Here is a 57,671-nt window from a genome sequence, read left to right as displayed (position 1 = left end):
CTTGATGAGATGCTGGATGCCATCAAAACGATACGCCCTAAAGCACACTTAAACCGACGCCAGCGCCGCGCTTTAGTGCGTTTCCAGCAAAGCGGTGCGTTGAGGTTGGCGCGTCCCATTGCCTGGATCATTGCTAATCCTGCCGCAGGGGGAAAGAAATGGCGTAAGCATCGAGACTATATTCAGTCCTATTTAGGTGATGGGTATCGGTTAGTGGTCTATCAGACACGCCATAATCGCCGCAGTTATCAACTCGCTTGCCGCGCGGTTTCACAACAGGCTGATGTGGTGATCGCCGCCGGTGGAGATGGCACAGTGAACGCCGTTGCGCGAGCACTGATCAACACCTCAACCCCTTTAGGCGTATTGCCGCTTGGTACCGCAAACGCCTTGTGCCATGCTCTTTGGGGAATAAAAACCAAGTTTTTAAATATTGATGCCGCTTGCGATGTGATTTTGGATGGCACGCCCAAAATCATCGATACTGCACGCTGTAACGGCAAAGTGGCGTTGTTAGTCGTGGGCGTTGGCTTTGAACAACAAATGATTCGCCACGCCGCTCGAGAGCAAAAAAATCAACTAGGCCAGTGGGCGTATTTGCAGGGTTTATTGGGGGCCGCCAGTCAAAATCAAGCCATCGATCTCACCGTTCAATTCGACCAGCACGCGCCTCAGCTGATCCGCACCACCAGTATGGTGGTCGCCAATGCCGCGCCAATGACAACCTTATTAGCCCAAGGGCAAGGCCAACCCAATTATGCCGACGGCAAACTCGACGTCACATGGCTCACTGCGAGTTCCACCAAAACAGATACCGCACTGTCCCTGATAGAACTAGCACTGGCAAGCCTGTTTGAAACACGGCTAGGGCGCTTTACACACCATCAACAGGTCACGCGCGTCTCGATAAGGGCCGCATCAGGCATTGACTATGTCATTGACGGCGAGCTGTATCGCGACCGAAAGTTGACGATTGACGCGCAGCCTCAATCACTGGCGATTCTCTCGCCTTCTCTCCCCGACGCTCATCAGACCGACTAACCGGCACTCACATCCCTCAAAGACGCCTACGATTCAGCTAAACAAAAATTCTAGCGAATACGATAGGATTGAGACAATTCGCTCCAAAATCTTCGCCGCTCTCTCATCGGAGCGGCTTTTTTTTGTCTCTATGTTAAGGTAATAACCCTATTTGACTAAAAGGAGGGATTATGCAGGCTCGTGCGCTTTTGGTGGCGATATTGAGTGTTTTTGGTGCCATGTGCGCCATTCAATTTGGCGCCTCCTTTGCCAAACAGCTTTTCCCTCTGGTGGGACCTATTGGGACCACTGCCCTACGTGTCGGTTTTTCCGCCCTCATTTTGTGGCTGGTCTTTCGCCCTTGGCGTCAGTGGCCACGCGCGCGACATTGGCGAGCGATTACGGTATATGGTGGGTGCCTGGGTGGCATGATGATGCTGCTTTATTTGTCTATCGAGACCATTCCGTTGGGGATTGCCGTCGCACTTGAGTTTACCGGCCCTTTACTGGTGGCCTTAATCTCGATTCGTCGCGCCAGAGACAGTCTTTGGGTCGTGCTCGCCGTTGGCGGTGTTATTACCCTTCTCCCCGATTTGTCGGGTGTGGATGCGCTCGACCCGCGAGGAGTGGCTTACGCGCTAGCAGCGGGCGGCTGTTGGGCTGGCTATATTCTATTTGGACAAAAAGCAGGGAATTTAGCGCCAGGCGGCGGGACGGTTGCTCTGGGAATGAGCGTTGCTGCCCTCTATCTCGTACCCGCGGGCTATATTGCGACTGACGGTGCGATTTTTCAATGGCAGTTGATACCCTTGGGCGTTGCCGTCGCACTCATCTCAAGTGCGATTCCCTATTCTCTGGAAATGATAGCGTTACGCAACATGCCCAAACAAACCTTCAGTGTGATGATGAGTTTAGAGCCTGCTGTTGCCGCCATGGCTGGGTTGCTCGTGCTCGATGAACAACTGGCACTGCGTCAATGGCTCGCCATTGGCATGGTGATCAGCGCATCACTAGGCAGCACGTTATCGGCCAAAAGGCGTTAAAAGACAGTCGATCGAAAAGAGCGCCGACCATCGACGCTCTTTTCTGTCATCCCATTGTGTTAGCGACACGGGCTCACTTTACCGAGTGTTAGCTCGCTTCACTCAATGGTAGTGCATGTACCTTGACGCGCTGTTGCTCGATGTACTGGCTAATCGCATCAGCCTGCTCTTCAGTCAAATAGAGACCAAGCTTAGTACGTCGCCATAACGCATCTTCCGCATGTTGAACAAACTCATGCTGTACCAAATAGTTGATTTCTACTTGATAGACACCCTCGGCAAATGGGTGGCCCATATCCGCCTCGCTCTGGCAACCTTTCAACAGCAGATGCGTGCGTGTGCCGTAAGTATCGACAAATCGCTGCGCCGTCTCGGCACTCAACCATGGATAGCGCTGCTTAATCGACAGGGCTAATTCTTCACGTGTACAGCTAAAGTCTCCGCCGGGCAGTGTGCCGTCAGCTGTCCAAGGCTGACCCATTTTGTCAAAGAATGGCTCGAGTTTACGCATCGCGGACTCCGCCAGCTTACGATAAGTCGTGAGCTTACCGCCAAAGATGGAAACCAACGGCGCTTGATTGCCTTGTTGTTCCAACTCTATGGTGTAGTCGCGTGTCATCGCCTGTGGCGAGTCCGATTCATCATCACACAATGGTCGCACGCCACTGTAACTCCAAACCACATCCTGCGGCTGAATTTGGTGAGTAAAGTGCTGATTGACGACATCAACTAAGTAATCAATCTCAGCTTCATCAATTTTTGCTTCGCGGGGATCGGCTTTATGCTCCACATCCGTGGTACCAATCAATGAAAACTTGTCGAGATACGGGATCACGAAGACGATACGGCCATCGTTATTCTGCAAAATATACGCTTGTGGATCTTGATGAATGCGTGGCACAACAATGTGAGAGCCTTTGATCATTTTGATCCCGCGCGGCGATTTTTCGTGGAGGCTGTCATCGTAGAATTGCTTCACCCAAGGGCCGGTCGCATTCACCAACGCCTTGGCCTTGCGCTCAAAACGCTCGCCTGTCTGCGCATCCTCTAGTGTCACCCGCCATATGGTGTTTTCACGCTCTGCCGCCACCACTTGACAGTAATTACGGACTTCCCCGCCTTTCTCGCGCGTGTACTGGGCGTTTAACAGGGTTAAACGCGCATCATCAACCCATGCATCCGAGTACTCAAACCCAATTTTCATGTCTTTGTTCATGTAGCCAGTTTTGCGTAAATCAACCTTGTGGCTGCTCGGTAACGTTGAGCGCTTGCCTAGGTGATCATATAAAAAGAGCCCACAACGGATCATCCAGGCTGGGCGCAGATACGAGCGATGAGGTAAGCGGAAACGCATCGGAAAGGCAATATGGGGGGCCTTGTTGATCAATACCTCGCGTTCGGCCAGTGCTTCCGAGACCAAACGAAACTCATAATGCTCGAGATAGCGCAACCCACCATGAATAAGCTTCGAGCTCGCGGATGACGTTGCTGATGCGAAATCTTTGGCATCGTACAGACCCACATTGAGTCCACGACCCGCCGCATCGGCAGCGATACCGGCACCGTTAATCCCGCCCCCAACCACGAGGATGTCGAGAAGTACGTCTTGATGAGAATTATGCGTAGTCATTTTTAGCCGACCTTTTCCAAATATGAGCGAACGAACATTTACTGATGAGTATAACTGTATATCAACTTTCGTTTTCGGTCACTATCTATGTTCGAAAAATTATTATTGAGTGTGACAAGTGTAGAATAAGTGTTAATAAAAAAGCCTTCATGTGAACTAAAAAGCCGTCTAGCGAGTAGCGTGACACGGTGATAGGCAGAGAAAAGGCGCAGTAAGAGAGAGGGATACGATCCATAGACCGGTGAAAGAGCAATATGAAAAAAGGCGCGAAAACGCGCCTTTCATTAAGAAAGAGTGATACCAGGCTTACACATCCTCTTCTTCATTATGCAGCTCGGCCCACGCTTGTGCACATTTTACGGCACGCTTCCAACCACGATAGCGACGATTACGTTTTTCTTCGTCTCGATGTGGTTCAAAGCTTCGGTTCAGTTTGGCTTTATCTTTTAGCTCATCTAGGCCATCCCAGAAACCGACAGCCATACCCGCAAGGTATGCCGCGCCTAACGCGGTGACTTCTGTCACTTCCGGACGATGAACGTCGGTGTCGAGCACATCGGCTTGGAACTGCATCAAGAAGTTATTGGCAACCGCGCCGCCATCAACACGCAAGGCTTCAAGTTTGATACCTGAATCCGCCTGCATCGCATCCAATACATCACGTGTTTGATAGGCAATGCCTTCTAGGGTTGCGCGAATGATATGGTTAGAGTTCACACCACGGGTCAGCCCTACAATGGTACCGCGAGCGTAGGCATCCCAATAGGGTGCCCCCAAACCGGTGAACGCTGGGACCACATAAACACCATTCGATGTATCAACTTTGGTAGCAAAGTATTCGGAGTCATGCGCGTCTTCGAGTACCTTAAGCTCGTCACGTAACCATTGAATCGAGGCCCCACCCATAAAGACCGCGCCCTCGAGCGCATAGGATGGTTCACCCTGCGGGCCACAACCAATGGTAGTCAACAAGCCATGGCTCGATGTGACCTTTTCTTGCCCCGTGTTCATTAGCAAAAAGCAGCCGGTTCCATAGGTGTTTTTCGCTTGGCCTGCTTCCACACACATTTGTCCGAATAGAGCGGCCTGTTGGTCACCCGCGATCCCCGCGATAGGAATACGCGTACCGCCTTTACCACCGATGTTCGTTTGTCCATAGACTTCGGAAGAGCGACGCACTTCAGGGAGCATTGAAGCCGGGATCCCAAGCTCATCGAGCATTTTTTGATCCCAACACATATCATTGATATTGAATAGCATGGTGCGCGAGGCGTTAGTACAATCGGTCACATGCACACGCCCTTGGGTCATCTTCCATACCAGCCAGGTATCAACGGTACCGAATAGCAGCTTGCCCGCTTCTGCGTCTTCGCGCGCCCCTTCTACGTTGTCCAAAATCCATTTGACCTTGGTACCAGAGAAGTAAGGGTCAAGGACTAACCCAGTATTATCACGCACGTAAGATGCTAACCCGCGCTCACGCAAGTCATGACAAATGTCGGCAGTACGGCGACATTGCCACACAATGGCATTGTAAACCGGCTTACCGGTTTCTTTGTTCCACACAATCGTGGTTTCACGTTGGTTGGTAATCCCGAGCCCAGCAATCTCATCGCTACGAATGCCGGTTTTGCCCAGCACTTCCACCAGCGTTGAGCTTTGGGTGGCATAAATTTCCATGGGATCGTGCTCAACCCAACCCGCTTGCGGATAAATTTGCGTAAACTCGCGCTGAGACACACCGACGATATTAGCATCGTGATCCATCACTACTGCACGGGAGCTGGTGGTGCCTTGGTCGAGAGCAACAATATACTTGTTCGCTGACATAATAGGGTTTCCTTCTATCTCTCTTATTTTAGTCTGTATCGCGACATTTCTCGTCATGTGTCATTTTGGACGTGGCTCAATGTCGCGCATTGCTTTATTTCATGTTGCGTACAGTGCTGGGTTATGCGTTGACTTCTCGCGTTTCCGTCTCAACCAGCTCATCATCGTCACACTGGTTGGGAATCGTACAACCATGGCCTGCCTGTGGCAGATACGGGGCAATCGCTTTCGGATACAACCAACCGCCAAAGCAGGCACCCAAAATAGGGGCGACGATAGGGACAATGAAGTATGGAATGTCACGCGCACCCGTCAGGGCATAGTCCCATCCAGCGAAGTAGGCGAACAGTTTCGGACCAAAGTCACGCGCTGGGTTCATCGCAAACCCAGTCAATGGACCCAAAGAGCCACCAATAACGGCAATAAGGATACCAATTAGCAGTGGATTCATTGGGCCACGAGCCGCACCATTGTTTTCATCACCCAGTGCGAGAATCCCAAACATCAATACTGCCGTGATCACAAACTCAACCGCCATAGCCCCCATGAAAGACAAGGCTTGATGCGGATAGGTTGAGAAGATACCTGCGGTTGCTAAGGCTTCAGGACTGCTCCGCACAACATTATTGGCCATTTCCCACTCGACAAAAAGGTTACTATAAAGGCTATACACGAGTGCAGCCGAGGCAAACGCGCCGAGCATTTGCGAGATGATATAAGGAACAACTTTACTTTTCTCAAAGCCATGGAAAGCCGCAAGCGCAATGGTAACAGCTGGATTAATATGCGCGCCGGACACCCCTGCGGTGCAGTAAATGGCGATGGCGACACCAAAGCCCCATACAATGCTGATTTCCCACTGACCAAAGTCAGCACCGGTGAGCACTAAGGCGGCCACGCAGCCCACACCAAAGAAAATGAGTAAGCCCGTGCCGATAAACTCGGACACGCACTCTCCTAATAGAGTCGACGATGCGTTTTTCATATGATTATCCTTGTCACTGTTAGTAGGGTTACACGTTCAAAACCACACTGTCATTTTGCATAATCACAGCATCTCGAAAACAAACTCACAACAAAAATGAGCGTTCGAGCATAATTTTGTGTCGCAATACTGACATTTTTGTTAACCACATCATCATTTGAGCAAGTTCGCGCACAAAGTGAGCAAGGAGAGTTTAAGGAGCTTGGAAAGCAGGCAGCGCGTCGTTCGCCCCGCCTGTTGTGGTATGAGTCGACTTGAGAGGGTGTTTCTTATTTGTTAACTCATGGTTATTTAGAGATACCGATTGCATCTAGGTCAATTCCCTGCTCTTTCGCAAGCGATTCAAGGACAGGAAGTAAGGGGCCCAGTCGCTCATTGAGCGTTTCGCGCACCGTATCTACCATGACTTGCGTCTGGCGTTCGATTTCGATATTGACTTGATCCCCTTCCGACTTTCGCTCGAACGTTGTCATGCGACGCGTTTCAGGAATAAGCCAAACATCAAACCAGCCTTGGTCTTTGTTCACCTCGGCGATGGTCAAACTCGCACCATTGATGGCAATATAGCCTTTGGAAAAGACATAGCGCATCCATTCAGGCTGTACCGAAAAGCGCAAACGATAATTTTCTTCTTGTACCAGCACATCCGATAAGGTCGCACGGCAATCGACATGCCCCGATAACGGATGCCCGCCAATTTCAGCGCCATCTTTCGCGGCACGTTCAGCATTCACCGTATCCCCAGCTTTGATGCTGTTTAGCGTCGTAATCGCGAGGCTTTGTACCATCACATCGAAGCGAACCAGCGTCTGTTCAAGCTGCTCAGTCACTGTCAAGCACACACCATCAATAGCAACGCTGGCTCCTACCGCCAACCCCTCACAAAAGCCATCAGGGAAACGAATATCGAATGTTCGAATACCTTGATGATCGCGACAAACTTCAATATTTGCCACCGCTTGAATAATTCCGGTAAACATGGGCATATCCTCTATTATTGGCTTGGGTATCATAATGCCACACGTTACACCGCGCAACGCGCCGCGTCTCCCTGCAAAGGGGTCGACTTTGGTCACGGCGCACATAAGTCCTGTAGCCTTATCACCACTCAAAATGAAGGGTTTATTTTTGATGGAAATCACGTTATTGATACACATCACATTTCCTCCTCGACAGCTTCGGAGGCCAGTTAATGACGACCATAGCCGTATTTAGTGCCAAATCGTATGATAAATCCGCCTTCTCCCATGTGAATGCGGCGTTTGATTATACGTTTGAGTTCCATGATTTCTTACTCACTGAAAAAACCGCCAAGATGGCGCAAGGTGCACAAGCCATTTGTGCTTTCGTGAACGACGATCTTTCTCGGCCCGTTTTAGAAATTCTTGCCGATTTAGGGGTTTATTTAGTTGCATTGCGCTGCGCGGGATACGATCGCGTCGATTTAGATGCCGCCAAATCGCTGGGCATCACCGTGGTACGAGTCCCCGCTTACTCGCCTGAATCGGTCGCCGAACACACGGTTGGCATGATGATGTGCCTCAACCGCCGCTTCCATAAAGCCTACCAGCGCACCCGAGACGCTAACTTTGAGCTGGAGGGTTTAGTTGGGTTTAATTTCCATGGTAAGACAGCTGGTATCATCGGCACGGGCAAAATCGGTATTGCTACCATGCGCATTCTTAATGGGCTAGGCATGCGTATTCTCTGCCACGACCCCTATGAAAACCCCGAAGCAATGGCGCTTGGTGCTGAATATGTCTCGAAAGAAACACTGTATGCCCAAAGCGACATTATTTCCCTGCACTGCCCGATGTCTCAGGATAACTACCACTTGCTTAGCGCCGACGCCTTTGCGCAAATGAAAGATGGCGTGATGGTGATTAATACCAGTCGGGGCGAGCTACTCGACTCGGTTGCCGCAATTGAGTCGCTCAAACAAGGACGGATCGGGTCATTGGGACTCGATGTTTACGATAATGAGCGTGAATTGTTTTTCCAAGATAAGTCGAATGATGTGATTGTCGATGATGTGTTCCGTCGCCTTTCAGCGTGCCATAATGTCCTGATAACTGGCCACCAAGCATTCTTGACCAAAGAAGCACTGCACAATATCGCCGAGACGACGTTAACCAATATTCAAACCGTTCTGAACGGGCAAACCTGCCAAAACCAGATTGCCGAAGTGGAAGATCGCAGCGATTAATCGAGACTGGACCATTGATTAATCTTGACCTCTAACTAAGAAAGCAGGCCTGAATCATCAGGCCTGTTTTATAATAGGGCGATACGCTTTGATACGTTACATGGCTTCCATGAAAATCTTGGCGATTTCGTCGTGTGTTGCTTGTTTCGGGTTAGTGAAACCACACGCATCTTTCAACGCATTTTCAGTCAGCACATCAATATCTTCTTGCTTGGCACCTAATTCGTTCAAGCCCGCAGGAATGCCTACGTCCGTTGAAAGCGACTGAATCGCTTGGATGGCGGCTTTCGCGCCCTCATCAGCCGTCATATTCTCCGTATCCACGCCCATTGCAGTGGCGACATCACGCAAACGCTCAGCACAAACCTGCGCGTTATAGCGCTGAACATGAGGCAACAATACGGCATTGCACACGCCGTGCGGCAAGTCATAAAAGCCACCAAGCTGGTGCGCCATGGCGTGGACATAGCCCAAAGACGCATTATTAAATGCCATGCCCGCCATGAACTGGGCATACGCCATTTGCTCGCGCGCTTCGATGTTTTGTCCATCAGCGACAGCAGTACGCAGATGCTGTTGAATTAACGTCATCGCCTTTAACGCCACTGCATCAGTAATCGGCGTCGCCGCGGTGGATACATAGGCTTCAATCGCATGAGTGAGCGCATCCATTCCGGTCGCCGCGGTCAGTGAAGCTGGCTTCGCGAGCATAAGCTCAGGATCATTCACCGAGATAATTGGCGTGGTATGCTTATCCACAATCGCCATCTTAATATGACGTTCTTCTTCAGTAATAATACAAAAACGTGTCATCTCAGATGCCGTGCCAGCCGTTGTATTGATCGCTATCAGTGGCAGTTGAGGTTTTGCCGATTGATCGACACCTTCATAATCACTGATATGGCCACCGTTCGTGGCAACCAAAGCGATGCCCTTGGCACAATCATGCGGCGATCCGCCACCCAAAGAAATCACGCAATCACACTGGTTCTCTTGTAACAGTGCCAGCCCTTGCGCCACGTTTTCGGTGGTCGGGTTTGGCTGCGTGCCATCATAGACCACACTGTCGACCTGTCGGCTATCAAGCAGGCCTGCAATTTGTTTTACCACGCCAATTTCGTTCAGCACCTTATCTGTCACGATCAGCGCTTTTTTGAATCCATGTGATTGAATCGCGTCTGCCGCTTCTGCAAGGCAACCGGCTCCCATCAGGTTAACGGCTGGGATAAAGAAAGTGCTCGACATAATCGTTGGCTCCTTTTGTAGGGATAATCGGGTTAGCACGAAAACAGTGCTCCCCTTTTGCTTTGATGCCTTTTTGTAACACGTGGTTTGTTCGTCACATTTTGATCCAGCGCAATTCGCTTGGCAGGATGCAGAGATAAAAAGGCAAAATTGAGAGTTATGTCATCGGCGCGCACCATATCGTTTAAAACGGCAGCAACCATTCATTTTTTTGACACTTTCTTGAAGAACACTGTCTAACGTGCGATAGGTTATGGAAGCTAACGCGTAAACAGAGAGAAAACCATGGGAAAAAAATACACACTAACCGCTGTGGCAATATTGACGGCATCTTTGGCGCTCACCGGGTGTGAATCAATGTCCAACGCCCAAAAAGGCGCAGCCATTGGTGCCATTACTGGGGCTATCGCGGGTAAGTCAACATCCAACCACAAAGACAAGCGCGCATTTATTGGCGCCGCGATTGGTGCCATTGGGGGCGCAGCGGTCGGCAACTACATGGATAAACAAGAGCAAGCTTTTCGTGAGGAATTGGCTGGCTCTGGCATCCAGGTCGTCCGAGAAGGGGATAATATTCGCCTGATTATGCCGTCAAACATCACCTTTGGGCTTGACCAAGACACTATTGCCGCTGACTTTTATCCGACCCTGAACGCCGTTGCTAACGTCATGCGTAAATACGATAAAACCTTTTTAAGCATTGAGGGACATACGGATAACACTGGCGCGGCGTCGTATAACCAAGGCTTGTCTGAGCGACGTGCGATGAGCGTTAAACGCTATCTTGCTAGCCAGTCTATCGACAATGCGCGCCTTTATACCTCTGGTTTTGGTGAAACGCGTCCTCTCGTCGCCAACAACAGCGCCTCTAACCGCGCCTTGAATCGCCGTGTGGAAATTCAAGTCGTGCCTAATACGCAATAAGCGTGCGCGTGGCGCGTTCATAGGATGTGCACGCGCCATTTCCCAGCACTAGAGCGCATCGAGGTTGTCGAGTAAGTCATCTGCATGACTAATGATCTTGTCTCGCTGCCCCTCATCCATTTTGTCCCAATTTCTATAAGGCATTGCTGTGCGTGGATTATGCGCAAATCGCTCGCGATGGCGATGCATAAAGTGCCAATACAAGGCGTTGAGCGGGCACGCCTTCTCACCAGTTTTTTCCTTCACAGAATAGTGACAGTCACTGCAATAGTCACTCATGCGATTAATATAGGCGCCACTGGCCGCATACGGCTTGGTCGCCACGAGTCCATTATCGGCAAATTGTGTCATCCCACGGGTGTTTGGCATCTCCACCCACTCAATCGCATCGATGTAAATCGACAAATACCAGTCATCGACCTCATCCGGCGCGATACCCGCCAAGAGGCAAAAGTTGCCCGTCACCATTAAGCGTTGGATATGATGCGCGTACGCGGTCTGCAAAGACTGAGTGACAGCTTTGGAAACACAACGCATCTTGGTATCGCCAGTCCAAAAAAAACGAGGAAGCGCCCGCTGCGCGGATAACGCGTTTTTGTTGGCGTAGGCAGGCATATTTGCCCAATACACCCCGCGTACATACTCCCGCCAGCCTAGAATTTGTCGCACAAACCCTTCAATCTGCGCAAGGTTGACGTCGTCGGTTGCGCGAAAGTGAGCGATGGCGGTTTCAATCACCTGCATCGGGTGCAATAGCTTGGCGTTTAAAGCAAAAGATAGACGGCTGTGATAGAGGCTCCATTGGTGTTCGCTTCGCCCCGTCATGGCGTCTTGAAATTGACCGAACATAGGCAGGCAGTGACGACAAAAATGGTCTAACAGCGATTTTGCCTGTATACGAGTCACCGGCCAGAGCAAGTCTCGCGCTGGCTCGCCGATCGTCGCCACGTGATGCCGTTCGATACGCGCCAAAATATCGCGTACATCATTGCTAAATACTAAGGGGGTTGGAATGGCCGCTAAATCGCTTTTCTTGAGTTTATTACGATTGTCTTGATCGAAGTTCCACCGTCCTCCCTCTGGTGACTCTCCCTCCATCAAAATGCCAAACTGGCGTCGCATATCGCGGTAGAAATACTCCATTTTGCGATGTTTATCGGCAGTGAACTGCTTGGGTATTTGGTCGTACGGCAGTAGAAAGTGCTCGGTGTCCACACATGTCATTGTGACAGCCTGAGGTAAAGCCATCTCTTTTAATTGCTCGTCTAGCCGGTATTCGTCCGGGCGTTGATATTCAAACGTTTTGATCTGATAGCGCTCGCACAGATCAGCCACTAACGCCGGTAAGTTGCCGTAATGTTGCGTGTCATCCAAGGTTAGGTAGCAAACGTGATGGCCTGCTTGGCTCAGGGCATGGGAAAACGCTTCCATGGCAGCAAAGAAAGCGCTCACCTTTTGGATATGATGTTTGACATAAGTTGCTTCTTGCTTGATTTCGGCAACAAGATATAGCACCTCTTCATCCGTCTTTTTATACCATGAGTGGCTGGCGTTGAGCTGATCCCCTAACACAAGACGCAATGTTGAATACTGGCGGTTAGTCACTGGTACCTCGATATTTGTTAAATCAACCTTAAGCGATACGCAGCAAACCACACTTTCGATGATTAACCCTGGCGAGTGCTTGAATCTTAGGGAAAACCCTCTACATTAGAGCCAGTATTGATCACCCATGTGGCGGCGAGGCGATGAGAGCATTCTTTGTCGGGCTGTTTTTACTCCCAATTGCAATGATAGTGGCTGAGCCAGCACGTGCCATGAATGAACCGGCCAGCCAGTTTGTTCAAGATCTTCGCTTTCATGGCTATATCGACAATTATGGCAATGTGAAACTTCGCTTTGCCCCGATCACCGCTCTACCGGCAGGATTCAAGACCAAAGGTTACTTGGATATTGAAGCCAGTGATATCGTTCGTCTCCCGCGTGGGCTTGATGTTGGCGGTTACTTTAATGCCGCCAATACAGCGATTCGGCAACTGCCAAGAATGAAAGTGGGTGGGTATATTAACCTTACCAATACCGCGATTACCCGTCTCCCCCCAAACTTAGTCGTGCGAGGAGATTTAAGCCTCGTCAACACGCCGCTCACCCAATTACCGCGCCGTTTATTCGTCGAGGGAAACTTGTACCTGACAAATTCGCCCATCGAGAAGATTCCTGACGACATCTATGTAGGCGGCAACCTCTACATCCGCGGTACCGAGATCCAGTCAGTCAGCCCCGATCTTCGTATTGAAGGCCAGGTACTTCCTTCGGTAAGTCAATGATATCACGCTAGGCGTTGATCGAATTGGGTGCCAAGCCGTACCTTAGTTCCGAGCCTAGTTTTTAAATTACAGTCAAAAAAACGGTCCATTATGATTATCTTACATCATCTAGAACAATCGCGGTCGCAGCGGATTGTGTGGTTATTAGAGTCGCTTGCGATTCCGTATCAGCTGGTACGGCATCAACGGGATCCGAAAACCAAGCTCGCGCCCCGCGAGCTAAAAGAAATACACAGTTTGGGGAAAGCGCCTGTTATTGAAGACGGCGATGTGGTGATTGCCGAGTCAGGGGCGATCATCGAATATCTTATCGACAAGTACGGCGATGACACGCTCACCCCTACCACAGATAATGAAAAAGGCCTGTATCGTTATTGGATGCATTATGCGGAAGGCTCACTGATGCCGCCGCTGGTAATGTCTTTGATCTTTAGCAAGATCCCAGAATCACCGATGCCATTCTTTATTCGCCCCGTGGCAAAAAAGCTGATGAAGGGCGTGACTGAACAGTTTCTCGCCCCACAGCTTCGCGATCATTTCTCAATGATTGATAAGCATTTAGCCAAACATACCTGGCTGTGCGGCGATACGCTGACAGCAGCCGACATTCAAATGAGCTTCCCATTGTTGGCAGCACGCAAACAACTCGACGCTCAGCAGCACGCCAATATTCTTCGCTACCTTGAACGCGTTGAACAACAACCCGGCTATCAAAACGCCTTGTGTGTTGTCGGCCCACTCAAAGCGATGTAGTTTGCCAAAGCGAGATAATTTGCCAGAACGCTTGCCCAGATCAATGGCTGAATCATGTGGGCAGCGTTGACGCTGCCTGCATCACCCAGCGCTGGTAACCGGGGCGCTCAACCAGTTGCTGATACCAACGTTCAACATTAGGCGGTAATGCCCAATCACTTTGCTGACTCAGGCGATGAATTAAGCTGCCTACAGCGATGTCTGCCAGGGTCATCCGATCGGAGGTAAGGTAACGCTGATCGTCCAACGCATCATTGATTCTATCAAGCTCATAGCGGCATTGTTCCCACGCTCGCTGCTGTGTTTGACGCTCCTCGGCGCCATCCGCTGAAGGCATAAATAACGCAGCCTTAATCACGGGCTGGAACGAAGACAAGCACCAGTCCATCCAGCGCTCATAACAGGAACGTTGAAAGGCACAATCGGGATACCACATTTTATTGCCATAACACGCGACCAGATAGCGCAATATGGTATGCGACTCCCAAACACTATTAGGGCCATCTTCAAGTACGGGCACCTGGCGCATCGGACACCGCTGTGCGAGCGCTTGTGCGTCATGTCGATTATGATGAATATCGACTTCTTCTAGCGCGATACTTAAATCTAACTCATCGATTAGCCACATCACTTTCTGAACGTTAATCGATAGCGGATGCCCATAAATTTTCATTTTGCTCTCCTTGTCACGCTACAACGCTTTTCCTTGCTCGTCTGCGTCTTCGAGGCTCGCATAATCCTCTATCCATAGCAAGTCATCGGGAATACCTGCCAAAAACCTTAAGACTTAACCCATGATGTCCGGCAAACGCCATACGTTACACCTCGCTATACGCTTTTTGTGATGTTTCCTTCTGAAACGGATATGCCGAATGACGGAGGGCTTATCCCGCTATGTCACATTTCTTTCATTATGTATTGGCCTGCCAGGAAATCAGCGTTAATCTATTGATTGTTAAGGCTTATTAACAAAACACTCAACCAAGGAAGGATTATGAAAAAAACAGTATTAGCCAGTGCGCTAGCACTCGCATTAAGCGGATCGGCGTTTGCTGCACAAGTCCCTGATGACGTCACCCTTGCCGAAAACCAAACGCTGATCTGGGGCGTTTCGGGGGAAGTACCCACGTTAGACCCCACCAAGTCTAGTGATAGCGCCAGCAATAAAATCATCTCCGATTTGTTTGAAGGATTGATGGTACGCAACCCAAATGGCGACGTCGTCCCGGGGCTGGCGAAGGATTGGGAGGTCAGCGAAGACGGGCTAACCTATACGTTCCACCTTCGCAAAGCCAAATGGTCTGACGGTGAGCCCATCACCGCCGCCGATGTGGTGTATACACTACAGCGTGTGGTTGACCCGGTCACTGGCGCACCTTATGCCTGGTACCTAGGGACAGCCAATATCCAAAATGCCAAGGCGATCACCGACGGCGAAAAACCCGCGGAGCAGCTTGGCGTCAAAGCCATCGACGATCACACGGTGGAATTTACCCTTGAGCGCCGCACGCCCTATTTCCCGAATATGCTCACCCACTCGTCTACTTATCCGGTGCCACAGCATGCGTTGGAAGCCTTTGGTGATAGCTGGACGCGTCCAGATAATATGGTCAACTCTGGCGCTTATAACCTCACCAACTGGGTGATTAACGAACGAATTGATTTAGCCCGTAACCCGCTTTATTGGAATGACGACGAAACGGTGATTGATAAAACCTCTTATGTCGCCTCCAGTGATGTCAACGCTGAATACAACCGCTACCGTACCGGTGAAATTGATATCACCTCGAGCTTTCCACTTGAGGCCTTTGATCAGATTAAAAAGGAACGCCCTAATGAACTGATCACCATGCCTTCTCTGGCGACTTACTATTATTTGTTTAATACAGAGAAAGCGCCGTTTGACGATGTGCGAGTCCGTAAGGCTTTGTCGTATGCGATTGATAGAAACATCATTACCGACATTATTCTCGGTCAAGGCCAGCTTCCGGCATATAGCGCCACACCGCCAGCTATCAACCATTTTGAGCCACCTAAGCTCGAATGGGCGGAAATGAGCCAAGATGAGCGCTATCAAAAAGCCAAAGCCTTGTTGGCAGAAGCCGGCTTTACCCAAGATAACCCTCTGGAGTTTGAGCTGGTCTATAACACCATGGAGTCACACAAAAAACTGGCGTTAGCCGTGACGTCTATGTGGAAGCGTCACCTTCCTGTCAATGTCAACTTGGCCAACCAAGAATGGAAAACCTTCTTGCAAAAAGTCTTGCAAAAAGACTTTGATGTCGCCCGTGACGGTTGGATAGGTGATTATAACGAAGCGTCCACTTTCCTGAGCTACTTCAGCAGTGATGGCATGAATAAAACTAGTTGGGGCAACAAAGACTATGACAAGGCACTTGATCAGGCATTAACGGTCGCGGAGCCCGAGAAACGCAAAGCTTACTACCAAGAAGCAGAGCGGATTTTCGCCCGCGATATGCCGGCGATCCCACTGTATTTCTATACCCGCAGCGTGATTAAAAGCCCGAAAGTCGGTGGGTATAACATCGATAACCCTAACAAGCTTCGGTATACACGTAACCTATATATCACCAAAAATTGATCGCCACTGAATGAGCCGTGATCGATCACTAAGACCCACGCCACGCTTTGACGCGTGGCGTTTTTATTGATAAGCACAAACAAAGAAGCGCCAGCCTTTCGGCTAGCGCTTCTTATCAATTTGGCTCCCCCAACTGGACTCGAACCAGTGACATACGGATTAACAGTCCGGCGTTCTACCAACTGAACTATGGGGGAATCGTCTTTGCGACAACGAGCGAGATGATAGGCAATCCATTATCTCGGTGCAACCCTTTTTTCAATAAATCCCCACACACTCGGCTCGAATGGCTAAAAAGGCAACAAATCAGACGATTAAACGATCACCTTTGCACTGACGTAGGTAAAAGTGCAAATATACGACACTGCAGCTGACTTCGAGGACCCAGAGACATTGGACAAAGACACATCGCTCCCACTGTTTATTGCCGGCCCCATGCTACGGCGTACGACACAGCATGAAGTGACGTTATGGTCAGTGCTGACACAAAAGCCCGACGATGGCATCGTCTCCGTTTATCAGCACAACCAGATATTAGCATCCATGCCGTTGTCAGCTGGGCATTGGTTTCGTATTGGCGCGCATGCGTGGGTCGTACTTCATCATCTCCGTTCAGCGCATGGGTTTCCCGTCGATCGACCATTGTCATACGACATACAGATCAACGGCAGTGGAATAGCGGACATCCAACCAGATGTTTTATATGACAACGAGCAAGCGCCCTCTTTTTGTATTCCCTCAAAAGCCACCCATATCGCGCATGGCTCGTGCCGACATCCGCACCATCGCTGCGATGATGCCCTCGTGACTCTCGACCAACATTTGGCCACGACCCCGATGACACAATGGCCCAATATGTTGATTATGAGTGGCGATCAAATCTATGCCGATGATGTCGCCACGCCGATGCTGCAGCGTATTCGCCGGTTAATTGCAGTATTAGATCTCAAAAATGAGTCTTTTGAAGACGCGCCCATTGTCGACTGCCGGGCGTTGGATACACACCCGGACAGCTATGCTCAACGTGGCAAACTCCTCCCTAACCAGCGTGCAGAGAGGGGCAACCGCTTAGAAAAACTGTTTGGGCAACCTCTGCCTATTTTTACCTCCAAAACCGTCTCTAATCACTTGATAAGCTTTGCAGAGCATGTCGCCATGTATTTGTTGGTATGGTCGCCGGTTCCTTGGAAACTAACAGACAGCGCTGACCATCAGCCCCCCAGTGGACTCACCGACGACCAACGCGCGCGCTATCAACAAGAAAAAGTCACCTTGGATGTGTTTCGCGCCGGCTTGCCTCAGGTACAGCGACTATTCGCACACCTATCAACCTATATGATCTTTGACGATCATGACATCACAGATGACTGGAATATCACCGTCGGATGGGAGCAAGCCGCGTATTTTAATCCCTTTTCTCGCCGCATTATCGGCAATGGCCTCATGGCGTATTGGTTGTGCCAAGGTTGGGGCAATGCTCCCGACAACTTTAGTCAAGACTTTCTCAGTACGGCCCGCCAAAGCGCCTATCAGCCCATTGATATTCGCGACTCGGACACACAAACAGAGGCTCATCAGGCCATGGTGGAACAATGTCTGCGTTTTGAACACTGGCATTACACGGTGCCAACAACGCCACATCTTGTTGTGTTAGATACACGCACACGTCGCTGGCGCTCTGAGTCACGCATGAATAAACCGTCGGGCCTGATGGACTGGGAAGCACTGATGGATTTTCAACATGATCTGTTAAGGCATGATAGCGCGGTGATCGTCTCTGCCGCTCCCATGTTTGGCGTTAAATTTATCGAGGTATTGCAACGAGTCGCGACCTGGCTGGGCGTCCCCACTGTCGTCGACGCCGAGAACTGGATGGCCCACCCAGGGAGTGCCAACACCCTGCTGAGTATTTTTCGCCATCAACGTACACCCACCAATTATGTGATTTTATCTGGGGATGTGCATTACTCGTTTGCTTATGATATCCGAATCCGATTTCGCACCCATAGTCCGCGCTTGTGGCAAATAACCGCTAGTGGATTCAAAAATCGCTTCCCCGAGCCACTCCTCACCGTTTGCGAGTGGTGCGATCGCGTTTTATTCAGCCCACTGTCTCCACTGAATTGGCTCACTAAACGTAAGCGTATGCGCATTGATCGGCGCGATCCTGATACGCCAGGCCCTAAGCGGCTGGTCAATGCCAGTGCCGTGGGGTTAGTCACCCTCAATGAAGATGGCTCCCCACACACCATTGGCCTTCTGAAGACTGATGGCCAACGCGTCGCTTTCCCGGAAAAGACAAACACCGAGTCAACTCGCCAGCTAGGTTACCGTAATTCTCATCGATGAAATTTGGATAATGGCGTAAGCAGGCCTAACCTTAGAAGGAGTTGGCCGATAAAAGGAGGCTTTATGCAAGGAGAAAACCACGCACTCGTTTTTGATTTCCCGGAGCATCGCGATCGTATCCATTATCTTAAGCAACATGACCCCGCGTTTCATCTCGATGCACACCGCTATCATCAACTCGATCACCATATTCGTGGTCTAGAGATGAACCAAATTCCCACCAGCGACGATGTCTTTACCGCGATGAAACGACAGCGCGCGCACCTCAAAGACCGCTTGTACGAAAAGCTACGCACACATTAATGGGAGGTGAGTAATGCGTCTGTCGCATTCATTGTGCTTGGTGGTTCTGTTTCTAGGAACAATAGGGGCTGCAGTGGCGAAAACCATCAACACGGAGGCGGTGAGCCTTCGTGTTGAAACACTAAAATCCGGCTTTTCCCACCCATGGGGGATCACTGAGCTTCCGGATGGCGATCTACTGATTACCGAGCGTGACGGCAAGCTTAAACGGCTGACACCCAATGGGCTGGTCGTCTCCATTTTAGGCACCCCAAAAAACGTGTTTCAAGAGGGGCAAGGGGGCCTATTAGATATTGCCTTGGCACCTGATTTTGCGACCAACCAGCGTTTATATCTTTCCTACGCCGCCGTCGACGAGCGAGGACAAGCCGGGACAGAGGTAATAATGGCCACACTGTCTAAAGATGTACTTATTGACAGTCGTGTTATTTTTAAAGCCTTTCCCAAGCGCAGTGGCGGGCGCCATTTTGGCAGTCGTTTATTGGCCACCTCTGAGCACCTATATATCACGCTCGGCGATCGTGGCCACCGCGATCGCGCGCAGTTTGCCGACGATCATCTGGGCACGCTCGTGCGTCTTAATCTTGATGGCACAGTGCCAGAAAGTAACCCATTCACACAGGTGAATGACAAACGTGCGGAGGTGTTTAGCTTCGGGCACCGAAATATCCAAGGCATCGCCCTCGATAACACAGACACACGTATTTGGGCACATGAGCACGGTCCCCAAGGTGGCGATGAACTCAACGTTATTCTCGCCGGTGAAAACTATGGCTGGCCGACTATAACCTATGGCGTTAACTATGGACTGGGCACACAAATCGGAGAAGGCACATCCAAACCTGGCATGCGCCAACCTGTGTATTACTGGGATCCCTCTATAGCACCATCAGGCATGATGATGGTGAACAGCCAGCAGTTTCCCATGTGGAAGGGGGATTTACTGCTCGGGTCGTTAAAGTTTGGCTTACTCGTCAGGTTAGAGCTGGAAAACGGCCAAGTCACACATGAAGAACGAATGTTCGACGGTCAGTTTGGCCGCATTCGCGATGTGATCCAAGCACGTGACGGCAGTTTACTCATCCTCACTGATAGAAGAAATGGCAGTGTATTACGGGTCACACCATTGTCTCAGTCATAGACCATTATCTCAGTCGAAGATAGGCGCTACAGTGATCCCTCGGCAGAAACACCATGAAGACGTAAACTATAACCGACCCCAAAATACTGCTTTTTCTGTTGAGCCGACAATTTAGGCAGTTGCAGATAACAAAAACGTTGTCCATCACTGCCAATCAACAAGCCGTTAAATCGGAATAAAGCTTTAGTCGGTGTCTGAATATGAACACGCACCAAGGTTGCCACCCCCAACTTCAGTATCGCTTGCGTGACAGCTAAAGCGATGACTTCTTGGTTTTTTCTATCGCATTGAGTTGCTCTTTTCTAGACATAATGACGTTCGTTATATTCCGTTAATATGAATTTCAGTATTTTCATCAAGATCGGTTGCCCTGAGTATAGATCGCACTATTCACCCATGTTACTTTTCGATTCATAACGCACGCATCTATCAAGGACACATCATGAAAGGGACGCTAAAACGGCTACTGTTCAGCACAATGCTGGTCTGCTCCCCCCTCGCCCAAGCCAGCGACCAAGCGGCATGTGGCAAGGTTTCTATCGCGGATATGAATTGGAACTCAGCCACATTAATAGCACATGTTGATCAATTTATCTTAGCGTATGGATATAGCTGTGATGTCTCTCTTGTCCCAGGCGATACCATGCCTACCGGCGTCTCAATGACGGAAAAAGGCGAGCCAGATATAGCGCCAGAGTTTTGGACAAACTCGCACAAAGCGATGTTGGACAAAGGCGTGCAAGCAGGACGATTACGGTACGCAGGCGATGTATTCTCACAAGGTGGCAACGAGGGCTTTTGGGTCCCCAAATACATGGTCGATCAACACCCCGAGTTAGCGACGATTGAAGGCATCAAAGCGCATCCAGAGCTGTTCCCTCATCCAGAAGATCCTGATAAAGCCGCATTCATGGGCTGCCCGGCGGGGTGGACATGTCAAATCTCAGCCCAACACATTTTTAACGCCCTTGAGTTGGACAAAGCCGGCTTTGAAATTGTCGACCCTGGCTCTGCAGCAGGCTTAGCCGGCACCATCGCTCGTGCCAATGAGCGAAAAAATCCTTGGTTTGGTTATTATTGGGCGCCGACGCCTGTGATGGGAAAATATGAAATGGTTGAAGTCGATTTGGGTGCCGATGTCAATTTAGCGCACTACAAACAATGTATCACCCAAGCGGACTGTCAATCGCCCCAGGTCACCGCCTTTCCCACCTCTCCCGTGCACTCGCTAACCACAGCATCTTTTGCTGAGCAAGCACCAGCAGCATTCGAGTATATCAACCGCCGCGAATATGATAATCAAGTAATGAGTGACATGCTGGCTTGGATGGATACCTATCAAGCGGACGGTGAAATAGCCGCAGACGAGTTTCTTCGGCGCTACCCTGCCGTTTGGCATCAGTGGGTCGATGCACAAACCGCGCAACGTGTCGAAGACGCACTACGATAACGGTAGAATATACACTGAGAGGACTATAAGTAGACATGACTTGCCGAGGATCCAATTGGCCTCGGCAAGCCTAACAAGCGTGTTACTCGATCACGCCAAGCTCACGGAGGCGTTCCATCAAGTAACTGTTGGCAGTATGGCGATCAGACAGCACCACATCTGGCTTAGGGTGCAAAAATAGCGGCAACGAAATACGCGCTTTGGTTTTATCCGCGCCTTCCGGGTTCACGACACGGTGGGTGGTAGAAGGGAAGTATCCGCCGGATGCTTCTTGAAGCATATCACCGATATTGACAATCAAGTTACCAAAATCACAAGGCACATCTAACCAGCTCCCGTCTTTTGCTTTCACTTGCAAGCCAGGCTCATTGGCAGCCGGTAATATTGTCAGCAAATTAATGTCTTCATGAGCAGCCGCTCGAATCGCCCCAAGCTCTTCATCACCCTTTAACGGTGGGTAATGTAAAACACGCAATAAGGTCTGTTGGCTGCCATTAATCATACTGGACAATGGCTGTGAGTAGTGCTGACTCACTTCAGACGGTGACTGACGTTCAACCCATGACAGCAAGGTTTCAGCTAAATGCGTAGCATGCTCGTAATAAGACTGTAGATGACTTCTCAGTGCGTCAGGACACTGCCCCCAAGGATAGTAGTGAAAGAATTCTTTTAAATCGCGCTTAGTATGACCTTTCGCGGTTTCTGCGACTTTGGCGGGAAAAAAGCCGTCTTGCGTATCGGGTTTATAGGTGAACAGATGCTTGTCTTCGGTATTAAAGAAACCTTCCCATTGCTGATAGATATCAGCGACCCATTGTTGCTGTAACGGGTGATTTTTTAATACACCAAACCCTGTTTCACGTAGGGATTTAACAAAGGCCTGCTCGGCATCAGGCGCATTAAAGTCAATGGCTTGCAGTGTCATAATGCTCTCGTAATCGTTTGCTTTTTATCATGAGGTAAGTGAAACAATAGTTTAACAGGCCGATCAGCGCACACAACGCAAAACTGTTCTCATAGAGAAACGCTTTGTTTTTCTACAAGCACGGTTGAGGTTAAATCATGCAGCCTCGAGATAGGCAAACAGATATCACGTGTTACACTCTATGCCGTTGTAAACGCATGGAGGTTATATGGGCGTTATTCGTTGGATCCTAGGCAAGATTATTCTGGTGATTGAGTCGTTGACTCAACCCAAGGCACCTCAGCTGAGCGCGACACAAAAACAGGCTATCGACACCTTGGCGCAGCAAGTTACCTTGTATCAATTTGCGGCCTGTCCGTTTTGTGTAAAAGTGCGCCAGGCCAGCCGCAAACTCGGCTTACCGCTGAACACCAAAGATGCGAAGCGTGATATAGACGCGCGGCAAGAGCTTGAACAAGGGGGTGGACGAGTCAAAGTCCCCTGTTTGCGAATTCAAAAGGCAAGCGGTGAGGTGCACTGGATGTACGAGTCAGACGATATTATTGCCTATTTAGACAAGCAGGTCGCGCCGATAATTGAAAAATAATTAGACACGTGTTGAGTCGGGGTCTATGGTTTTAGTGACAAGACTCCTTCGCTTGCCCCTTGTTGCCCGACTGGCTGATGCCTTTTATCGGGCTTTGCTAAACTGCCCTAGCACTGCGCCTGGGCAGTTTTCTTTTTAAACCTAACGGTTATCCATGTGACTATTGTCCACTCCCATCGATTCCATAAAGCACATTCATTTAAAAGCCATTAACATCACGTAAACCAAGAAAAGCGACATGCTTTCCCATTTTCCCTCGGAGCGTATATCATTGCGGTCGTCGCTCTGACTTGAGTTAGGTTTAATCACAAACTAGCTTTAAAAAGATAGAGAAATAAGGAGTGTGACATGACAACGTACGATCCTAGGCAAACGATCAGCAAAAGCCGTTTTCCCAACCTGCTCATCTTTTTCGCGCTGTTGTGCCTGATGTTGGTCAGTCATGGTGCGGAAGCGAGAGCTATTTTGACCCTTTATGGCGATGTCGCCAAGCACTCGTTTACCCGTGAAGAGCTGATGCAGCTGGCTGATCGTACGATTGAAACGAAAACCCCTTGGACGGAAGGTAAACAGGTTTTTCTCGGCTTGTCAGCACAAAAATTGTTGAAGAATCTCGACAAGCAAGGCCATGCATTGAAAGTTCACGCCCTCAATGATTATTGGTCTAAGATACCGACTGACGAGATCAATAAGTACAACCCGGTCTTCGCCATAAAGAAAAACGGCGAATGGATGCCTATTCGTGACAAAGGGCCGATTTGGGTTGTCTACCCATTATCCGAGTTTAATCAATACGACAATGAGATTTTACATAGCCGCATGGTTTGGCAAGTGAACCGTATCGAAGTATTAGGAAAAGAATAACAACGGACTGATGGGCTCAATCCCGGTTTTTGCCTGCACCACGAGCCTCTAGACCAAACCACAAATTTGCTAGGCAACACACAGTAGTAAAGGATTGTAACGGCATGGTCAAGCGCCCTCTTATTGGTTTCATCATTTTTGTATTTACCACTTTAGCCTTCGCGGCCGGGGCGCTTTACCAGTTTCACAATGCCTACGCAAGGCAAGCCCTTCATACCCAATTGTCCGCATGGGCACTCGCACAAATGGAGCTCGAAACCTTAGAATTCCGTAATGAGCTTGCCTTGTACCTCGCCACCGCATCAGATAAACAGTCTCTTATCCTCTCTTATGACATCTTGTGGAGTCGCTATGATACGTTTTTAAGTAGCCAAGAAGCCGCGCCCATGCGCCGGGCCTTTGATGCTGAGCCTGTGGTGCAGCGCGCGTTTCGTTTAATTCAGCAATATGAGCAAGCGGTATTGAATGGTAACAGTCAGCGGCTAGAAGCCCTTCTGCATGAGATGGATATTGTTCTACCGCAAGTGCGTAACCTGATGGTGAATAACTTCACCGGCCCTGCCGCTATCGAGCAGCGCGCGTTTTTACAGCACCAGTTACAAACCATGTATGCGGCCATTTTTATACTGATGGTGTTGTTGATACTGTTTGCCTATCGCCTCTACCGTAACAGCAGCAAGCAACAGAAAATGGCATGGCACGACAGTCTTACCGGTCTACCCAATCGTAACTATCTGCTGGAATACCTCTACAAAGCCGCTGATAAAAAACAAATACATACCTTGTTATTGATCGATGTTCGCCGTTTTAAAGACATAAACGATCTGATGGGCTATGAGCAAGGCGATCTCGCGCTGACGCAGTTAGCCAATGAGCTGAAAAGCATGTGCTTGCCCTACGGCTATCCTTGCGCACGGATCAGCAGCAACGAATTTGCGGTTCTCGCATACACCGATAATCGCCAACTGAGCTTTTTTACTCAACCTTTGTGCAACGCGCTGCGAAGCACGATCGACAGTGTCTATCCCGGCCATCGATTAGCGGTAGCCATTGGTGTCGCCAAGAGCCTCGATTTGGATGATAATGTCATCAGGAATCACCGCCAGTTTGCCAACCAGCTACTTAACAACGCCGATCTCGCCCTGATGAAGGCCAAGAAAGCGCCTGTGACACAAGATAGTGTTGATATCTTCAAAGCGGAATATGAGCAAGAAGCCAAGCAACGTCGTCAATTACGCGATGAACTCAAGGCGCACCTCGACGATCCCTATCAAGATGCACTCTATGTATTGTTCCAGCCCATAGTGGCGGCGACGTCAACACGCCTTGGCTGTGAGTGTTTGATTCGTTGGGACCATGCTGAATTTGGCCCCATAAACCCAGCCCTCATCATCAATATCGCCGAAGAATCAGGCCTGGGTCGGGCACTAGGCGCTTGGCTTTTGCGCCAAGTCTATTTGGCATTAAACACCGAATGGCAGACCATCAATGAACGTATTGATATCGCCATCAATCTCTCCGATTCATTTTTCAACGAGTCCTTAATTGCCGATGTCATCACTGTCTTTTCTGACCACCCCGAGCAACGTAAACAACTGATTTTTGAGGTGACAGAGACGATGACCATTGAAGATATGGGCCGCTTCAATCTGTTGATGAATCAACTGCGCGATGTAGGTATTCGGATCGCACTGGATGATTTCGGCACCGGTTGGTCATCCATGTCCGTACTCAGCCATCTGAATTTTGATAAAGTCAAAATTGATCGCTCGTTTGTCACCGGCATGGCCCATACATCGCGCCAGCATGTGCTGGTAGATACCATTTGTTATATGGCACACCAACTCGGTATTCGCGTGGTCGCCGAAGGCGTCGAAACACAAGAGCAACTCACCAGTCTAAAACAGATGGGCGTCGATGAATTTCAAGGCTACTTCTTCGCCAAACCGCTATCGGCGCTAGACTTTTATGCGTTCTGCATCGATCACTTAAATCATCAAGACAGGGAGTTGATTAATGATTAATCAAACACTTCTTCAATGTCGACCACTTTTGAACGGTTAACCGTAATTTTCCAACGCTGATATACCGTCGGCTGCCCTTTTATCCGCTGACAACTAACCAGGTTAAATTGATGCCGCTTCTCTACCGAGTCTTTGAGTACCTGACCTTCATTGAGCCGGTATAAGCGCTGACTACCGCGATCCATAAGGCGAGAAAAAGAGCGGAAGTCAAACTTCCACACGTCACGGGTGGTGTCATAGCCCGACAAAAAACGGGTCGTCTCGAGCTGTGTCTTCACTTTCAGCCTCACCACCGCTTCTTCTCGTTGACGAAGTTTACCACGCCGCAGTTTTTTCACTTCATCTGGCAGAGCAGCATAATCAATATAATCTAGCCACTCTAACTGCCGACCTATTTGTCGATTGGATGTAGGATCAATAAAGCGCTTTCGCCACTTGGGACGTCCTTTACGAATCCAGCGCCACAACGCATCACGTAGGTCATCTTTAAAGATCTCCCGCAACGCATACACACCCGCCATCGCCAACACGAACGATAACGTAATCTCGCCTAAGTATTGGCGTGCACGCACAATAACGGTAGTGACAAATAGCATCACAAACGCCGTCGCAGTGGCTTTAGCCAGTTTGTTTAGGTTTTTGCCCAGCGCCTGCGGCACTTGGCGAATCGTCACGGGAAACTCAATCAAACGGCGCGCAAGGCGCATCTTATTAACCATACGAGTGGGATCGCGGCGCGCTTTATCCGAGTTATAACGGTTGACGAGACGGTGCGCCTCTTCGGCTTGGCACAATTCAATCAATTGCTGGCGTACATCCTTGTAGACGTTTCCACGCGGCATATGGGCCAATAACGACAGAAAACGTTGTTCCGTTAACCAAGATAAATAATTATCTATATTATGGTAATACTTGAGTAGCTTGGTGTTTTGCGGTTTGTAGCGCCGGAGTCGTCGCAAAATCTCCACCGCCATCTCTATCGTGTCTTCTAATTGCTCTAGCGCCTGTTCATCCTCGAGCCCAGAAACGGATTCAAAAAAATCATGCGTCGCTTTTTCGAGCGATAGCGCATACTGATACGCATAGAGACTCAAACTAACTCGATATTGTTCGGTTGGCAGTTTGTCACGACTGGCCAGGCGAGCATGTACCAAGGGCAGATGATAACGAGACGTAAAATACGTCCGACTATTGGTGAGAACACGGTAATAGAATTCATCTTCAGACAGCACATGCTTACCAAACTTAAGCTCACCAGGGACAAAGAGATAAAACTCAACCTCTTGGGCACTGACTTCCTCGTTGAGTACAGCCACCCTAACTGATAAGCCCTCATGTTTGTCTACCGTGATCACGACTGCTCTCCTGTGAACGCCAATAAAGTTGCTACCAAGCGGATCCCCCATCATACCCATGCGGTCAAGGTGTTACGAGTATCGCACATTTATCGCAACACGAGTGAAAAACCGCCATATAGACAGCATTAAACTGTTCGTTTTTTAGTCAATCGATCGTGTTGGGGTTGCTTTCCACGACTCACGTGCATTGCCGCGATTGCTTACAAAGAAATTAACGGGGTTATCCACAGATACAGTAGATAACTTTACCCTCACAGCGCTAAATATAGTTTAGGTCGCACAATATCTAGTATGCATATGACGTCATCCTCTCCCAGCTCCTAAACTAACCGCGAAGTCGCTTGGGCCAGTCGAGAAAGCAAAGCTGTGCATGCGTATTCGCGACCTCTGTCCAATGTTCGACCGGATACTGCACCACAGCCACCCCTGACGTCGGTAAGTTATCCTTAGTCATCCCCACGCCATATAGGTAATCGTTTAGTGCGGGGTTATGGCCAATAATCATCGCCACATCGTGCTCTAACTCAAGTGCTTGGATGGTATGAATGATTGCCGATGCATGCTCACTGTATAGCTTTTCCTCTAAAACAATGGGCGGCTTGTCGGCAAGCGTTTGTGCCACCAGCACGGCAGTATCTTTTGCCCGTTGCGCGGTGCTGGTCACAATCGTTTGCGGCTGATGCAGCCACGCGTTCAAGCGCTCCGCCATTTGTGGCGCTTGCCGAAATCCTCTCGGGTTGAGCGGACGCGCGTGATCATCAAGGCTAGGATCATCCCAACTGGATTTTGCATGGCGCATGAGAAATACCGTTTTCATCGTCTCCCTCCTTGTTCAATAAAAAAAGCGAGCCACGGCTCGCTTTTTGTTCACACGGGTGCCTAGGCGGTTTAACTCGCCACAACTTGGCGTAAACGCTCCTGCACCACATTAACCAACAGGTCGGGCTGGAATTTAGAGATAAACTGATTACAGCCCACTTTCTCAACCATTGCCTCATTGAAGCTCCCGCTTAATGAGGTGTTCAATGCAATGTATAAATCACTCATCCGGCTATCAGAGCGCACTTCGTGCGTCAGTTTATAACCGTCCATTTCCGGCATTTCCGCGTCAGTGATCATCAGCAAAATTTCGTCACTCACGTTTTTACCTTCATCGCACCAACTCTTCAGCAAATGCAGTGCTTCCGCACCATTTTTTTTAATGATGCACTCGACACCAAACTGCGACAAGGTTTCACTAACCTGCGCCCGCGCCGTCGATGAGTCATCAACAACCAGGACTCGCTGTCCCGCCATATAAGGGGTCAAGTGGGGGTCGAGGACATCTTCAGAAACGCCAACTTCATACGCAACGATCTCAGCCAGTACTTTTTCCACATCGACAATTTCCACTAAACGCGTTTGCCCGTCAAAGTCTTGGCGAGTAATAGCCGTTAAGTAATTATTGCGCCCTGAACTGGAAGGCGGCTCCATGATCTCATCCCAGCCCATGTTTTTGATATTGATCACCTGCCCAACGAGGAATGCTTGGATAGTGCGGTTATATTCAGTCACGATAACGTTACATTCATCCGACATGCCTATCGATCCCATGCCGATGGACTGTCGTAGGTCAATCACCGGAATAGATTTGCCACGAATCATGGCAACGCCACGAATATTAGGATGCGATCCAGGCATTTGGTTGAGCTTTGGCACTTTAATGACTTCACGTACTTTAAACACGTTGATGGCAAAAGGTTGGGTAGAGCCAAGGTAAAACATTAAAAGCTCGAGGCGGTTTTCACCCACCAATCGTGTCCGCGAATCTACCGAATCTAAAATATTGGTCATAGTCTACTCAACCGTCGTGTTACTGCTCATTCGCATTTATCCGGACACGTAAACCCTTGCTAACGTGCCTCAATGTTGGGGGCTTTTGTGTCGCGTTGCACTGTGACTTCACGTCCCGTGACAAAAAGCGTGTGTCTTTCTTATTTTAGGTAAGATACAGCCACAGGCAACCTCTTTGCGTAAGGTGACGCCTAAATGACTGGCTCACCGAGTCTATATCTTTCACTATCTTAGCAAAAGGCATGGCTAAAAAGCGTGGTATACACCACGTTTAAATGAGACTATCAATAAGTGTCAAATATGAGACAATAGCAGGCAAAAGTTTTATCTTTTCGCCCGTTAGCCCTATCCTTGGGGGTAAGAATAGGTGATCAAAGACAACACTGTTACCATACTCAAAAGAATGACGATAACACGCAGAGTGATGCTATGAAGAGCAAAGCGAATCAAGCACAAGGCATGTTGATGTTCCGCCTTACCGCCACCCAATCTTTCGCGATTGGGACGCTAAAGGTACGAGAAATCATCCCCTTTCAGCCGCTCACGGATTTGCCGGGATCTCACCCAACGGTGATCGGAACCACTAGCTTCCGTGGCATCGCCACCCCTGTCATTGATATGGCAAAAGCGATTGGCTACAAACCCGTTGCTAAGTCAGAATGGGAGTCTTGCTACATTATCGTGACCGACTGTCAGCGTCGGGTGATGGGCTTTTTGGTACGTGGTATCGATAAAATCAGCGAGTGCGACTGGCGCTCTATTTCCGAGCCCCCTGAAACCTTGGGAACACGTGCTTTTTTAACCGGGGTGATGCACATCGACGATAAGCTGGTGCAGCTTCTCGATGTGGAGTACATCATGGAACACATTTTCCCCTCTGCGCCTGATAAATTACACCCCATCCTGGCTGACGTGGATCGTGAAAAGCTTAAACCGATGAATATCCTCTTGGTGGATGATTCACTGACCGCTAGGCGACAGCTTTCAGAGGCACTCGACAGTATCAATATTCCTTATTTTGTCACCAACAATGGCTTAGAAGCGCTGCAAATGATGAAAAATGCCGCCTCTGCAGGCAAGCCATTTGATATCATTGTCAGCGATATCGAAATGCCTGGGATTGATGGCTATGAGTTAGCGTTTGAAATCCGCAGCGATGATAAACTCGCCGAGGCGTATCTTATCCTCCATACCTCACTATCGAGTGATATCAGTGTTGATCGTGCGAAACAAGTCGGGGCGCACGAAGCACTGACGAAATTCGATGCCACTGAGCTGGTACAGGCCATGTTGCGCGGCGCAATGATGAAAACATCGGGCTCATCGGTCAAGCTCGAAGGCAGTCCAACCGATTACTAAGGGTATGGCCGCATTATCGGTGAGCCTTGATATGTGTCATGACACTGTCAATGCTCACCTGTTATCGTTGCCACCATCAATTAGCGAAGAAGGTAGGGTGACGGTTTAGCCAGCTGAATGGGGTTGTTGATAAACAGGCCTCACCATGTCTTTTCTTCACCCGCCTGTTTTATTCAAGTGTTTAAAAACTCCCCACTTCAAGCGCAAAAAGACTGGGTTTGCCGCAGCGCTTGTGGTTTAATTTTTTCATACTTCAAAAAATAGAAGGCGACTACTATGACCAGCGTATACGAGATTGTTAAGCACTCACGACAAAAGAACAAATTGAAGCGCGAAATCCAGGACAACGACAAGAAAATCCGCGACAACCAAAAGCGGGTGGTGTTGTTAGAAAACTTGCTCGACTACATCCAGCCTGAGATGTCGTATGAGGAAATCGTTGAGATCATCAAAAACATGAAAGGCGATTATGAAGATCGCGTTGATGACCACATCATCAAAAATGCGGAGATCTCTAAGCAGCGCCGTGAAATCAGCCGCACTATCAAAGAGTTAACCAAGCAAAGTAAGAGCGGTAAGTAATTCCGCGAGCACAAAACAACAAAAGGTCTACGAGTCAGTAGACCTTTTTGATAAGCCTCCTAGCTTCCCTCGCTTCCCCACACGAAAACGCCTGACCTCATTGATGCGCCACCGTACCTCTGAGCACTGATATCTATCAGAACAATCTTTATTAATCCCTTACATTTACTACGCCTTTTATACGTTATTTTTCAACAATTTAGGTGAAATATGGCAATTCGGTTATCAATGTATTGACATCGTTAGCAAAGATCAATAATCATAATGATATCCATTATCATTTGATTTTGGAGTTAAGGTAGTGACGAAGAAGTACTGCAGGGACGCAGCCTCATCATGCCCTGCAGGGTTGTGACGTATAAGGATAATTATGAACACCATAAAAGCAGTCGGCTTTTCACTCTCGCCGCTGGCGTTAGTGATCAGCGCCCATCTCGCCCATGCCGCCCCTTCTGCGGCCAATACCGAAACCATCATTGTAACCGGTAGTAAGATTCAAACGACCATCGCCGATTCCGCCAGCACTAACTGGGTGATCACCAATGAAGAGTTAACCCGTGAAATTCAAGGCGGTGAGTCATTAAAAGGCGCGCTCGGGAAGCTGATCCCAAGCTTTGACTTTGGCAGCACCAACGCACGCACCAACGCCTCACAGAATTTACGTGGCCGCAGCGCGCAAATCATGATTGATGGCGTTGCTCTGAATGCCGCTCGCACCATCAGCCGCCAGCTGGATAGTATCGACCCCTTTAATGTTGCGCGTGTTGAGGTACTATCAGGCGCGACCTCCATTTATGGCGCAGGCGCAACCGGCGGTATTATCAATATCATCACCAAACGCGGTGAAGCGGGCGATGCGCAACTCGAGGTGCAGACTGGCGTCACCACTGGGTTCAACAACAGCGACGATCTCACCAAGCAAGCCGCGGTCGCGGTCTCCGGCGGCAGTGATAGCTTGCAAGGGCGTTTGTCCGTCGCGTATGAAGGTAAAGGTGCAGCCTACGACGGCAATGGCGATCCTATCCTGCCTGATGTGACCCAAACCGATACCCAATTCAATGACAGCATTGATGTGATGGGTAGCCTCGATTACCGCCCTGATGACGAACAGCACCTTTCCCTAACCGCGCAATACTATGACAGTCAGCAGGATACGGATTATGGGATTTGGTATCAGAATCTGAATAACCTGAAGACAACGCCAGTAGAGCGCAGAAATGGGTTAGAGCTTGATGAACAACCTTTCACTGAACGCTTGATGTTGAATGTCCAGTACCGTCACTCTGACGTATTAAATCATTCACTGCTTGCCCAAACTTACTACCGCAAAGAAACTTTTGGGTTCTTTCCGTTCCCAATCAAAAAACTTAACTTCAGCCGCTTTGGTGCCTCTGAGCAAAGCAATCAGGTACTAGGAACTAAGATATTATTGGAAAAGTCGTTAGATAATTTGACATTAAACTATGGTATCGATCTTAGCCAAGAAAAGTTTGACGCATTTCAGCGGATCTACGAGCAGGCTGCAAGTCTAGAAAGTAACGGACTCACATTTAAGCATCTAGGCAATGTTGGGCGTTACCCTGATTTTACGACCCAAAACGCAGGCATTTTTGCGCAAGCGGATTGGGCCGTTAACGATAAGCTCAATGCCTTTGCCGGATTGCGCTACCAGTATACCAAATATAAAGGCGATGACTTTATCGGTTTTGCAGAACAAGCGAAAATACTCGTTAGTCCACTCAACAGCGCAGATACTATCCCCGGTGGTACGACGGATAAAGATATTTGGCTTGCGAATGCGGGACTCAAGTATGACCTGACCGACAACCAACAAGTGTGGGCTAACTTTAGCCAGGGCTTTAATATGCCCGATCCGGGAAAATTTTATGGGCAGGCCGATTACAATAAAACCGGAAATCATGACGGAAACTATGTGAGTGTATCCAACACGCCGCTCGACGGTGCAAAAACTAACTCCTTTGAGCTCGGTTGGCGTACCCAGCAACAAGACTACAATGCGCAGCTTGCAGCGTATTACTCCCTCTCAGATAAGACTTATAAATATAAAAAAGCTAGCTTAGAGTTAAATAGCAACAAAAAGCGTATTTATGGTTTGGAAGGGCAAATCAAATACTACCTCACTGATGCTTGGTATAGCCGAGCACAGGGTCACTTAGTGCAAAGCGAAGTGAAAGACCAAGGTAGTTGGGACGATCTCACTATCGAAAACGCCAGCCCTTCTACCGCGATGGCGGCAGTGGGTTACGATAACTTCGATTGGGGCACCGAGCTCAACCTCCAGCATGTCGGCGATTTGTCGGACGAAGCAGGATATAAACTAGAAGGTTACGAGTTAGTCGGCCTTAATGGTTACTACACCTTGCCAGTCGGCCAGATTAACTTTGGTGTTCAAAACCTATTCGATAAGCAATATCAAACCATTTGGAGTCAAAAAGCACAAAAGATCTATGGATTAGACGAACTATTCAACTACGCCGGTGTCGGCCGTACCTTTAGCTTAAGCTACAGCGCCACGTTCTAATTATGTTCCTTTTCTCGCCCAGTCCTCGCTGGGCGCCTTTTCTCCCAATGTGTTTCAACCATGGTTGCACCACAACATTGCCCAGTAAGCCGTGTCTGTAAGGAGTTGTGATGACACACCCTAAAAGCGCGAAACAAACCGCCAGGTGGCAACCGATCACCTTGACCTTGATTGCGGCTTTGATGGGCATCGGTCAGAACGGACTCTTGGTCTCGCTCCCCCTACTGGTGGCGCAAGGTGGCTTTTCACTGTCGACATGGGCAGTGATTATTGCTGTAGGAAGCGTGTTATTTCTCCCTGCCGCGCCATTTTGGGACGGATCAGCGACCAATATGGTCCTAAGTTTGTGGTCCTGCAAGCACTAGCCGGCATGGCGATTAGCTTCGCGTTATTGCTCGCAGCGACACTGGGCGCACAGAGCAGCGCTAACCCATGGCCTTGGTTGGCGCTTGCGGTACTGGCTCGGGTGATCTACGGCTTAACGGTCGCAGGGATGGTGCCTGCTAATCAGCATTGGGCCGTGTTACTCGCCGGTGAGGCGCGTCGTATGCAAGCGATCACCTCCATTAGTATTGGCTTAAGCCTCGGCCGATTAGCTGGCCCGTTGATTGCCTCAGCCGTATTAGTGATCAGCCCCTACGCGTCACTGGCGTTAATGCTATTACTGCCACTATTAGGAGCAATCGCTGTCAGCATGATGCCTCACTGCGCGGGTAAAAAATATCCTTCACGAGCCCCTTACATGTTTATGCTATATGCACAGAAAAAACGCCGTCATATTACGATCTGACGCACTCAAATCGTCTCTTTATACGATTGAGTAAAAAACGCGCCAATATTGGCCGACCAAGACTGTAAAAGCTTGGCTTTGTCGATATCGTTCGCATTAATCCACTGACGGCAGTAATGCAATAGCGCCCCATCCTTGGTGCGCTCACTGTCAGGGGACAATGGGATGGCACCACTTGCGAGCACAATCTCTGCAAACTCATAGTCATAGCCCCACAAAATAATGATATAACTCGAGACGACGAGCGCGTTATCAAAACGAACGGGTAAATCGCAAATGGGATTGTAGCCATTGTCACGACAGCCAAGCTCTCGCGCCATTAGCTCCCCTAACGCAGACAACACTGATGCAAGATACAAACGCTCTGCGCGCGCTTTGTCATACCCGAGGAATAGCCCCAGCGACTTACTCACATTAGCCAGTTCAATATGTTCATCCACCACCGCATAGTGTTCTTGGGTGGACAAGTGCTTAAAGGCATTATGTCCCACCATTGTCGCGGCAATTGACTCGACCGATTGAATGCCCAATCGATTTATCGCTGTCTCTAGTGACCATGTTCGGTTTCGAAAGCCCAAATAAGCAGAATTAGCAAGCTGTAAAAGTCGGGCAACTAAGGGAGGCTCTTCACTGACCACTCGTGCAATTTGTTCCATGTCCGAATCGGGATCATTAATCGTGGCACGTAAACGGCGCACACAGTCAGGCAAGACGGGGAAGTCCTCAATACCGACCAACCGGTTACGCGTTTCAGCATCAATCGGCAACTTATGGAGACGCTCAACACTATTCAGCACATTATTGAAGTCATCTTCAGAGAAGGGTTTGGGTAAGACGAAGTGCACACTGGGCGTTGCTAATTCAGTAATTTTTTGGCGTGTGTTCCCTGTTATCAGCGCACGTATCGTACCCGGGAAGCGTGCCCTAACTTGGTCTAATAATGCATCCCCTTTGAGCTTGGACATCAAGAGAGCACTGATCACCAAAGACGGGGGCTGATCATCTAATAGGCCTTTCTCCCACTGGGTAGGATCCTTGATCAAGCTGATAGCCCAACTTGGTTTCAAGCGGCGAATCTCCCGACCAATCGCCTTTAATGTGAGTTCGTCATCGTCAACATAGATGATATGGAAACGCGGCCTAGTCATGCTTCCCTCGTCTTCTGATCGTTGTCCTCAAGCCCCTTAACACTATCGCTAGGTCGCCAATAAGAGAATCATCAACGCCGCGGCGTGTCCCTATGAAGCGTTATCCAAGATGAGATGCCCAGCGATCCTTTCAATAAGCGTAGTCCAAAATTCCAGACTGTCTTGGGCTAAGCGCAGAAATAAGCCGTGTCTCGCTGACGTTTATGGAGGGTGGGGAAAGCGGGCTCAACATGGTTAAGCCCGATATCAATGCGATCTATCAAGCGCTGAAATTATTCAAATTCAAACTGTACCATGACCGGATAGTGATCAGAGAGTTCATTGTAGTAACCATCATGATAGGTTTGTCCAGCCGCTTGCGGCCACTCGCCTTCAAGGTAGTCCCAATACCAACGGTCGTTAGCGGTTAACTGTACCACCTGCATCTCAGGTTGATTGGCGGGCACGGCGTGATCACGGCTCCACAAAATATAATCGAGTGTGGTGTTGTAGTTAAGATCATAGTCAAAGTGATACGCGTTCGCTTTCGTAAACCAATTGTGTTTGGCAGAAAAAGACGTTACTTCCGGCTCGGTGAAGCGTAATGCGCCATTTAATGCTGCTTTCATGTCTTTAATTTCATCTTGGCGGCTCCACTCCACATTCATATCACCACCAATAATCACAGGCTCGTCAGCAGGGATCGCCGCCTTGTCGATAAAGTCTTTAATTTCACCTAGCTGACCCAGACGCACTTGGTGCTCCTCATCAGACATCCCATCATGCGTGGCTTGTAAATGGGTGCCAATTAGGTGAAAAGCTTCGCCTTCTTTGTCAATTTCGACGTATGCAAAGCCTTTGTTGGCTTGGTAGTCCCAGCTACCTTTCAGGCTGTGATGATAAACGTGCGCTTTCTGAGTCAAAATGGGGTACTTGGAGAGAATCGTCACGCCGCCACGCACGACAAATAAAGAATTGGAGCAATCCCCAGTCAGCGCATCCCAACCTTCTCCGCTGCAGTCTTGTCCGACATTCGGTGTTTGATAAGGGTACAGGCTTGCAAGCTGATTCATCGCTTGCTCAGCTTCAGCGTTGAAGGCCTCGCTCACCAATATCACATCAGGCTGCGTGTCCATGTCGGCAATGGCTTGCGGCAGACGGGCTGCACGCTCAGCTTGATCCCAGTCTTGTAGGTTGCTGAGTTGCATAATGTTATACGCCATAACATTAAGCTGACCCGCATGCGCACTGAGGCTAAGCAGCAACGCCGCTGCCGTTGAGAGCAGTTTATTGATTTTCATGTTTCCTCTTTTCGTTTTGCTTTCTAATTGTTATCGGTGTTTCGCCCACCAAAAGATTAGAAGCCTAACGAAAATCATTTGAGACGCCCCAGTATTTGTTTACTTTTTCTGATAATTTTGTAACTAATATCACGTTCCTTGTATTACGCCATTAATGCGTCACTAAGTAGGTTTGCGAGGTAAAGGTATGTTTTCTCAGCATGGTCGCAAGCTCATGCTGCCTAACAGGTTTGGCAATATAATCATCCATCCCCGCGGCTAAGCACGCTTCCTTGTCTTCCGTTGTCGCATTCGCGGTCAGTGCAATAATGGGGGTTCGGTTAAAGCGTGATTCTTGTGCCCGGATGTGTTCAGCGGCTTGATAACCGTCCATCACAGGCATTTGACAATCCATGAAAATCGCATCAAAAGGTTGGCTTTTCCATAGCGCTAACGCCTGCTCACCATCGGCAGCCGAACGGACATGTACCCCTAGCTGAGTCAATATCGCCTCAGTCACTCGTTGGTTAACTTTGGAATCTTCCACGACTAAGACATGCAACCCAGCCAGTGAGGTGCCTTTTCCGGTAGAGCGTACGACCCCCAGTGTCGGTTGTCGCTGTTGTAAGATCCGCACCAAATGCGCTTTTAAGTCATTAAATTGGTAGGGACGCCCTAAGTAACCCTCTATGCCTGAGCGTTCAATCCGCGGCTTATCTAATGCATCAGGCGCCGCCGTTAACATCATGATCGCAGGACTTTTATCTGCAAATGTAGCAATGATCTGTTCTGCCAAGCGAAAGCCATCCATTTTGGGCATCACTTTATCGAGTAAAATCACTTTAAAGGGATAGTGGCTATCCAGGCGTTCGCGAATTAAAGGGATCACGTCATCCGGGTGCATGCAGCATGTAACCTGGCAACCAAGGTTGCTCAATTGTGCCGTGGTGATGCGCATGTTTAAACGACTATCGTCTACCAATAACATCGGCGCACCGGCAAAAAGATAAGCCTCGACCGGCGTGGCTAAAGGAATATCCGCACACTCAAAACGCACGGTAAACGTAAATAGACTGCCCACATTCACTTCACTGTTGAGGGTGATTCGCCCCCCCATTAAATTGACAATTTGCTGTGAGATCGCAAGCCCCAGCCCTGTGCCTCGAGCGGCGGCGGTTAAAGAATCACCTTGTTCAAACTTACCAAAAATACGGCTTTGTTCTTCAACGGGAATGCCTGGCCCGGTATCGCTCACTTCAAAACGCAGCACACTGGCGGTATCCTCGTCGCTCACTTGCTTGATAGAGACAACCACCTCTCCACGCTCAGTAAACTTGATTGCATTACCCACCAAATTAATCATCACTTGGCGTAATCGCGGTGCATCGCCGATCAACAATGGGGAAATATCAGCGTCTATCTCGCAGCGAAAGGCGAGTTGCTTTTCCTTGGCACGAAGAATGAACAGGTTCTCGAGATCTTTCCCTAACTCAAATATATTGAGTTCTAACGGTTCTAGCTCTAACTTACCTGCTTCGATTTTAGAGAAATCGAGGATGTCGTTAATGATATCTAATAACGACATCGACGACGTTTCTAACATCTCGACAAACTCTTGTTGCTCGTCATTTAAGCGTGTGCTCTTTAACAGTGAGGCCATCCCAATAATGCCGTTCATTGGTGTGCGGATCTCATGGCTCATATTGGCCAAAAACTCGCTTTTCTTTTGACTGGCCTTTTCAGCGTCGTGCTTCGCGTCCTCTAGCTGCGTCAGTTGTTGCCCTAGCGCTGTGATCATGGCGTTATAACGCGTTTCAAAACCCCGCCAATGATGAAATTGGCGTGGAACCTGAATCGGTGTGGGTATGCCATTCTCCCACTGGTTAACTTGCTGGTGTAGCGCCAATAACGGCCTATCTAAGTGGCGGCGCACAATCCACATAGAGCTGATAATTCCCAACCCTGACACCGCCAACCATCCAAGAAAAACCCACTGAGCACTATCACCAAAATAGGCGTTTAACGCCGTGTAATTTGACGCCACCTCAAGTTGCCCAAGGGTATACTCGTTCTCCTCGTCGGTTGCAATTAACGACCAACGCTTTTGCAACGACTGTGCAGCAGGCTCCACGCCGCGCTCAATTAACGAGCCATCGGCATCATATACATGGATATAGTCAATCTCAGGTTGGGCGATGAGCTGCTCTATCTGTTGCTCAAAAGCTTGCGTTTCCACACGCCATAGATGCCCAGTCATCGCACTGAGATCTCTGTTGCCTACCTGTTGCAAGGCGCGCTCGACATCTGCTTTGTGCGTTTGGTAATCGCCCAGCAGGAGAAGCGCCGTAAACAATGCAGTCAGTACGGTCCAGCTTAAGGCTAGCTTGGTAACGATTCCCGCAGAAAGCGAAGGGCGTGTCAGGGGGCTACCTACCTTCATAATCACCTTTTTAGTGGCAAAGCTTCTCTGCTAATCATAGAGTCTAATCTTGTTTTGGGCGAGAAATGTCCTAGTTAGTAGGCGAAAAAGGACAAAAAAGGCGCTCCCAAGGGAGCGCCTGCCACACGCAATGTCTACAAATAATGACACGCTACCGATTGGAGTCAGTTTATCCGGATAACCCGTATCGCTGCCCCAAGCGGGTTTGTTATAGGCCGTTTCAGTTAGTCCAGTACACCACGACGCATTTGATCCAGCTCGATAGACTCGAACAGGGCTTTAAAGTTACCTTCGCCAAAGCCTTGGTTACCCTTACGTTGGATAATTTCAAAGAAGACCGGCCCAATAACAGTATTGGTGAAAATTTGCAGCAAGATGCCGCTGTCTACGTCACCGTCAATCAATACACGGGTGTCACGCAACTCGTCGATGCTTTCTTCATGGCCGTTGACACGCTCGTTGATTTTCTCATAGTAGGTGTCCGGCGTATCCATGAATGCCATACCTCGTTGACGTAACGTCCGCACGGTTTGGTAGATGTTGTCGGTGGTCATGGCGATATGCTGGATCCCCTCACCGTTGTACTCTTTCAAGTACTCTGCAATCTGTGACTTGTCATCACTTGACTCATTGATGGGAATACGGATTTTTCCGCAAGGCGCGGTCAGAGCACGCGACTTTAGCCCAGTCTTTTTGCCTTCAATGTCAAAAAACCGGATCTCTTTGAAGTTGGCAATACGCTCGTAAAAGTCAGCCCACACGTCCATGTTGCCAATATCCACGTTATGGGTTAAATGGTCGATGACTTTCAATCCTGCATCCGCTTCTTTCAGGCGCGATTGCCAATCTGGATAAAAGTCAAAATCGACTTCATAAATACTTTGGTCGCCATAGCGGTCGACAAAGTAAAGCAATGAATCACCAATGCCGTATACCGCGGGAATACTAAGCTCCATTGGACCGATGTTTGGTTCAACCACTTTGGCGCCTTGTTTAGCCGCATACGCAATCGCGTGTACCGCATCTTGAACGCGAAACGCCATGGCGTTGACACTCGCACCGTGCTGCTTGGCAAAGCCTTGCGCTTGTGATTCAGGCTCACCGTTGACGATAAAGTTAGTGTCTCCCTGACGATACAACCAAACATCCTTGTGTTTGTGTTTGGCAATTTCGGCAAAACCCATCAGTGAGAACAAATTTTTAAGCGCATCAATCCCCGCTTGATCGGGCGCTGTGTATTCGACGAACTCAAATCCATCTGTGCCCAATGGATTAATCGTTTTGACAGGTGCTTGCATGGTTGACGTCATAATCGCTTCCTCCTTGTGTGTAGCATTAGAGATAGCATTAGACGGTGATTGGGACTAGAGAAGACAGGCGGACAACAGGTTAACTAATTGTTAACCCATGGTGTCACTTATACTGAACAGTGAGAGAAAAAGGCTGATAGCCGCGTTTTATTAGGGATTTAAGCCAATTAGAAGTGTAAAGAATAGCGACCAACACCCTGCTTTGTTTTACATTTTTGCAACGCAAGATAAAAACCACACAGCAAAGACACAAACGCCGCCCAGAGGCGGCGACCAAAAAGCGGGCGGATGAAAGGATTACACCTTGAGGCTATAACTATTTTGCTGGCCATTGGGTGTGATGGTTTTTTGCACTTGATCCATCAACGCTTGTTGCTGTTGGTTATAGGCATCAGCGCGCGTTTTCTGCGCTTCTTGTTCCGCAACACGATCAATGAGAGCTTGATAATCACGCTTATCCTCACGCTGCTCGCCCGATGCAGCGGCTTCTTTTTGCTCTTCCCGCTCTTTACGGATCAGCTCGGCACGCTCTTGCACGCCCATCGAGTTATTGAGACCGCCATTGACCTGGTCATCTTGACGATCGCGCTGGCGCTGCATGTATTGCTGCGCTAAAGGTTGCGAATTGATTGACGTCGGCATAGGTCCTCTCTCGAACACGGTGACAACTTGATTAAATTTTAGCCTATACGCCCACAAATTGATATCTCTATTTACTATAGAGGATGTCACCACTGGCCTAGTTGTTGCACGTTATCTCACGTTGGCCGTGAGATACCAACGCAGAAGCAGGGGCTTAGGTGACCCAACGCCCAAGAAAATCACGATGAATATAATGAGGAGAAACACCATGCTGACCGGTAAACACTGTGTCATTACAGGTGCCGCACAAGGGATTGGCCGCGCGATTGTTGAAACCTTTGTTGAGCAAGGCGCTACCAAAATTTATGCACTAGATAGGAATATTAACAACATGCAAGACTGGCAGACGCATGCGGTTATCGTGCCCGTCGCGCTGGATGTTTGCGATCAAGACGCTGTCGCGAATTGGGTGCAGACCCTGCACCAACAACACGCAGTGATCGATATACTCGTGAACAATGCTGGCATCACCCGAGACAACCTACTCACCAAAATGAGCGAAAGTGACTGGGACGCGGTCATTGACGTTAACCTAAAAGGCGTCTTTACCATGACACAAGCGATCGCGCCACTGATGATAGCGCAAGAGAAAGGCGCGATTGTGAGCTTGTCTTCCGTCGTCGGCACCGATGGTAATATTGGTCAAACCAACTACGCGGCATCAAAAGGTGGCGTGATAGCCATGACCAAAACCTGGTCAAAAGAGCTTGCCCGTCATGGGGCACAAATACGCGCTAACTGCGTGGCCCCCGGTTTTATTGAAACGCCCATGACAGCAAACTTACCCGATAAAGTCATTGAGATGATGAAAGGAAAAACCCCGCTGGGACGAATGGGCACCGCCCAAGACATCGCCAATGCGATCAGCTTTCTCGCCAGTGATAACGCGAGCTTTATCACAGGGCAGACGCTTAAAGTCGACGGGGGATTAGTCATATAATAGTGGAACCAAATCAGCCACTATGAGGCAACAATGACGCCAACACTCCTTATCACAGGCGCAAACCGTGGAATTGGTCTAGCGCTCACCGAGTTGTACCTTGAGCACGGTTGGCAGGTGATTGCCTGCTGCCGCTTCCCCGGCTCTGCGCCTCACTTAATGACATTAAAAAACCGCTACGCAACACTCACCACGCACGGACTGGATGTAACGGATCATACCGCAATACAGCATCTTGCCTCACAGCTTAGCGACACACCTATCCATTTGCTGATCAATAATGCTGGACTTTATGGCCCCAAAGGCTATCAATTCGGTGAAGTGGACACAGCCGCATGGCGCGACGTGCTGGAGGTCAATACCATCGCACCACTGGTTATCGCTGAACATTTCACCCCGCATCTTGAAAAGGCAAGCCAAAGTGGCCATACACCCATTTTTGCTTTCTTGTCCTCAAAAGTCGGGAGCATGAGTGATAACCAATCAGGTGGCGGGTATATTTATCGAAGTTCAAAAGCCGCGCTCAATGCTGTGATCAAAAGCCTATCTATTGACCTGCGAAGTAAAGGCATTCGTTCGATTGCTCTCCACCCTGGTTGGGTACAAACGCACATGGGTGGACCCAATGCCCTGATTGATACCGCCACATCGGCACAAGGACTAAAACATGTGCTCGATACCCTCACGGACAGTCAGAACGGCAACTTTATCGATTATCAAGGCCAAGACATCGGCTGGTAAGGGGCGAGGCGGTGATTGCACCGCCTCGTTAATTAGATAGGGAAGAACGTCATCGACGCCATACTGTGCACAACCTGATTGATATTACGGTTGGTGCTGTCTGCCACCATCACCGCCATCATATCTTGAATAATGATCATCTGACTCAGTAAGCGTTCGTAGCTGTAATTGGGCACCCCATTTTTGCCCATGCCATTACTCAGCAACAGCAGTTGGCCGTTGTCGTCCTTTTCATTATTCAACAACCAAGCGATCTTCTCTAGGTTTCGCGCACTGTTATAGAGTTTTTGTTGATCAATATCATCGAGCAAAAAAAACTCAAGTTGATGATTATAGCTGGCACTGATCATGCCAGTAACACCAGCCATCAGCGCAAACACGCGGTCGCCCTCAAATTCACTTGAAAAGGCTAAAGGCAACAGCGCGATACCATCCATTCCCCCTAGCTCTCGAAAGCCATTGTCAGGGCGCTCCGTTGTCATCAATTGCGCCACACGCTTTTCAATGGTCATGCCAGGCACTTTTTTAAGCTCGCGCGGGTTGCGCTTATATAACTTCACGATGAGCGCTTCGCTGAGATCACGAATTTCAGCAATGTGAATATCGGTAATTAAATCCATGTCTGACTTGGCCAGATTTTTAATATCAAATGGCCGACCAAGCTTTTGCGCGCAACCTGTGAGGCTAAGCAATAACACGCTCATCCATACCCAGCGCATCATAACAACATCCTTGCATCCTCTAACTCGGCGCTAGCATAACGATTTACGCCCTCTCGGTGCACTCCTAGAAAAAATCTTGTATGGAATATCACACTTTTAGCGTCTAACGGGCGCTGCAATCATCAATTCACGTTGAACCGTTTTGAGCCAATATCTCCTCCCATTGGCGGCAAACAACGCAAAGAAACGATAATCATCGCAGCATCGCGGCGCAATCAGCGGCAATAACACGCTCTTCATCAGTGGGGATCACCCACACACCGATCTGACTATCCGATGCGGATATACAGGCTTGATTGGCTTGATTGGCCGACGCATCCAAGCGCATGCCTAGCCAACCACACTGTGCCACCACACGCTCGCGCACAGGTGCAGCATGCTCGCCAATCCCAGCGGTGAACACCAGATGATCGACACCGCCCATTGCCGCACACAGGCTACCGATTTCTCGCGCAATTCGATAACAATAGTGCGCTATCGCCTGTTTGGCTCTGGGTTTATCACTGCATAATAAAGTGCGCATATCACTGCTGATCCCGGATAAGCCTAATAGACCCGACTCTTTATACAAAAGTGTGCTGACGTCGTCGGGTGTCATTCCTTCTTCGGTGATCAGGTGCAGCACCAATCCCGCATCAATGGCGCCACTTCGCGTGCCCATGGGTAAGCCTTCAAGCGCAGTGAACCCCATGGTGGAAGCCACACTTTGTCCGGCTTGGATGGCACACAGGCTCGCACCATTGCCTAAGTGTGCCACCAGCACCTTAGACTCAGGCTCAAAGTCAGGGATCACCGACGGTAAGCAACGCGAGATGAAATCATAGGACAAGCCATGGAAACCATAACGTTGAAAGCCTCTATCATACATCGAGTAAGGAAGGGCAAATTGTCGTGCTTCCAACGGCTGCTGCGCGTGGAACGCAGTATCGAAACAGGCAATCTGACGCATACCAGGCAACCGAGCTTGCAAGACTTTGATCGGAGCCAAGCTGTAAGGTTGATGAAGGGGAGCCAGTGGCGTTAATGCTTCTAACAATTTAACAGTGCGTTCATCAAGGTCAGTGGACTGTTTGAAATAAGTGCCACCGTGAACCACACGATGGCCAACCGCAACGAGGTTATCAAGCAGGCTTTGTTGTTCCAGCCAAGTCAACAGTGAAAGCATCGCTGCTTGGTGATCCTGCGCCTCCGCTGGCGGCGGTGTATAAGCTGCTGTCTCCCCCTCAACAAATACCGCACATTGCTCAGTGCCTAGGCCCGAGAACTGACCACGAAATTGCAGGCTAAGCGCTTGGTCAGCAACGGGCTTCCCTTTGCACACTGTCTTTGTGTCGAATAGCGCAAATTTCAAACTCGACGAGCCACTGTTGAGTACCAGAATATTTGCCATCATCACCTACTTATTGGACTTATCCAGCGCTTTGCGTTGATGATCGGCAAGCAACAACGCCAGCGCGCTCGACGCAATACGGGTTAGTGCATCATCGGCACGGCTGGTGAGCATAATGGGCACACGCGCCCCCACCACCACACCCGCGCCGGTAGCATCGGCAAGATAGCTCAATTGTTTCATCAACATATTGGCGGCCTCAAGATCGGGAGCCACCAGAATATCCGCACACCCTGCAACCGGGGAGTCAATCCCTTTGGTTACGCGAGAGTCCTCGGAAACAGCACTGTCAAACGCAAGCGGTCCGTCTAAGACACCGCCCGTTATTTGACCACGTTCCGCCATTTTACACAGTGCCGCGGCATCGAGGGTCGCATTCAATTTCGGGTTAATGGTCTCCACGGCCGACAATATCGCCACCCGTGGATGACTATTGCCAATCGCATGAGCCAGTTCGATGGCATTTTGAATAATATCGCGCTTTTGAGCCAATCCTGGATAGATATTAATGGCGGCATCAGTAATAAATAGCGGGCGCGGGTAGGTCGGCACATCAAAGGCCATCACATGACTGAGGCAGTGCTCAGTTCTCAACCCACCTTCTCGTTTGACCACTTCGTGTAACAATTCGTCGGTATGCAGCGCGCCCTTCATTAGCGCCTCACTCTCCCCCGCACGCGCCATGGCCACCGCTTTTTCTGCCGCCGCATGACTATGAGGTGCATCGACAATGTCAAAGTCACGAATATCCAGCTCGGCTTTGTCCGCCGCCGCCATTATTTTGTCGCGAGGTCCGACGAGGGTGGGAATAATGAGCTGCTGTTTCGCCGATGCGACCGCGCCGCGGATCGAGCTATCATCGACTGGGTGCACCACCGCGGTGTGCATAGGTTCAGGGTGATCGGCCGCGGTTAAAATCGCATGCAATTGCCCGCGCTCAGATAAACGCACTTCAGGTAAAACGGTGCGTTGACGCCGAACTTTTTTGGTGGGGGCGAGGACGCGCGCTTCCCCTTCAATCACGGTATCACCGCGTTGGTTTTCACAGCGACAGGCAAACACAATGTGGTGATGTTTTTCGTCCATTTTATCGACACGAACGGCAACGCGCAGTACATCGCCGAGCATGACAGGGGCTTTGAACGCCAGTGTTTGTCCAAGGTAGACAGTGCCGGGGCCGGGTAGTTTCGTGCCGAGTACGGTAGAAATCAGTGCCCCACCCCACATACCATGGGCAATCACTTCTTGAAAGCGACTGCTCTTAGCAAAATCATCATCCACATGAGCAGGGTTAACATCCCCCGACATGATTGCAAAAAGCTTAATGTCTTCCATGGTGAGGCGCTTTTCTAAAAACGCCTCATCGCCTAATGAAATCTCATCGTACGTCTTATTCTCGATGACTTCCTCGTTATTCGTCCCTGACATGGTGGGCTCCTCAATAATCGATCAAGTCAAAAAAGTGTGTGTTAGCCTCGTTGCGCTTAAAACCTAAGGTGATGACCAGCATCAACGTAATGGGTTAGCCCCGTCAACACACGGCCGGCATCGGCGCTAAGGTACACCACAGCATGACCAACATCTTGTACGGTTGCCAATCGCCGAAGGGGCGAGCGCGTCTCACCATCCACGGCCAAGGCTTCAAATTCTTTTAACCCCGACGCAGCACGGGTTCTGATCGGGCCGGGGGAAATAGCATGCACCCGGATCCCTTTTGGGCCTAATTCTGCTGCCAAGTAGCGGGTGGTTGACTCAAGCGCCGCTTTGACAGGCCCCATAAGGTTGTAATTATCGACGGCTTTCTCCGCCCCATAATAGGACATGTTAAACAGCGTGCCGCCATCAGACATCAGTGGCTCCGCCTGTTTCGCCATACGGATAAATGAGTGACAAGAAATATCCATCGCTAGCGAGAACCCCTCTCGCGAGCAATCGACCACGCGACCGTGTAAATCATCCAAAGGCGCAAAAGCAATTGAATGCACAACAAAATCAACCCGTCCCCATTTTTCCTTGGCACGCGCAAATAATGCATCGAGTTGTCGATCGTCCTGCACATCACACAGCATCAGTTCTGGATCGCCCATGGCCGCTTTGAGCGGGGTCACAAATCGCTCTGCCTTGGGTGTGCCATAAGTGACCAGCACATCGGCACCCGCTTGGCTCAGCGCTTGAGCACACCCAAACGCAATGCTGTTTTCATTGGCCAGTCCGGCGACAATGCCGACTTTACCTGCAAGTGAAAAAGGATGTTCCACAATATTCTCCCTACATTGGATAACGACGCGTTCATCGCTCAGAAACCTGAGTGATTACACTAAAACAGACATCATCCACTTTAAATCAACTGTAAACCCTCAACGTAGACTTAAATCAGCGTTAGGTGCAAAAGTATAGAAGAAAAAAGGCCGAGTGACGTGCTAGATAAAAAGACAGTTTTGACAATTTTTTATGACAGCCGCGCCTTGGATCACGGCGATAAGAGCTTTCACTCTAATCGGTATTCTCTTCTCACAACCAAAAACGCCACCGCGATCAGCGGTGGCGTTTTACGCAAGCGAGAAGTGTAGGACTACGCCAACTCGGCCATCACACACTTGGCAAGATCAGCGGGACGGTAGTAAACCGATTTCATCACCTTGCCTTCACGAATAAGCTTGCCGTCCACACTGACATCGGCGGCACATTTAGCGATGATGCCATCTTCTTTGGGGCTGGCAATCACTTCAATCCCTTTCTGCGCATAAAACGCTTGGGTATCGGCAAACTCTTGTTGATTGCGACAGACTTTACTCATATTGCTGCTGTGCACCTCATCCCAACAGGTTACAAAGTCAACACCTAGGCGCGAGGCGATTTGAAGCAAGATATCAACCATGTAGCTCACTTCGAGTTGTTCCCGATAGCCACGCGACCCCATTTGAACAGCGCGCCCCATCAGCACGTAGACACTATCAACAATAGCGTCCACTTGCTCAACCAGCGAGTCGGCTTCCGCAAGCTCTGTCATCTCTTCTACCGCCAACGCCGTGTGCAAATCATCGGCCTTGTCGTCGAGAGAGTCAGGATCATTGCAGGGCAAGTCAAAGGTGGTGCGAAAGGCTTCAATATCACGGTAAAGGTGGTCGTAGATCGCTTGATTGAGAACAGCAAATTTCATTTATAGGGCCCTTTGAGAAACAAACACGCATGCATTCATGCTGAAAGACAAGGGGCAATACAATAGCACTGCTCATCAAGACTTAAAATCGATCCTGATGATTCTTTGTCACCAGACAGCGTTAAAGCACAAATATCGCTCAAGCTTGGTGTACGCACGCCGTTAACTTCTTATACTGAACCTATGATGTCAATTGCACGCTCGGTCAAAAAGGATAGTTACTATGACCAAACATGTATCGCTCGCCACACTGTGTGTTGGCATGTTGCTGGCCACAACCGCACAAGCGCAAACCTCCCCGCTCAGTATCAGCGCTAGCGCAAGTGTCACCGACGTAAAATACGGCTCTCAAACGGAGACAGGTCACACTTGGGAAGTCAATGGCACCTTACGCGTGACAGATTATACGAGCTTATATACCGGGTATGGCGAAACCAGCGCTGACTTTGACAATGAGAATGGCACCGAAACCAAGCTGACTTCATCCTATATTCCGGTTGGGTTACAAGTTAACTTTCCCATGACAATGGGCAATATCTATCTACGCGGTGGCGGCAACTACTATCAAACTGAGTTCGGCACAGATAAAGATATTGGCTGGGGCGCCACCGGCACTGTGGGATTTGAATTACAACCCACCGTTGGCCCTAAAATGGCGTTTGAATTAACCTATGCTGATAGAGGCGACGCGGAAACCAGTTCAGTCAGTGTCGGAACCAGTGTTGGCTTTTAACGGCGTAATGTTATCGGTCACCAGCGGTAAGTGAGTGACCAATGGCCTGCTAACCCGACACGGTGCACCATCGTAATAGTACATACTGGTCGTCGCCGAGCTGACGCGAATATGGGTGAAGCTCACCGTGCTCGCGTCATCTCGGTGCATACAAACAGATAAGCTACCTAATACAGGTTCGTGGCTACGATGATACTGGATTAAGTCGTGCACGGAAGGGCTCGCGTGCAGGCTTGATGCCAATAGCGCTGAGCGGGTTCGACGCGCATCATCCGGTACCACCGCAGACGACACGACAGGTGGCACACACTCAATACGCTGTAAGGTTTGCCCATCCCAGTGCCACGCCTTTGGGACCGGGCACCCAGGTGGCGTTCCAATTGGCGAAGCGGGACGAAACACCAGCAAGTTAAACGGTGAAAAATCCGTCATTGTATGCGCAGAGACGATGTGCCCAACTTGGGTTAAGTCACGTGCTCGGGCCACGGATTTAACCAGCTGACCCCGACTACGCTTGGGCACAACAGACGACTGACCTTGATAATCATTTAACAAACAGACCAATAGTCCATACTCATTCGCCGCTATCCAGGTTCCCATCCCATCAGGATCAATCGGCATGAGCACGCGTGTCCCCGCGATTTGATAAATTTTCGGCGGTATTGCACGGCTTCGACCACGTGCCTCATCACGGTTAAAACACAGCTCAAACCCTTGCTCCGAGGTCAACCATGTCAGCGTGCACATTGATGTTGCTCTCGCTGATAACTTGCTGTCGCGGCGGCGATGCCAATCTCTTTATCCAACACTTCGCCCAGATCGTGGGCTGCTGTGCGCATCATAGCAAAATGGTGAGTGGCATGACTGGCCACTGCAATCAATTCACGCATTATGGTTGAGGGGGTGGTCACTGTGTTGGAGGCATATAAGGTGACTTGTGTCGATACGTGTATGGACTGCTTGAGTTGTTGATTAGACAGCGTGTGCAACCAGCTGGCTATGGCTTGCCATTCAGCTTGGGCAAGCGATTTATCGGTTTCTACACGATGGCCTCGCCGGCGTGCATCTGCATCCATGACGCCACTGCCCTCTCCTTGGTGTAAGGCCCAATACATATCAAGCGCATGACGCATATGTTGGCCAATGGTGCTGGTAAACCCATCAGCCTGCATACGACTATAAGCTTCGTTCGTGACACTCGCCAGTAGCTGCTGTGCCTGATAAGCCACATCCAGGTTACCACGAATAATCGCACTATCTGCTTTGGTTAGACTCGAATGCATACCCTCACCTTAGTACATGTTGCGGCAATTTGGCGCCATCATCTTCATACAAGCAGATGTCATGCCGTTTTAGTCCGTTCCTGGGTATTGCTTCATCCAGCGCCTTTCTTGATACCAGGCGCGTAGCAACGCAAACACAGAAGGTGGTTGGTGCCCCCGCAATCGCAAGCGTGCGCCAATATGGTACAAATGCCGATATTGGTGCAGAAGTGCTCTGATGGCTTGGAAATAGCCCCCCTCACTGTCCCAAATATGCGCCGGCTCACTACTCGCGCCGTTGATCTCGACAATGCACAGCCCCTTCCCTTGTTGTAACGACGCGATATCGCGAAACTTGATATCGAAACGGCCGAAGTAAAAGCCATTAATGTCTTTGGCGATTGTATCTATTTTTGCCGTCAGCGCCGGCGTCACCCAAGCCGCCCCATCTTTAAAGATGGCACCGCGGCAGTGGCTACCCGAGAAGGCTAGCGGAATACGTACGCCAGCTGGTATTACCTCATCAAGCTGATGATGGTGGCGCTGATGATAAAGATGTCCACGCACAGAGGCGGCATCATGGTGTTGGATAAGCGCGGCTAAGGTGCGCCTACCATCACCGATCACAGCGGGCAAGTATTTCAACCCGAGGGAAAATATTTGCCCCCTTTCCTCACCGGGATAGCGAATATAGAAAACCCCCGCTTCCGCGTCGTAAGGTGCCAATGCTTGGAAAATAATGTCTCTGTCGGGTGGAAATGTGCGGATATAGGCGAAGAGCTTTTTTTCCGTATCAATGCGCTGAACACCAGCCCCTCGACAGCCTTTGTCCGGCTTAGCCACCAGCGGCATAGTGATACCTGCCTTCGCAAGTTCGGCAAGTAGCGTTTTTTTAATGCTGGGGGTGATGGCATTGGGCCGCGTCCATCGCCAATAGGCAGCGATGTATGGTTGCGCCGTGTCGCCCGCTTGAGCAAACACCTCTGATTTAGCCTCACCCACCATTCCAGAAAGGGAGATGCCTGGGTTGGCAATCAATGACAATGTCAAACTGCGATAGTAGAGGCCAAGCCCGATTGATTGAACCACGACGGGCGTGTAGAAACACCACGCCGGCAGAAACTCAAACCAGCCCAACGGCCGTGACACAGGGTAATTGGGCATGCCAGCTTGACCGATGAGCATCATCGAGGGCTTTGTCATACCGATCCTTTTGCGGGGGTTAACAATGCGCGACGACGAAGAAAACGATTCATCAGCACCAACGCGATAACCGCAATAGCAAAGGCCCACCCAGTGAGCTGTTTCTCTGCTAGCCATTCACTGTGCTCAATGGTGAATGCCCCCCAAAAGATCACGCCTGTCCAACAGGCGGTGGCAACCCCCACGGACAATAAAAACGTACGAAACGGGATAAAAAGAAACCCACTGAGGCTGTAGGTGACCGTTCTAAGCCCGGGAATAAAGCGTATAAGAAACAGGTTTAAAAAAGCATGCCGACGCAACAAGTGGCGCGCGTCACGGACGCCTTTTAGCATTAACAGACGGGCACGTAAACGCCGGTAGCGTCGCGCGTACCGGCCCAGTAAGAATAGCGCGATATCACCACTGGCAATACCAATAAAGATAGCCAGTAACGCCATAGGCCAGGCTAATACCGCTTGAACAGCAACAAAAGCAGCCAGCGCGATCGCACCATCTTCAAAGACATACGAAGCAAATATAATCACAAAAAATAAACCCAGTGACGGTAAGGTCGCCAAACTGGGTATTATGTTCTCAACCATTGGCTTTCTCCTCCTAATTAATCATAGACAGAGGAAAACCCAAGTTACTTACAAATTGATGAAAAAACGCGGTTACATCCCCCCCGCCACATCAAATAAGCTGCCTGTCGAGTACGAGGCATTATCAGATAATAACCAAGCAATCATTTCGGCCACTTCAAGGGTAGAGCCACCACGCCCGAGTGGAATGTTATCCGCTACGCGGGCGACACGATCCGGCTCACCGCCTGCGGCATGCATATCCGTATCGATGGGTCCTGGCCGTACCGCATTCACACGAATACCTTCACGCCCCACCTCTTTAGCGAGCCCCATGGTCAAAGTATCAAGGGCAGCTTTGGTGGCTGCGTAGTCAACATATTCATTGGGCGATCCGGTTTTTACCGCTGCGGAAGATACGTTGACAATCGCGCCACCGTTCCCGCCGCGGGACTGCGCCATGCGGTGTACCGCTTCGCGGCAACACAAAAAGGCACTGGTGACATTCGCTTGGAACATCGCGTTGATCCGCTCGGCATCCATACTGCTCACCGCCGACTGTGGCAACATGATCCCTGCGTTGTTAACCAGTGCAGTGATATTTCCCAAACGGTTGTCTGCTTCGCTAAATAAGCGCTTCACGCCCTCTTCGCTCGACACATCCGCCTGAACCGCAATGGCATTGACACCAATCGCTTGAAGTTCATCAACAAGCGCAAAAGCAGATTCACTGTTGCTCAGATAATTGATGCAAATGGCATAGCCACGCTGTGCCAATAGTTTTGCCGTCTCACGGCCAATGCCGCCACTTGCCCCGGTTACAATCGCAACTGGATTCATTGCTACTCCTTTTCGCTTAATCCGCCGATACCGGTGGATAATACCCCATTCTCACTGCGCCCCAATGTTGACCTGCAACGAAAAGAGGGACAGAGAGATCATGCATTACCTCACCGGTATCGCGCTTGTAGGTCTGCAGCAACATGGTATCAGTATGTTGACCGCAACGCCTACCTGTTCGGTCATCAAATAAGCGTTTAGTCCGGTTTCCGGTGATATCTTGCGCATAATCGCCGGTGAGAGGCTGGCAAAAGCGCTGATTATGCGTGGGGACGTAGCCATGGTTGTCATTGGCAATTACATAAACAATGTTCTCATCAGCTTCAAGAATCGGCTCTTGAATAGGCGGTAAGATCCGATCACACAAGCTATCAAATCGGGTGGTATATTTTTTAGGATCGGTATTCGCGATCGGCTGGTAGTGGCGATCAAACAAATCACTTTTACTGATCTCACCCTGCTCGATGGCTTGTGCAAACGCCACCTCTATGCGATCGCGACATAAACTGGCCGCTTTGAAAAAGCGTTGATGCGGGCTCGCCTCAGACAGCTCGGCAAAAACGGCATTGGTTTTTTCGGTGGTTTCCATCAAGCCTTCCGCTTCTTGGCTCAGCGCAATCACCTGGTTATCACTGTCTTTCAATCCAGTCCGCACTTGGGTCAATGCTGAAGCAATTTGCTTGAGGCTTGCACTGTTTTGTGACGATCCATCCGCCATTTGTCTCACGGCGGCTTCAACCTGATCGGCTCTGGACGAGAGGTCGGTTAAAATCTCTCCCCCTCTTTCAACATTCAACGTCCCTGACTCGACATCCGATGACAGCGTTTGAATATGGGTCATCACATTACTCGACTCTGTCATGATCTGTTTTATGATTTCCGCGACTTCACTGGTGCTTTGTGACGTACGCTGAGCAAGCTGACGCACTTCGTCGGCCACCACCGCAAAGCCACGCCCTTGCTCTCCCGCTCGTGCTGCTTCAATGGCGGCATTCAACGCCAATAGGTTCGTTTGCTCTGCAATCGCATCAATGACTTGTGCGACATCACTCACTTTATTGACGTTAGCGTCTAGCGCTTTAATACGTGCCACTGTTTCAGCCGTTTTTTGGTTAATATCACGCATTTCCTCAATGGAGTCCGTGAGCTTATCGGCACCTTCCAAGCTCAGATCTCGCATGCGCGTCACTTGCTCAACAGACGCTGCCTGCGCTTGGCAGGTATCAGCCAACGTCTGTTCGATATGCTGTGCCGTCTCGGTCACTTCCACCACCGCAGAAAATTGGTCGGTTAGTCGCGTTTTCAATATATCTGAGCGATGCGAGACTTCCGCCGCATTCATGGCGTTCATAGTGGCGCGCGTTGCTAATCGTCCAACCGTCTCCATCGGTAGCGTTTGGGTTTCCTCCTCAATATCCTGCCTCGATACCTCCTTGGGTGTCGACGCGTACACCCTCATTGCCAACACAGTCACGAGCGCTTGACAAGCCAGTAGCCCCGCCACGCCATAAAACTGCTCGGAAAAAAAGCGCCCACTCACCAACACTAACAGTGCCAACGTGGTGCCTATGGCAACCCAAAACCATGATTGTTTGTTCATTGCATTCCCTGTCATCGAACCACCTTTGTTCCTCACTGAACCCATTTTATCCAACGTCATGGCATGCGGTCGTATCACGACACACAGAACGGCCACGCTTTATTTATTGATGCCATGCTTCATGCCTAATCGCGGTGAAAGTGATCAAATTTCGACTAAAGCACTAGATCGAACACGCTTGTAACCAAACCATTCTAGGCCCCAGCTACTACTTAATAAGGCGCGACATAAATCAGCACCGGCACAAATAGCGGAAACGCAATAAACGTCGTTAATTCTTAGGAAAAATGCGCTAAGCTACGGCTAGGTCATTGTAAGTAATGGGAGAGCCATGCTCCGCGGTCAACGAGTGCGTCAGGCGATTCACGCCTTTTTGGTATTGATGACAACTAGCTTCTCGCTGGTGTGCTTTTCTTTAGCTGTCATTCCTGAAAGCGAAGAGTTTGCCGTAATCTGGTATGTCTCAGCGGCCGGCGCATTCGGGTTTAGCTGTTTTCCTCGTTACGCGAGACTCTTCGCCGCCGTCGGTTTTTTTGTTGGTGTTTACTGTGCAGACACACTCATGGGGATTTCCGCGTCGCTCAGTGCCAGTATGGCCGCCGTCAACACCGCGACGGCAAGCATCGGTTTTGGAGCTTATCGTTTAGTGCGTAAACGTTACGGTGATCCCCTCGAGAGTATGTGGCCTTTCATCCGAGGACTCGCTCCCACTCTCTTTTTGAGTCCGCTAGTGGGTGCGATATTTGGCGCCAGCGTTCAATCAGCGGGCACCAACCAACCCTTCGATTATCTTCTACTTCGCTGGTTTATTAGTGAGTTTGTCGGTTTTGTCGCCTTATTCCCTTTATTGCTAGTTATTAAAAAGCATCTCAACCATGGATTTGATGAGCCATTAACAAGGCAAGGCACATTTGGGACCTCTTTGATCACCCTATTTGTAGGTGCATTCCTTGTTATCATCCTCTTACTGACTCTTTCCCCTCATCCGTTTTTAGTACTGACTGCCCTATTTGTATTGGCCGCAACGTTGCAAAACCGCTTGATTGGCTTAGGCTGCATCGCACTGACTCTCTTGAGCTTTGACATTTTGTCTGCCCTTGGCGCACTCACATTTCAAGTGAGCGCGGACCAAAAGGCTTCACTGTCTCGGATGGCAATGGCAGCCGCGGCCATGGGCACCGGCGTGGTGATGACACAGCTGGCATATAGCTATCGCCGTCATCAGCGGCATCACATTGAGCAGCACTCGCTGCTCACGCAAGCCATGCACAACTCTTTGATTGGGATGGCGATACTTGATCCCAGAGGTATCATCCAAGATGCCAATGCCAGTTTGGCGCAGTTTTTTGGCTGCGAGCGCCACGTGCTACTCGGCTCGCATGTGTCTTTGTTCACACGAGAACAAGACCAATCGTCGCTGAGGGATTATTTTAATGATCTGATCATGGGCCATTCTGACAATAAGCGATTGGAAAAACGCTTTGTGCGCGTGGATGGGGAGATAGTATGGGGACGCCTCTCCGTCACCGCGGTGCGGGATAAACACGCTGGGCATGTCACTCACTTAATCAGCCAAGTCGAAGATATTAACGCCCTCAAAGCAGCACAGCGGGAACAAAAACGTTGGCTTGAGCGTTGGCGTTTTGCCCTCGATATCAACAAACTTGCCGTCTTTGAGCTCAACGTTGATACGGGCGCACTCTTGTTTTCTGGGTGGTCAGCGCCTTTGCTCGGCATCAATGCCAAACAGATACGCACCTACCAAGACTGGGTCAGTCGCATACATCCAGATGATCGCGCCGCCTGGGAGCAATCTATGCGCCTGCTGGTCGACAAACACACCGATAGGATGGTGGAGGTATTCCGGTTTAAAAATGATGCGAACGCCTATCGCTATCTGCGTCAATCGTCGGCACGGCAAACGGGGGAAGAAGCCGAAACCGTCTTGAGTACCGTGATTGACATCACTGAGCAGTATCTAACTAACCGGCAAACAGACACCTTACGCCGCCGCCTAGAAGCCGCGACAAAAGCGGCCAATATTGGTATTTGGGAGTATCACGTTAACGAAGACAGGCTAGAGTGGGACGCACAAATGTACCGCCTCTATGATGTCCCCGAGGCCGAAGGCAGTGAAACACTCGCCACCTGGCAGCAACGTCTTCATCCAGATGATGCAGAGACGATCAACCAAACACTCCAGGACGCGCTTACGCATCATCAACGGCTCGATACCCAATTTCGTATCATTGATAGCCAAGGACGCATTCGCTACATCCGTGCTCTCGCCAGCTTACAAATAGACGATAATGGCAACACGGTACGGATGATCGGCGCCAATTGGGACAATACCGAAATCAACGAGCTTAACCACGCACTGGCCCAAGAGCGTGAACAGCTGGATGTGGTGATGAACTCTATCAACGATGCGGTGATCACCATCGACGATCAGGGCAACTTGGCCTACCTCAACAACACCGCGCAGTGGCTTGTTGCCAATGATAGCGTGCTGCCACTCGGCCAACCTGTGGACGCGGTTTTCGAGCTTTACAACAACCAGCAACGGGTGCTGCTTTCCAGTTTTAGCAGTCAACAAACAGAGACTTTTTTTGAAACCCAAATACAAGACGCCTACCAACTGGTTCTAGCGGGCGGCAAACGTGTGTATGTGTCGGTGGCTATGTCCCCACTGACCAGTAACCAAAATGGTCAACACGGGTATGTGTTTGTGTTGCGAGACGTGTCGGATGAGCATGCGCTGATGGCACAGTTAGACTACAACGCCAATCATGATTCGCTCACACAGCTACCCAATCGCCGCGCCTTTGAAACCCTGATGGAAAATCACTTGTCCCGCGAGAGTCAGTCGCCTTCCGTGCTAGCCTTTATCGATTTAGACCTTTTCAAAATCATCAATGACTCGGTCGGCCATCACGCCGGTGACGAAGTCCTATGCCAGGTATCACAAGCCTTAGCCGATAACATACGCAGTGATGATGTGGTGGCGCGTTTGGGCGGCGATGAGTTTGCGTTGCTGCTCACGCACT

The 57,671-nt window shown here is 49.8% G+C and carries 51 protein-coding genes and 1 tRNA gene (2 of these 52 only partly in view); 23 read left to right on the top strand and 29 right to left on the bottom strand.

Features of this window, described 5'->3' with window-relative positions; translation table 11 throughout:
- Positions 1-1,041, top strand: the 3' portion of a protein-coding gene (locus BZG13_RS03985; RefSeq protein WP_077485222.1) for a diacylglycerol kinase family protein. 597 nt of this gene lie to the left of the window's left edge; the window shows 1,041 of its 1,638 coding nt (coding positions 598-1,638); the start codon falls outside the window, past its left edge; the stop codon is at positions 1,039-1,041.
- Between the two features lie 170 nt (positions 1,042-1,211).
- Complete coding sequence (locus BZG13_RS03980) at positions 1,212-2,063, top strand: EamA family transporter (protein ID WP_077485220.1); 852 nt, start codon at positions 1,212-1,214, stop codon at positions 2,061-2,063.
- Positions 2,064-2,151: 88 nt separating this feature from the next.
- Here the strand turns inward: BZG13_RS03980 and glpD are convergent, their stop codons facing one another.
- From glpD to BZG13_RS03960, 4 genes are all read right to left on the bottom strand, one after another.
- Positions 2,152-3,693: a glycerol-3-phosphate dehydrogenase gene (gene glpD / locus BZG13_RS03975; RefSeq protein WP_077485218.1), complete on the bottom strand. Its 1,542-nt coding sequence runs from the start codon at positions 3,691-3,693 to the stop codon at positions 2,152-2,154.
- A 306-nt stretch (positions 3,694-3,999) separates the two neighbouring features.
- On the bottom strand, positions 4,000-5,523 hold the full coding sequence (gene glpK, locus BZG13_RS03970; RefSeq protein ID WP_077485216.1) for a glycerol kinase GlpK: 1,524 nt from the start codon (positions 5,521-5,523) through the stop codon (positions 4,000-4,002).
- A 121-nt stretch (positions 5,524-5,644) separates the two neighbouring features.
- Complete coding sequence (locus BZG13_RS03965) at positions 5,645-6,508, bottom strand: MIP/aquaporin family protein (protein ID WP_077485214.1); 864 nt, start codon at positions 6,506-6,508, stop codon at positions 5,645-5,647.
- Positions 6,509-6,795: 287 nt separating this feature from the next.
- Positions 6,796-7,488 carry a riboflavin synthase subunit alpha gene (locus BZG13_RS03960; RefSeq protein ID WP_077485260.1) on the bottom strand — a complete coding sequence of 231 codons (693 nt, stop codon included), beginning with the start codon at positions 7,486-7,488 and terminating at the stop codon, positions 6,796-6,798.
- A gap of 212 nt (positions 7,489-7,700) precedes the next feature.
- Between BZG13_RS03960 and BZG13_RS03955 the strand changes: the two genes are divergently transcribed.
- Positions 7,701-8,714, top strand: a complete 1,014-nt coding sequence (locus BZG13_RS03955) for a 2-hydroxyacid dehydrogenase (RefSeq protein WP_077485212.1) — start codon at positions 7,701-7,703, stop codon at positions 8,712-8,714.
- Positions 8,715-8,810: 96 nt separating this feature from the next.
- Here the strand turns inward: BZG13_RS03955 and yiaY are convergent, their stop codons facing one another.
- Complete coding sequence (gene yiaY, locus BZG13_RS03950; RefSeq protein ID WP_077485210.1) at positions 8,811-9,959, bottom strand: L-threonine dehydrogenase; 1,149 nt, start codon at positions 9,957-9,959, stop codon at positions 8,811-8,813.
- Positions 9,960-10,244: 285 nt separating this feature from the next.
- On the opposite strand from yiaY, the gene BZG13_RS03945 reads away from it, so the two are divergent.
- The gene (locus BZG13_RS03945) at positions 10,245-10,883 is read left to right on the top strand and encodes an OmpA family protein (RefSeq protein WP_077485208.1); all 639 of its coding nucleotides are present in this window, start codon (positions 10,245-10,247) and stop codon (positions 10,881-10,883) included.
- Between the two features lie 48 nt (positions 10,884-10,931).
- On the opposite strand, the gene BZG13_RS03940 is transcribed toward BZG13_RS03945, so the two are convergent.
- Positions 10,932-12,488: a cryptochrome/photolyase family protein gene (locus BZG13_RS03940; RefSeq protein ID WP_077485206.1), complete on the bottom strand. Its 1,557-nt coding sequence runs from the start codon at positions 12,486-12,488 to the stop codon at positions 10,932-10,934.
- Between the two features lie 143 nt (positions 12,489-12,631).
- Between BZG13_RS03940 and BZG13_RS03935 the strand changes: the two genes are divergently transcribed.
- Both BZG13_RS03935 and BZG13_RS03930 read left to right on the top strand, forming a co-directional pair.
- Positions 12,632-13,210: a hypothetical protein gene (locus tag BZG13_RS03935; RefSeq protein WP_235607551.1), complete on the top strand. Its 579-nt coding sequence runs from the start codon at positions 12,632-12,634 to the stop codon at positions 13,208-13,210.
- A 90-nt stretch (positions 13,211-13,300) separates the two neighbouring features.
- Positions 13,301-13,963, top strand: coding sequence for a glutathione S-transferase (locus tag BZG13_RS03930; RefSeq protein WP_069360954.1), 663 nt, complete (start codon positions 13,301-13,303; stop codon positions 13,961-13,963).
- 52 nt (positions 13,964-14,015) lie between these two features.
- Here BZG13_RS03930 and BZG13_RS03925 read toward each other — a convergent pair whose 3' ends face one another.
- A complete protein-coding gene (locus tag BZG13_RS03925; protein ID WP_077485204.1) occupies positions 14,016-14,636 on the bottom strand; it encodes a glutathione S-transferase family protein in 621 nt (206 codons plus the stop codon).
- A 321-nt stretch (positions 14,637-14,957) separates the two neighbouring features.
- On the opposite strand from BZG13_RS03925, the gene BZG13_RS03920 reads away from it, so the two are divergent.
- On the top strand, positions 14,958-16,565 hold the full coding sequence (locus BZG13_RS03920; RefSeq protein ID WP_077485202.1) for a peptide ABC transporter substrate-binding protein: 1,608 nt from the start codon (positions 14,958-14,960) through the stop codon (positions 16,563-16,565).
- A 121-nt stretch (positions 16,566-16,686) separates the two neighbouring features.
- Here BZG13_RS03920 and BZG13_RS03915 read toward each other — a convergent pair.
- Positions 16,687-16,762: transfer RNA gene (locus BZG13_RS03915), tRNA-Asn, on the bottom strand.
- Between the two features lie 238 nt (positions 16,763-17,000).
- On the opposite strand from BZG13_RS03915, the gene BZG13_RS03910 reads away from it, so the two are divergent.
- The 3 genes from BZG13_RS03910 to BZG13_RS03900 all read left to right on the top strand — a co-directional run bounded on the left by BZG13_RS03910 (position 17,001) and on the right by BZG13_RS03900 (position 20,358).
- Positions 17,001-18,914 (top strand): hypothetical protein, encoded by a 1,914-nt coding sequence (locus tag BZG13_RS03910; protein ID WP_077485257.1) that lies wholly within the window; start codon positions 17,001-17,003, stop codon positions 18,912-18,914.
- 63 nt (positions 18,915-18,977) lie between these two features.
- Entirely contained in the window at positions 18,978-19,217 is a 240-nt protein-coding gene (locus BZG13_RS03905) for a YdcH family protein (protein WP_077485200.1), read from the top strand.
- Between the two features lie 13 nt (positions 19,218-19,230).
- Positions 19,231-20,358, top strand: a complete 1,128-nt coding sequence (locus tag BZG13_RS03900; RefSeq protein ID WP_077485198.1) for a PQQ-dependent sugar dehydrogenase — start codon at positions 19,231-19,233, stop codon at positions 20,356-20,358.
- Positions 20,359-20,384: 26 nt separating this feature from the next.
- Here BZG13_RS03900 and BZG13_RS15275 read toward each other — a convergent pair whose 3' ends face one another.
- Positions 20,385-20,582 (bottom strand): hypothetical protein, encoded by a 198-nt coding sequence (locus BZG13_RS15275; RefSeq protein WP_077485195.1) that lies wholly within the window; start codon positions 20,580-20,582, stop codon positions 20,385-20,387.
- 218 nt (positions 20,583-20,800) lie between these two features.
- On the opposite strand from BZG13_RS15275, the gene BZG13_RS03890 reads away from it, so the two are divergent.
- Positions 20,801-21,808: a glycine betaine ABC transporter substrate-binding protein gene (locus BZG13_RS03890; protein WP_077485192.1), complete on the top strand. Its 1,008-nt coding sequence runs from the start codon at positions 20,801-20,803 to the stop codon at positions 21,806-21,808.
- Between the two features lie 82 nt (positions 21,809-21,890).
- Here BZG13_RS03890 and BZG13_RS03885 read toward each other — a convergent pair whose 3' ends face one another.
- Positions 21,891-22,733, bottom strand: a complete 843-nt coding sequence (locus tag BZG13_RS03885) for a 2OG-Fe(II) oxygenase family protein (RefSeq protein WP_077485189.1) — start codon at positions 22,731-22,733, stop codon at positions 21,891-21,893.
- 208 nt (positions 22,734-22,941) lie between these two features.
- Here BZG13_RS03885 and BZG13_RS03880 point away from each other — a divergent pair, with 208 nt between their 5' ends.
- From BZG13_RS03880 to BZG13_RS03870, 3 genes are all read left to right on the top strand, one after another.
- Positions 22,942-23,319, top strand: coding sequence for a glutaredoxin family protein (locus BZG13_RS03880; protein ID WP_077485186.1), 378 nt, complete (start codon positions 22,942-22,944; stop codon positions 23,317-23,319).
- Between the two features lie 429 nt (positions 23,320-23,748).
- Positions 23,749-24,183, top strand: coding sequence for a hypothetical protein (locus tag BZG13_RS03875; RefSeq protein ID WP_077485255.1), 435 nt, complete (start codon positions 23,749-23,751; stop codon positions 24,181-24,183).
- A 104-nt stretch (positions 24,184-24,287) separates the two neighbouring features.
- Positions 24,288-26,207: a putative bifunctional diguanylate cyclase/phosphodiesterase gene (locus tag BZG13_RS03870; RefSeq protein ID WP_077485183.1), complete on the top strand. Its 1,920-nt coding sequence runs from the start codon at positions 24,288-24,290 to the stop codon at positions 26,205-26,207.
- Here BZG13_RS03870 and BZG13_RS03865 read toward each other — a convergent pair.
- The 3 genes from BZG13_RS03865 to BZG13_RS03855 all read right to left on the bottom strand — a co-directional run bounded on the left by BZG13_RS03865 (position 26,204) and on the right by BZG13_RS03855 (position 29,398).
- Complete coding sequence (locus BZG13_RS03865; RefSeq protein ID WP_069360943.1) at positions 26,204-27,562, bottom strand: hypothetical protein; 1,359 nt, start codon at positions 27,560-27,562, stop codon at positions 26,204-26,206. The genes BZG13_RS03870 and BZG13_RS03865 overlap by 4 nt on opposite strands.
- Positions 27,563-27,890: 328 nt before the next feature.
- On the bottom strand, positions 27,891-28,382 hold the full coding sequence (locus BZG13_RS03860; RefSeq protein ID WP_069360942.1) for a SixA phosphatase family protein: 492 nt from the start codon (positions 28,380-28,382) through the stop codon (positions 27,891-27,893).
- A gap of 71 nt (positions 28,383-28,453) precedes the next feature.
- On the bottom strand, positions 28,454-29,398 hold the full coding sequence (locus tag BZG13_RS03855) for a chemotaxis protein CheV (protein ID WP_077485180.1): 945 nt from the start codon (positions 29,396-29,398) through the stop codon (positions 28,454-28,456).
- Positions 29,399-29,827: 429 nt separating this feature from the next.
- Between BZG13_RS03855 and BZG13_RS03850 the strand changes: the two genes are divergently transcribed.
- The 5 genes from BZG13_RS03850 to BZG13_RS15625 all read left to right on the top strand — a co-directional run bounded on the left by BZG13_RS03850 (position 29,828) and on the right by BZG13_RS15625 (position 34,671).
- Positions 29,828-30,757, top strand: coding sequence for a chemotaxis protein CheV (locus tag BZG13_RS03850; protein WP_069360940.1), 930 nt, complete (start codon positions 29,828-29,830; stop codon positions 30,755-30,757).
- A gap of 276 nt (positions 30,758-31,033) precedes the next feature.
- Positions 31,034-31,339, top strand: a complete 306-nt coding sequence (locus tag BZG13_RS03845; RefSeq protein ID WP_025744875.1) for a DUF496 family protein — start codon at positions 31,034-31,036, stop codon at positions 31,337-31,339.
- Between the two features lie 370 nt (positions 31,340-31,709).
- Positions 31,710-33,881: a TonB-dependent receptor gene (locus BZG13_RS03840; protein ID WP_077485177.1), complete on the top strand. Its 2,172-nt coding sequence runs from the start codon at positions 31,710-31,712 to the stop codon at positions 33,879-33,881.
- 110 nt (positions 33,882-33,991) lie between these two features.
- Positions 33,992-34,246 carry a hypothetical protein gene (locus BZG13_RS15630; RefSeq protein WP_443216352.1) on the top strand — a complete coding sequence of 85 codons (255 nt, stop codon included), beginning with the start codon at positions 33,992-33,994 and terminating at the stop codon, positions 34,244-34,246.
- Positions 34,228-34,671, top strand: a complete 444-nt coding sequence (locus BZG13_RS15625; protein ID WP_443216351.1) for a hypothetical protein — start codon at positions 34,228-34,230, stop codon at positions 34,669-34,671. The genes BZG13_RS15630 and BZG13_RS15625 overlap by 19 nt, the downstream gene beginning before the upstream one ends.
- Positions 34,672-34,676: 5 nt before the next feature.
- On the opposite strand, the gene BZG13_RS03830 is transcribed toward BZG13_RS15625, so the two are convergent.
- The 5 genes from BZG13_RS03830 to BZG13_RS03810 all read right to left on the bottom strand — a co-directional run bounded on the left by BZG13_RS03830 (position 34,677) and on the right by BZG13_RS03810 (position 41,470).
- Positions 34,677-35,819, bottom strand: a complete 1,143-nt coding sequence (locus tag BZG13_RS03830) for an HDOD domain-containing protein (protein WP_077485174.1) — start codon at positions 35,817-35,819, stop codon at positions 34,677-34,679.
- A gap of 272 nt (positions 35,820-36,091) precedes the next feature.
- Positions 36,092-37,099, bottom strand: a complete 1,008-nt coding sequence (locus BZG13_RS03825; RefSeq protein ID WP_069360935.1) for a sphingomyelin phosphodiesterase — start codon at positions 37,097-37,099, stop codon at positions 36,092-36,094.
- Positions 37,100-37,250: 151 nt separating this feature from the next.
- A complete protein-coding gene (locus tag BZG13_RS03820) occupies positions 37,251-39,518 on the bottom strand; it encodes a response regulator (protein ID WP_077485171.1) in 2,268 nt (755 codons plus the stop codon).
- 224 nt (positions 39,519-39,742) lie between these two features.
- Positions 39,743-40,828, bottom strand: coding sequence for a 4-hydroxyphenylpyruvate dioxygenase (gene hppD / locus BZG13_RS03815; protein WP_069360933.1), 1,086 nt, complete (start codon positions 40,826-40,828; stop codon positions 39,743-39,745).
- A 297-nt stretch (positions 40,829-41,125) separates the two neighbouring features.
- The gene (locus BZG13_RS03810; protein WP_077485168.1) at positions 41,126-41,470 is read right to left on the bottom strand and encodes a hypothetical protein; all 345 of its coding nucleotides are present in this window, start codon (positions 41,468-41,470) and stop codon (positions 41,126-41,128) included.
- A gap of 208 nt (positions 41,471-41,678) precedes the next feature.
- On the opposite strand from BZG13_RS03810, the gene fabG reads away from it, so the two are divergent.
- Both fabG and BZG13_RS03800 read left to right on the top strand, forming a co-directional pair.
- The gene (gene fabG / locus BZG13_RS03805) at positions 41,679-42,410 is read left to right on the top strand and encodes a 3-oxoacyl-ACP reductase FabG (RefSeq protein WP_077485165.1); all 732 of its coding nucleotides are present in this window, start codon (positions 41,679-41,681) and stop codon (positions 42,408-42,410) included.
- A gap of 33 nt (positions 42,411-42,443) precedes the next feature.
- Positions 42,444-43,151 (top strand): SDR family oxidoreductase, encoded by a 708-nt coding sequence (locus BZG13_RS03800; RefSeq protein WP_069360931.1) that lies wholly within the window; start codon positions 42,444-42,446, stop codon positions 43,149-43,151.
- Positions 43,152-43,183: 32 nt separating this feature from the next.
- On the opposite strand, the gene BZG13_RS03795 is transcribed toward BZG13_RS03800, so the two are convergent.
- From BZG13_RS03795 to BZG13_RS03775, 5 genes are all read right to left on the bottom strand, one after another.
- A complete protein-coding gene (locus BZG13_RS03795) occupies positions 43,184-43,873 on the bottom strand; it encodes a hypothetical protein (protein WP_069360930.1) in 690 nt (229 codons plus the stop codon).
- 193 nt (positions 43,874-44,066) lie between these two features.
- Positions 44,067-45,266: an acetate/propionate family kinase gene (locus tag BZG13_RS03790; RefSeq protein ID WP_077485163.1), complete on the bottom strand. Its 1,200-nt coding sequence runs from the start codon at positions 45,264-45,266 to the stop codon at positions 44,067-44,069.
- 3 nt (positions 45,267-45,269) lie between these two features.
- On the bottom strand, positions 45,270-46,691 hold the full coding sequence (locus tag BZG13_RS03785; protein ID WP_077485160.1) for a bifunctional enoyl-CoA hydratase/phosphate acetyltransferase: 1,422 nt from the start codon (positions 46,689-46,691) through the stop codon (positions 45,270-45,272).
- Between the two features lie 56 nt (positions 46,692-46,747).
- Entirely contained in the window at positions 46,748-47,521 is a 774-nt protein-coding gene (fabI, locus tag BZG13_RS03780; protein ID WP_077485158.1) for an enoyl-ACP reductase FabI, read from the bottom strand.
- A gap of 314 nt (positions 47,522-47,835) precedes the next feature.
- A complete protein-coding gene (locus tag BZG13_RS03775; protein ID WP_077485155.1) occupies positions 47,836-48,423 on the bottom strand; it encodes a nucleoside triphosphate pyrophosphohydrolase family protein in 588 nt (195 codons plus the stop codon).
- A 223-nt stretch (positions 48,424-48,646) separates the two neighbouring features.
- Between BZG13_RS03775 and BZG13_RS03770 the strand changes: the two genes are divergently transcribed.
- Positions 48,647-49,156 carry an outer membrane beta-barrel protein gene (locus BZG13_RS03770; protein WP_077485152.1) on the top strand — a complete coding sequence of 170 codons (510 nt, stop codon included), beginning with the start codon at positions 48,647-48,649 and terminating at the stop codon, positions 49,154-49,156.
- On the opposite strand, the gene BZG13_RS03765 is transcribed toward BZG13_RS03770, so the two are convergent.
- From BZG13_RS03765 to BZG13_RS03740, 6 genes are all read right to left on the bottom strand, one after another.
- Positions 49,124-49,903 (bottom strand): NRDE family protein, encoded by a 780-nt coding sequence (locus BZG13_RS03765; protein WP_077485150.1) that lies wholly within the window; start codon positions 49,901-49,903, stop codon positions 49,124-49,126. The genes BZG13_RS03770 and BZG13_RS03765 overlap by 33 nt on opposite strands.
- Positions 49,891-50,439, bottom strand: a complete 549-nt coding sequence (locus BZG13_RS03760) for a hypothetical protein (protein ID WP_077485147.1) — start codon at positions 50,437-50,439, stop codon at positions 49,891-49,893. The genes BZG13_RS03765 and BZG13_RS03760 overlap by 13 nt, the downstream gene beginning before the upstream one ends.
- Before the next feature lie 69 nt (positions 50,440-50,508).
- On the bottom strand, positions 50,509-51,621 hold the full coding sequence (locus BZG13_RS03755) for a hypothetical protein (RefSeq protein ID WP_077485144.1): 1,113 nt from the start codon (positions 51,619-51,621) through the stop codon (positions 50,509-50,511).
- Positions 51,618-52,205 carry a DedA family protein gene (locus tag BZG13_RS03750; RefSeq protein WP_077485141.1) on the bottom strand — a complete coding sequence of 196 codons (588 nt, stop codon included), beginning with the start codon at positions 52,203-52,205 and terminating at the stop codon, positions 51,618-51,620. The genes BZG13_RS03755 and BZG13_RS03750 overlap by 4 nt, the downstream gene beginning before the upstream one ends.
- A 72-nt stretch (positions 52,206-52,277) precedes the next feature.
- A complete protein-coding gene (locus tag BZG13_RS03745; protein ID WP_069360920.1) occupies positions 52,278-53,024 on the bottom strand; it encodes an SDR family oxidoreductase in 747 nt (248 codons plus the stop codon).
- A 16-nt stretch (positions 53,025-53,040) separates the two neighbouring features.
- On the bottom strand, positions 53,041-54,639 hold the full coding sequence (locus BZG13_RS03740; protein ID WP_158011740.1) for a methyl-accepting chemotaxis protein: 1,599 nt from the start codon (positions 54,637-54,639) through the stop codon (positions 53,041-53,043).
- A 316-nt stretch (positions 54,640-54,955) separates the two neighbouring features.
- On the opposite strand from BZG13_RS03740, the gene BZG13_RS03735 reads away from it, so the two are divergent.
- Positions 54,956-57,671: the 5' portion of an EAL domain-containing protein gene (locus BZG13_RS03735; protein WP_077485136.1), read on the top strand. 1,031 nt of this gene lie beyond the right edge of the window; 2,716 of the gene's 3,747 nt are visible here — the first part of the coding sequence; its start codon is at positions 54,956-54,958; its stop codon lies off the right edge, out of view.

Source organism: Salinivibrio sp. ML323 (assembly GCF_001995745.1).
Classification (GTDB): Bacteria; Pseudomonadota; Gammaproteobacteria; order Enterobacterales; family Vibrionaceae; genus Salinivibrio; species Salinivibrio kushneri.
Note: the sequence above shows the minus strand (reverse complement) of the source record. Positions and strands in the feature narration are given on the sequence as shown.

Coding starts and splice junctions, on each gene's coding strand:
- BZG13_RS03810 (WP_077485168.1), bottom strand. CDS start 41,470: ATGCCGACGTCAATCAATTCGCAACCTTTAGCGCAGCAATACATGCAG.
- BZG13_RS03935 (WP_235607551.1), top strand. CDS start 12,632: ATGAGAGCATTCTTTGTCGGGCTGTTTTTACTCCCAATTGCAATGATA.
- BZG13_RS03740 (WP_158011740.1), bottom strand. CDS start 54,639: ATGACAGGGAATGCAATGAACAAACAATCATGGTTTTGGGTTGCCATA.
- BZG13_RS03790 (WP_077485163.1), bottom strand. CDS start 45,266: ATGATGGCAAATATTCTGGTACTCAACAGTGGCTCGTCGAGTTTGAAA.
- BZG13_RS03820 (WP_077485171.1), bottom strand. CDS start 39,518: ATGAAGGTAGGTAGCCCCCTGACACGCCCTTCGCTTTCTGCGGGAATC.
- BZG13_RS03840 (WP_077485177.1), top strand. CDS start 31,710: ATGAACACCATAAAAGCAGTCGGCTTTTCACTCTCGCCGCTGGCGTTA.
- BZG13_RS03770 (WP_077485152.1), top strand. CDS start 48,647: ATGACCAAACATGTATCGCTCGCCACACTGTGTGTTGGCATGTTGCTG.
- BZG13_RS03880 (WP_077485186.1), top strand. CDS start 22,942: ATGGGCGTTATTCGTTGGATCCTAGGCAAGATTATTCTGGTGATTGAG.
- BZG13_RS03775 (WP_077485155.1), bottom strand. CDS start 48,423: ATGAAATTTGCTGTTCTCAATCAAGCGATCTACGACCACCTTTACCGT.
- BZG13_RS03860 (WP_069360942.1), bottom strand. CDS start 28,382: ATGAAAACGGTATTTCTCATGCGCCATGCAAAATCCAGTTGGGATGAT.
- BZG13_RS03845 (WP_025744875.1), top strand. CDS start 31,034: ATGACCAGCGTATACGAGATTGTTAAGCACTCACGACAAAAGAACAAA.
- BZG13_RS03905 (WP_077485200.1), top strand. CDS start 18,978: ATGCAAGGAGAAAACCACGCACTCGTTTTTGATTTCCCGGAGCATCGC.
- BZG13_RS03870 (WP_077485183.1), top strand. CDS start 24,288: ATGGTCAAGCGCCCTCTTATTGGTTTCATCATTTTTGTATTTACCACT.
- BZG13_RS03855 (WP_077485180.1), bottom strand. CDS start 29,398: ATGACCAATATTTTAGATTCGGTAGATTCGCGGACACGATTGGTGGGT.
- BZG13_RS03765 (WP_077485150.1), bottom strand. CDS start 49,903: ATGTGCACGCTGACATGGTTGACCTCGGAGCAAGGGTTTGAGCTGTGT.
- BZG13_RS03755 (WP_077485144.1), bottom strand. CDS start 51,621: ATGACAAAGCCCTCGATGATGCTCATCGGTCAAGCTGGCATGCCCAAT.
- glpD (WP_077485218.1), bottom strand. CDS start 3,693: ATGACTACGCATAATTCTCATCAAGACGTACTTCTCGACATCCTCGTG.
- BZG13_RS15630 (WP_443216352.1), top strand. CDS start 33,992: ATGACACACCCTAAAAGCGCGAAACAAACCGCCAGGTGGCAACCGATC.
- BZG13_RS03955 (WP_077485212.1), top strand. CDS start 7,701: ATGACGACCATAGCCGTATTTAGTGCCAAATCGTATGATAAATCCGCC.
- BZG13_RS03760 (WP_077485147.1), bottom strand. CDS start 50,439: ATGCATTCGAGTCTAACCAAAGCAGATAGTGCGATTATTCGTGGTAAC.
- BZG13_RS03825 (WP_069360935.1), bottom strand. CDS start 37,099: ATGAAAATCAATAAACTGCTCTCAACGGCAGCGGCGTTGCTGCTTAGC.
- hppD (WP_069360933.1), bottom strand. CDS start 40,828: ATGACGTCAACCATGCAAGCACCTGTCAAAACGATTAATCCATTGGGC.
- BZG13_RS03785 (WP_077485160.1), bottom strand. CDS start 46,691: ATGTCAGGGACGAATAACGAGGAAGTCATCGAGAATAAGACGTACGAT.
- BZG13_RS03875 (WP_077485255.1), top strand. CDS start 23,749: ATGTTGGTCAGTCATGGTGCGGAAGCGAGAGCTATTTTGACCCTTTAT.
- BZG13_RS03885 (WP_077485189.1), bottom strand. CDS start 22,733: ATGACACTGCAAGCCATTGACTTTAATGCGCCTGATGCCGAGCAGGCC.
- BZG13_RS03850 (WP_069360940.1), top strand. CDS start 29,828: ATGAAGAGCAAAGCGAATCAAGCACAAGGCATGTTGATGTTCCGCCTT.
- glpK (WP_077485216.1), bottom strand. CDS start 5,523: ATGTCAGCGAACAAGTATATTGTTGCTCTCGACCAAGGCACCACCAGC.
- BZG13_RS03965 (WP_077485214.1), bottom strand. CDS start 6,508: ATGAAAAACGCATCGTCGACTCTATTAGGAGAGTGCGTGTCCGAGTTT.
- BZG13_RS03960 (WP_077485260.1), bottom strand. CDS start 7,488: ATGTTTACCGGAATTATTCAAGCGGTGGCAAATATTGAAGTTTGTCGC.
- BZG13_RS03795 (WP_069360930.1), bottom strand. CDS start 43,873: ATGATGCGCTGGGTATGGATGAGCGTGTTATTGCTTAGCCTCACAGGT.
- yiaY (WP_077485210.1), bottom strand. CDS start 9,959: ATGTCGAGCACTTTCTTTATCCCAGCCGTTAACCTGATGGGAGCCGGT.
- BZG13_RS03745 (WP_069360920.1), bottom strand. CDS start 53,024: ATGAATCCAGTTGCGATTGTAACCGGGGCAAGTGGCGGCATTGGCCGT.
- BZG13_RS03890 (WP_077485192.1), top strand. CDS start 20,801: ATGAAAGGGACGCTAAAACGGCTACTGTTCAGCACAATGCTGGTCTGC.
- BZG13_RS03910 (WP_077485257.1), top strand. CDS start 17,001: ATGCTACGGCGTACGACACAGCATGAAGTGACGTTATGGTCAGTGCTG.
- BZG13_RS03980 (WP_077485220.1), top strand. CDS start 1,212: ATGCAGGCTCGTGCGCTTTTGGTGGCGATATTGAGTGTTTTTGGTGCC.
- BZG13_RS03830 (WP_077485174.1), bottom strand. CDS start 35,819: ATGACTAGGCCGCGTTTCCATATCATCTATGTTGACGATGACGAACTC.
- BZG13_RS03900 (WP_077485198.1), top strand. CDS start 19,231: ATGCGTCTGTCGCATTCATTGTGCTTGGTGGTTCTGTTTCTAGGAACA.
- BZG13_RS03750 (WP_077485141.1), bottom strand. CDS start 52,205: ATGGTTGAGAACATAATACCCAGTTTGGCGACCTTACCGTCACTGGGT.
- BZG13_RS03925 (WP_077485204.1), bottom strand. CDS start 14,636: ATGAAAATTTATGGGCATCCGCTATCGATTAACGTTCAGAAAGTGATG.
- BZG13_RS03945 (WP_077485208.1), top strand. CDS start 10,245: ATGGGAAAAAAATACACACTAACCGCTGTGGCAATATTGACGGCATCT.
- fabG (WP_077485165.1), top strand. CDS start 41,679: ATGCTGACCGGTAAACACTGTGTCATTACAGGTGCCGCACAAGGGATT.
- BZG13_RS03930 (WP_069360954.1), top strand. CDS start 13,301: ATGATTATCTTACATCATCTAGAACAATCGCGGTCGCAGCGGATTGTG.
- BZG13_RS03920 (WP_077485202.1), top strand. CDS start 14,958: ATGAAAAAAACAGTATTAGCCAGTGCGCTAGCACTCGCATTAAGCGGA.
- BZG13_RS03800 (WP_069360931.1), top strand. CDS start 42,444: ATGACGCCAACACTCCTTATCACAGGCGCAAACCGTGGAATTGGTCTA.